General features: G+C 61.0%; 43 protein-coding genes and 2 tRNA genes (1 of these 45 only partly in view). 22 read left to right on the top strand and 23 right to left on the bottom strand.

What is annotated here, in order from left to right; all coding sequences use genetic code 11:
• Together F6X24_RS02870 and chrA are read left to right on the top strand one after the other, a co-directional pair.
• Positions 1-158: the end of an isopenicillin N synthase family dioxygenase gene (locus F6X24_RS02870; protein ID WP_151086432.1), read on the top strand. It extends 820 nt beyond the left edge of the window; the window shows 158 of its 978 coding nt (coding positions 821-978); the start codon falls outside the window, past its left edge; the stop codon is at positions 156-158.
• Between the two features lie 145 nt (positions 159-303).
• Entirely contained in the window at positions 304-1,599 is a 1,296-nt protein-coding gene (gene chrA / locus F6X24_RS02865) for a chromate efflux transporter (protein ID WP_317132507.1), read from the top strand.
• Between the two features lie 15 nt (positions 1,600-1,614).
• Here chrA and F6X24_RS02860 read toward each other — a convergent pair whose 3' ends face one another.
• The gene (locus F6X24_RS02860) at positions 1,615-2,688 is read right to left on the bottom strand and encodes a lipocalin family protein (protein WP_151086430.1); all 1,074 of its coding nucleotides are present in this window, start codon (positions 2,686-2,688) and stop codon (positions 1,615-1,617) included.
• A gap of 50 nt (positions 2,689-2,738) precedes the next feature.
• Positions 2,739-3,548, bottom strand: coding sequence for a carboxypeptidase-like regulatory domain-containing protein (locus F6X24_RS02855; protein ID WP_191906430.1), 810 nt, complete (start codon positions 3,546-3,548; stop codon positions 2,739-2,741).
• A gap of 115 nt (positions 3,549-3,663) precedes the next feature.
• Here F6X24_RS02855 and F6X24_RS02850 point away from each other — a divergent pair, with 115 nt between their 5' ends.
• Positions 3,664-5,433 carry an amino acid permease gene (locus F6X24_RS02850; RefSeq protein ID WP_151086427.1) on the top strand — a complete coding sequence of 590 codons (1,770 nt, stop codon included), beginning with the start codon at positions 3,664-3,666 and terminating at the stop codon, positions 5,431-5,433.
• 159 nt (positions 5,434-5,592) lie between these two features.
• Here F6X24_RS02850 and F6X24_RS02845 read toward each other — a convergent pair whose 3' ends face one another.
• Positions 5,593-6,582 (bottom strand): DMT family transporter, encoded by a 990-nt coding sequence (locus tag F6X24_RS02845; RefSeq protein WP_151086425.1) that lies wholly within the window; start codon positions 6,580-6,582, stop codon positions 5,593-5,595.
• Positions 6,583-6,654: 72 nt separating this feature from the next.
• On the opposite strand from F6X24_RS02845, the gene rpiA reads away from it, so the two are divergent.
• Positions 6,655-7,404: a ribose-5-phosphate isomerase RpiA gene (gene rpiA / locus F6X24_RS02840; RefSeq protein ID WP_151086423.1), complete on the top strand. Its 750-nt coding sequence runs from the start codon at positions 6,655-6,657 to the stop codon at positions 7,402-7,404.
• A gap of 119 nt (positions 7,405-7,523) precedes the next feature.
• Here the strand turns inward: rpiA and pgl are convergent, their stop codons facing one another.
• Genes pgl through gndA form a run of 3 tightly spaced genes read right to left on the bottom strand, consistent with a single transcriptional unit; the run spans position 7,524 to position 11,296 of the window.
• Complete coding sequence (pgl, locus tag F6X24_RS02835) at positions 7,524-8,252, bottom strand: 6-phosphogluconolactonase (protein WP_151086422.1); 729 nt, start codon at positions 8,250-8,252, stop codon at positions 7,524-7,526.
• Positions 8,249-9,766 carry a glucose-6-phosphate dehydrogenase gene (zwf, locus tag F6X24_RS02830; RefSeq protein WP_151086420.1) on the bottom strand — a complete coding sequence of 506 codons (1,518 nt, stop codon included), beginning with the start codon at positions 9,764-9,766 and terminating at the stop codon, positions 8,249-8,251. The genes pgl and zwf overlap by 4 nt, the downstream gene beginning before the upstream one ends.
• Complete coding sequence (gndA, locus tag F6X24_RS02825) at positions 9,767-11,296, bottom strand: NADP-dependent phosphogluconate dehydrogenase (protein WP_151086418.1); 1,530 nt, start codon at positions 11,294-11,296, stop codon at positions 9,767-9,769.
• 145 nt (positions 11,297-11,441) lie between these two features.
• Here gndA and F6X24_RS02820 point away from each other — a divergent pair, with 145 nt between their 5' ends.
• Positions 11,442-11,873 (top strand): DUF4174 domain-containing protein, encoded by a 432-nt coding sequence (locus tag F6X24_RS02820; RefSeq protein ID WP_151086417.1) that lies wholly within the window; start codon positions 11,442-11,444, stop codon positions 11,871-11,873.
• A gap of 58 nt (positions 11,874-11,931) precedes the next feature.
• Here the strand turns inward: F6X24_RS02820 and dusB are convergent, their stop codons facing one another.
• On the bottom strand, positions 11,932-12,921 hold the full coding sequence (dusB, locus tag F6X24_RS02815) for a tRNA dihydrouridine synthase DusB (RefSeq protein WP_151086415.1): 990 nt from the start codon (positions 12,919-12,921) through the stop codon (positions 11,932-11,934).
• Positions 12,922-13,037: 116 nt separating this feature from the next.
• Here dusB and F6X24_RS02810 point away from each other — a divergent pair, with 116 nt between their 5' ends.
• The 4 genes from F6X24_RS02810 (at position 13,038) to F6X24_RS02795 (ending at position 17,356) form a co-directional block, all read left to right on the top strand.
• On the top strand, positions 13,038-13,997 hold the full coding sequence (locus F6X24_RS02810; RefSeq protein WP_191906429.1) for a CPBP family intramembrane glutamic endopeptidase: 960 nt from the start codon (positions 13,038-13,040) through the stop codon (positions 13,995-13,997).
• A gap of 27 nt (positions 13,998-14,024) precedes the next feature.
• The gene (locus tag F6X24_RS02805; RefSeq protein WP_191906428.1) at positions 14,025-15,008 is read left to right on the top strand and encodes a phosphatidate cytidylyltransferase; all 984 of its coding nucleotides are present in this window, start codon (positions 14,025-14,027) and stop codon (positions 15,006-15,008) included.
• Positions 15,009-15,189: 181 nt separating this feature from the next.
• A complete protein-coding gene (locus F6X24_RS02800; RefSeq protein WP_151086409.1) occupies positions 15,190-16,476 on the top strand; it encodes a Glu/Leu/Phe/Val family dehydrogenase in 1,287 nt (428 codons plus the stop codon).
• A gap of 217 nt (positions 16,477-16,693) precedes the next feature.
• A complete protein-coding gene (locus F6X24_RS02795) occupies positions 16,694-17,356 on the top strand; it encodes a phosphatidylserine decarboxylase family protein (RefSeq protein WP_151089488.1) in 663 nt (220 codons plus the stop codon).
• Between the two features lie 86 nt (positions 17,357-17,442).
• On the opposite strand, the gene F6X24_RS02790 is transcribed toward F6X24_RS02795, so the two are convergent.
• The 3 genes from F6X24_RS02790 to F6X24_RS02780 all read right to left on the bottom strand — a co-directional run bounded on the left by F6X24_RS02790 (position 17,443) and on the right by F6X24_RS02780 (position 20,739).
• Positions 17,443-18,108 (bottom strand): hypothetical protein, encoded by a 666-nt coding sequence (locus F6X24_RS02790; protein ID WP_151086407.1) that lies wholly within the window; start codon positions 18,106-18,108, stop codon positions 17,443-17,445.
• A gap of 70 nt (positions 18,109-18,178) precedes the next feature.
• On the bottom strand, positions 18,179-19,456 hold the full coding sequence (gene kynU / locus F6X24_RS02785; protein WP_151086406.1) for a kynureninase: 1,278 nt from the start codon (positions 19,454-19,456) through the stop codon (positions 18,179-18,181).
• 80 nt (positions 19,457-19,536) lie between these two features.
• Positions 19,537-20,739, bottom strand: a complete 1,203-nt coding sequence (locus tag F6X24_RS02780; RefSeq protein WP_151086404.1) for a thiolase family protein — start codon at positions 20,737-20,739, stop codon at positions 19,537-19,539.
• 96 nt (positions 20,740-20,835) lie between these two features.
• On the opposite strand from F6X24_RS02780, the gene F6X24_RS02775 reads away from it, so the two are divergent.
• Positions 20,836-21,312 carry a DUF4293 family protein gene (locus F6X24_RS02775; RefSeq protein ID WP_151086403.1) on the top strand — a complete coding sequence of 159 codons (477 nt, stop codon included), beginning with the start codon at positions 20,836-20,838 and terminating at the stop codon, positions 21,310-21,312.
• 82 nt (positions 21,313-21,394) lie between these two features.
• Here F6X24_RS02775 and F6X24_RS02770 read toward each other — a convergent pair whose 3' ends face one another.
• The 6 genes from F6X24_RS02770 to F6X24_RS02745 all read right to left on the bottom strand — a co-directional run bounded on the left by F6X24_RS02770 (position 21,395) and on the right by F6X24_RS02745 (position 27,991).
• Entirely contained in the window at positions 21,395-22,435 is a 1,041-nt protein-coding gene (locus F6X24_RS02770) for a DUF4476 domain-containing protein (RefSeq protein WP_151086401.1), read from the bottom strand.
• A gap of 171 nt (positions 22,436-22,606) precedes the next feature.
• A complete protein-coding gene (locus tag F6X24_RS02765) occupies positions 22,607-24,550 on the bottom strand; it encodes an OmpA family protein (RefSeq protein ID WP_151086399.1) in 1,944 nt (647 codons plus the stop codon).
• 70 nt (positions 24,551-24,620) lie between these two features.
• Positions 24,621-25,109, bottom strand: coding sequence for a hypothetical protein (locus F6X24_RS02760; RefSeq protein WP_151086397.1), 489 nt, complete (start codon positions 25,107-25,109; stop codon positions 24,621-24,623).
• A 219-nt stretch (positions 25,110-25,328) separates the two neighbouring features.
• A complete protein-coding gene (locus F6X24_RS02755; protein WP_151086395.1) occupies positions 25,329-26,237 on the bottom strand; it encodes a (Fe-S)-binding protein in 909 nt (302 codons plus the stop codon).
• A gap of 44 nt (positions 26,238-26,281) precedes the next feature.
• A complete protein-coding gene (locus F6X24_RS02750) occupies positions 26,282-26,578 on the bottom strand; it encodes a hypothetical protein (RefSeq protein ID WP_151086393.1) in 297 nt (98 codons plus the stop codon).
• A gap of 30 nt (positions 26,579-26,608) precedes the next feature.
• On the bottom strand, positions 26,609-27,991 hold the full coding sequence (locus F6X24_RS02745) for a (Fe-S)-binding protein (RefSeq protein ID WP_151086391.1): 1,383 nt from the start codon (positions 27,989-27,991) through the stop codon (positions 26,609-26,611).
• A 173-nt stretch (positions 27,992-28,164) separates the two neighbouring features.
• Here F6X24_RS02745 and F6X24_RS02740 point away from each other — a divergent pair.
• Positions 28,165-28,237 (top strand) — tRNA-Phe (locus F6X24_RS02740).
• A gap of 106 nt (positions 28,238-28,343) precedes the next feature.
• On the opposite strand, the gene F6X24_RS02735 is transcribed toward F6X24_RS02740, so the two are convergent.
• Both F6X24_RS02735 and F6X24_RS02730 read right to left on the bottom strand, forming a co-directional pair.
• Positions 28,344-29,549, bottom strand: coding sequence for an OmpA family protein (locus F6X24_RS02735; protein ID WP_151086390.1), 1,206 nt, complete (start codon positions 29,547-29,549; stop codon positions 28,344-28,346).
• Between the two features lie 557 nt (positions 29,550-30,106).
• The gene (locus F6X24_RS02730) at positions 30,107-33,055 is read right to left on the bottom strand and encodes a 7TM diverse intracellular signaling domain-containing protein (protein ID WP_151086388.1); all 2,949 of its coding nucleotides are present in this window, start codon (positions 33,053-33,055) and stop codon (positions 30,107-30,109) included.
• Positions 33,056-33,223: 168 nt separating this feature from the next.
• On the opposite strand from F6X24_RS02730, the gene F6X24_RS02725 reads away from it, so the two are divergent.
• The 3 genes from F6X24_RS02725 (at position 33,224) to F6X24_RS02715 (ending at position 38,541) form a co-directional block, all read left to right on the top strand.
• Positions 33,224-36,250, top strand: coding sequence for a PAS domain-containing protein (locus F6X24_RS02725; RefSeq protein ID WP_191906427.1), 3,027 nt, complete (start codon positions 33,224-33,226; stop codon positions 36,248-36,250).
• A gap of 249 nt (positions 36,251-36,499) precedes the next feature.
• The gene (locus F6X24_RS02720) at positions 36,500-37,675 is read left to right on the top strand and encodes a methionine aminotransferase (protein ID WP_151086385.1); all 1,176 of its coding nucleotides are present in this window, start codon (positions 36,500-36,502) and stop codon (positions 37,673-37,675) included.
• A 62-nt stretch (positions 37,676-37,737) separates the two neighbouring features.
• Positions 37,738-38,541 (top strand): amidohydrolase, encoded by an 804-nt coding sequence (locus F6X24_RS02715; RefSeq protein WP_317132506.1) that lies wholly within the window; start codon positions 37,738-37,740, stop codon positions 38,539-38,541.
• 54 nt (positions 38,542-38,595) lie between these two features.
• Here F6X24_RS02715 and F6X24_RS02710 read toward each other — a convergent pair whose 3' ends face one another.
• On the bottom strand, positions 38,596-40,947 hold the full coding sequence (locus tag F6X24_RS02710; RefSeq protein ID WP_191906426.1) for a T9SS type A sorting domain-containing protein: 2,352 nt from the start codon (positions 40,945-40,947) through the stop codon (positions 38,596-38,598).
• Positions 40,948-41,098: 151 nt separating this feature from the next.
• Between F6X24_RS02710 and F6X24_RS02705 the strand changes: the two genes are divergently transcribed.
• On the top strand, positions 41,099-42,397 hold the full coding sequence (locus tag F6X24_RS02705; RefSeq protein WP_151086382.1) for a UDP-N-acetylmuramoyl-tripeptide--D-alanyl-D-alanine ligase: 1,299 nt from the start codon (positions 41,099-41,101) through the stop codon (positions 42,395-42,397).
• Between the two features lie 42 nt (positions 42,398-42,439).
• Here the strand turns inward: F6X24_RS02705 and rfbC are convergent, their stop codons facing one another.
• Positions 42,440-42,985: a dTDP-4-dehydrorhamnose 3,5-epimerase gene (gene rfbC, locus F6X24_RS02700; protein WP_151086380.1), complete on the bottom strand. Its 546-nt coding sequence runs from the start codon at positions 42,983-42,985 to the stop codon at positions 42,440-42,442.
• Positions 42,986-43,025: 40 nt separating this feature from the next.
• Positions 43,026-44,165, bottom strand: a complete 1,140-nt coding sequence (locus F6X24_RS02695) for a glycosyltransferase family 4 protein (RefSeq protein ID WP_151086378.1) — start codon at positions 44,163-44,165, stop codon at positions 43,026-43,028.
• A gap of 198 nt (positions 44,166-44,363) precedes the next feature.
• Here F6X24_RS02695 and F6X24_RS02690 point away from each other — a divergent pair, with 198 nt between their 5' ends.
• From F6X24_RS02690 to F6X24_RS02670, 5 genes are all read left to right on the top strand, one after another.
• Positions 44,364-44,660 (top strand): c-type cytochrome, encoded by a 297-nt coding sequence (locus F6X24_RS02690; protein WP_151086376.1) that lies wholly within the window; start codon positions 44,364-44,366, stop codon positions 44,658-44,660.
• Between the two features lie 91 nt (positions 44,661-44,751).
• Positions 44,752-46,095, top strand: a complete 1,344-nt coding sequence (gene hflX, locus F6X24_RS02685; protein ID WP_151086374.1) for a GTPase HflX — start codon at positions 44,752-44,754, stop codon at positions 46,093-46,095.
• Positions 46,096-46,214: 119 nt separating this feature from the next.
• Positions 46,215-46,712: a SixA phosphatase family protein gene (locus tag F6X24_RS02680; protein WP_151086372.1), complete on the top strand. Its 498-nt coding sequence runs from the start codon at positions 46,215-46,217 to the stop codon at positions 46,710-46,712.
• Positions 46,713-46,790: 78 nt separating this feature from the next.
• Complete coding sequence (ppk1, locus tag F6X24_RS02675; RefSeq protein WP_151086370.1) at positions 46,791-48,866, top strand: polyphosphate kinase 1; 2,076 nt, start codon at positions 46,791-46,793, stop codon at positions 48,864-48,866.
• A gap of 62 nt (positions 48,867-48,928) precedes the next feature.
• A complete protein-coding gene (locus F6X24_RS02670) occupies positions 48,929-51,043 on the top strand; it encodes a molybdopterin-dependent oxidoreductase (protein ID WP_151086368.1) in 2,115 nt (704 codons plus the stop codon).
• 311 nt (positions 51,044-51,354) lie between these two features.
• On the opposite strand, the gene F6X24_RS02665 is transcribed toward F6X24_RS02670, so the two are convergent.
• Both F6X24_RS02665 and F6X24_RS19060 read right to left on the bottom strand, forming a co-directional pair.
• Entirely contained in the window at positions 51,355-51,723 is a 369-nt protein-coding gene (locus F6X24_RS02665) for a hypothetical protein (RefSeq protein WP_151086367.1), read from the bottom strand.
• 175 nt (positions 51,724-51,898) lie between these two features.
• Complete coding sequence (locus F6X24_RS19060; protein ID WP_229725301.1) at positions 51,899-55,993, bottom strand: metallophosphoesterase; 4,095 nt, start codon at positions 55,991-55,993, stop codon at positions 51,899-51,901.
• Between the two features lie 275 nt (positions 55,994-56,268).
• Here F6X24_RS19060 and F6X24_RS02655 point away from each other — a divergent pair, with 275 nt between their 5' ends.
• Together F6X24_RS02655 and F6X24_RS02650 are read left to right on the top strand one after the other, a co-directional pair.
• Positions 56,269-57,558 (top strand): Pycsar system effector family protein, encoded by a 1,290-nt coding sequence (locus F6X24_RS02655; protein WP_151086365.1) that lies wholly within the window; start codon positions 56,269-56,271, stop codon positions 57,556-57,558.
• Between the two features lie 34 nt (positions 57,559-57,592).
• Positions 57,593-57,664: transfer RNA gene (locus tag F6X24_RS02650), tRNA-Arg, on the top strand.
• Positions 57,665-57,671: the final 7 nt, after the last annotated feature.

Below are 57,671 nucleotides of genomic sequence, written 5' to 3'. Positions count from 1 at the left end.
GCTACAGCATTCCCTTCTTCATGCACCCGCGCTCCGAAATGAGCCTGGCCGCCCTGGCGCACTGCGTAACGCCCGATAACCCCAAGAAGGAAGCCGACATCACGGCCGGCGAATTTTTGAATGAGCGTCTGATTGAGCTGGGATTGAAGAAAAAATAGTTTATATAATATATTCAAAAAGGACAGCAGTTGACTTCCTGGTCAATCGCTGTCCTTTTTGCGTAAAAACGCCAGAGGAGCGGGTGAAGTACGCCTGGATTTTTGGCGGCCCGTTCTATCTTCGGTACCGCTACTCATCCGCGCTGTGTCCGACCAATTGCCCGCCCACTCCGATTTGCCTGTGCCCCTGGCTCCGTTGCGCCGGGCAGGCAGGCGGCTGCGTCACACCCGCAACTTTATTTTTCTGAAAGACGTGGCGGCCCTGGCCTGCACCGCTTTTGGTGGTCCGCAGGCGCACCTGGCCATGATGTTTCGGCTGCTGGTGCATAAGCGCCGCTACCTTACGGCCGCCGAGCTGCTGGAGCTACAGGCGCTGTGTGCCCTTTTGCCGGGCCCGACTTCTACCCAAACCATGACGGCCATCGGCTTCCGGCTGGGCGGCCCCAACCTGGCATACCTCACGCTGCTCATCTGGTGCCTGCCGGCGGTTACGATTATGACCCTGGCCGGGCTGCTGCTTACGCACTTCGACGCCGCTTTTACCACGCGGCTGGTGCAGTTTGTGCAGCCCGTTGCGGTGGGTTTCGTTGCTTTTTCAGCCTACCGCATTGCCGAGAAGGTAATTCAAACCAAAACCTCGGTAGCGCTGATGGTGGCGGCCGCCATGGTGGCGTATTTTTTTCAATTGCCGGGCGTGCTGCCGTTGCTGCTGCTGGCGGGCGGGGCCGTGACTACGCTGCGCTACCGCAAGCACGCCATTGTGCAGAACAAGACGCCTATTCGGGTGGAGTGGGCCAATGGGGCGCTGTGGCTGGGCACGTTTGTGGCGGCCGCGCTGCTGGGCCATTACACCCGCCTGCTGCCCGTGCGTCTGTTCGAGAACTTTTACCGCAACGGCTCGCTGGTATTTGGGGGCGGACAAGTGCTGGCCCCATTGCTTTTTGCCGAGTTTGTTGAGTACAAGCGCTACCTCACGGGGCCGGAGTTTTTGTCGGGCCTCGGCCTGGTGCAGGCGCTGCCGGGGCCTAATTTCTCCTTTGCCGCCTACATCGGGGCGCTGGCCATGCGCCCGCTGGGCGGCATTGCGCCGCAGGTGCTGGGGGCCGTGGTAGGCACGGTGGGTATCTTTTTGCCGGGTACTTTCCTGATATTCTTCGTTATCCGCTTCTGGGACGGCCTGCGGCAATACCGGGTGGTGAAGGCCTCGCTCGAAGGCGTGAATGCCGTGAGTGCCGGCTTGGTGTGCGCGGCGGCGCTGCTGCTCTACCATCCGCTGCCCGACCGCCTGCTGGCCCTGCCCGGCCTCTGGGCCAGCGCTCATCGCCTGGCCCTGCCCCTCAACCCGCTGCTGGTAGGCCTCACGTTTCTGCTGCTGCTCTGGGAGCGGGTGCCGAGCGTAGCGATAGTACTAGCCGCGCTGCTGGCCGGAGCGCTTGTCTGAACCGCGGTTCAGACGTTACCGATTGGTAATTTCCACATAGGCCTTGCCCGTCACGGGCTGGCCGTTGTGGGTGCCGCTTACTTTGCACATGCCTTCCCAGTAGTACATAGTGAAGGCGTGGAAAAAGCGCAGCGCCAGCTCCTGGTTGGGCACCAGCGGCTCCACTACCAGGTCGTAGCCCTGGGCGGGCACCTGCACGCGCCATTTGGCGGGGTATTTCCTGCCGGATGCGGGGCTGGTCCAGTAGGTGAGGGGCGTAAGCTGAAAGTCGGTGCCCGAGAGGTGCACGTTCTGGTTGTCAGCGCTGTAAAACGAGCCGTTGTTGAGGCCCTGGCCGGTGGCGTTATTGCGCAACGTGTTGAGCATCAGCTCCTCGCGGGGTTGGTCGAGCTGAATGCTGAGCCAGTCCCAACCCACGTCCTTGCTCACGATGCTGGTGCAGTTCCACTGGCGGTCGTACCACAGCTCGCCGCTTACCTGGTGGGTTTTGCCGCCCACCGTAAGCGTGCCCGTGGTAGTCAGGCGCGGGTACGAGTAGTAGCCGGCCGTGATGCCCTGGCCGTAGTTTTCGTAGCCGGTGCCCCCGTGCAGTAGCACTGGCTTGGCCGGCATGGTACTCAGGCTGAGCGCATAGCCCGCGTTGCCCTTACCCGTGAGCGCGGCCTGCAGCTGGTAAGTGCCCTCCTGGCCGTCAAATTTCCAGACCTGCCCGGCCTTGTGGTCGCGCAGGCGCACGGGCAGCGAGTCGGTGAGCAGGCGCGGCAGCTTGCCGAGCTTATAGTCGTACTTAAACTGCTGGCCCTGTGGGTCGGTCAGGGCCACGTTCACCATCTGGTAGTCCTGCTTGCCATCCTTCAGGTTGAAGTGAAAAAAGACATATTCCACGCCGAATTCTTCGCCGGTAGTCTGGTCGCGCAGGTGGCCGGTGAGGTACCACCACTCCAGCGAGTTTTTGGGGTGCGCGGCCTCGTCGTGGGGCAGCTCGGCGCGGGTGGCGGTAGGGTTGAAGCGGGTAGTGGGTACCGGCTTAAAGGAAGCGCAGGCAGAAAGCAGCAGCGAAAGCAGCAGGGCCAGGGGTAGTCGCATCATACCCTGGCAAAAGGACTTTTGGGGGCGAAAGGTTTAGCAAAAACGCTACTTTACCCAGCTCGAAAAGACTTGGTCAGCCAATATTTGCTCCAGTTGAAGAAGCGGCGCGGGTGCCAGGGCCACGGTCGCTGGTAATAAATGCCACCCGCTACTACTACCTCGCCCAGTAGGCCATGCACATCGGGTTTCAGCGCAACAGTCAACAGCTGATTATTCTCAGCTATAACCAACTGTTCCTGTGAGCTATATCCAACATAACTGAAAGTCAGCCGTGCCGAAGCAGTGCCCGCTGCCAACGGCAGCGCAAAGTGGCCACTAGCATCGGTCGAGGTGCCGGTGGTCGTGCCTTTCAGCAGAACCGTCACGCCCGGCAGGCCTTCGTGCGTGGTAAAATCGGTTATGATGCCGCGTAGCAGTACTGGCCCGCCTGGGGCTATTGTAGGCACAGCCGGAACAGGAGCTGCTGTGCTGCCGGCGGCCGGTGAAACTGAACTGCCTGTTGGGGCAAGGGCCGGGGTCGGGCCACCGCTGTAATAAGAAGTTGCCGCCTGCGCCGTGGCCCGGCTTGCACTCAGTAGGCTGCCGGCGGCCAGTACCGCGCCCAGCCACGTGCGCCAACGTGAGGCGGGCACGGTAGGCAGCAGCGGCCGGTTTAGCTGGTCGGCACGCAGGCGGCCGCAGGTTGTTCCTGCTGCTATCTGCCGGAGCACGGCCAGTATTTCAGCATCGGTTTTCTGAGTAAAGTCAATTACCACTTTCCGGCAGGCAGCACAGTGACGGCCGCCGCTGGCCGGGGTCATGGCATCCCAGCTTTCGGAGCAGGGCTGCGGAATGCGGATAGGGGTAGCGTGCTGGGCCATAGACAAAAAATGGAGAGGTGGTTTTTGTCTTGATGCCGGGCCGCGCCCGATTGCACACGAGCCGGCCGTATCTTGGGCGTTTACTAGTTTGCGTGCCCAATCCTCCCCTGGCCGAATGCCCCCCACCAATTCCTCGCTCTTTCGCCGCAAATCCATCGCGGCCATTCTTGCCAATCCGCCCGCCGATGCCGAAGGCCATGGGGGTGCTCCCGGCGGCCTTGCCCGCCACCTCACCGTGCGCGACCTCACGGGCCTGGGCATCGCGGCCATTATCGGGGCCGGCATCTTCTCTACCATTGGCCAGGCCAGCTTAAATGGCGGACCGGCCGTGTCGCTGCTGTTTGTGTTTACGGCGGTGGCCTGCGCTTTTTCGGCCTTGTGCTACGCGCAGTTTGCGGCCACTATTCCGGTCAGCGGCTCGGCCTATACCTACGCCTACACCTCGTTTGGCGAGCTGGCCGCCTGGATTATCGGCTGGGCGCTCATCATGGAGTACGCGGTGGGTAATATAGTAGTTGCTATATCCTGGTCGGACTACTTTACCGGCCTGATGGACGGGATTGGCCTGCACATTCCGCTGTGGCTGACTATGGGCACCCAGAGTGCCCACCACGGCTACGAGGCCGTGATGGCCATTATGCAGGCCCACAAGCCCCTGGCCGAAGCCACGCCCGCTCAGCTCGATGCCTACAAGGCCTGGGCGCAGGCGCCCGAGCTGCCCGGCGGCTGGCGGCTGGTCGTCGATTTGCCGGCCTTCCTCATCACGGTAGCCATCACGGCGCTGGTGTACGTGGGCATCAAGGAAAGTAAAAATGCCTCTAACCTGCTGGTGGTACTGAAGCTCATAATCGTGGCCGTGGTCATTGTGGTGGGCGCGTTCTACGTGAAGCCGGCCAACTGGTCGCCTTTCGCCCCCAATGGCATCGGCGGCGTACTCAAAGGCGTATCGGCCGTATTCTTTGCCTACATCGGCTTCGATGCCATCTCGACCACCGCCGAAGAGTGCAAAAACCCGCAGCGCGACCTGCCCAAGGCCATGATGTATGCGCTCATTATATGCACTGTTCTCTATGTTATCATTACGCTGGTACTCACCGGCATGGTGAGCTACAAAGAGCTGGGCGTGGGCGACCCGCTCTCGTTCGTGTTTGCCAAAGTAGGCCTGCCCCGGCTTTCGGCGCTGGTGGCGGTGAGCGCCGTGTTTGCGATGGCCTCGGTGCTGCTGGTGTTTCAGCTGGGGCAGCCGCGCATCTGGCTCACCATGAGCCGCGACGGCCTGCTGCCGCCGGTGTTTGCCAAGGTGCATCCCCGGTTTCACACGCCCTCGTTCAGCACCATCATAACGGGTATTTTCGTGGGGGTGCCGGCGCTGTTTCTCAACATGGATTTGGTGGTTGACTTAACGAGCATCGGCACGCTGTTCGCCTTCGCGCTGGTGTGCGGCGGCATCCTCATCATCGACCCCTACGGCAAGTCCGAGGCCCGCTTTCGGGTACCCTACATTAGTGGGCGCTGGCTGGTGCCGCTGGTGCTGATAGCCTGCTCCTGGCTGCTCTGGCGCTACGACCACGCCACTATCGTCAAGTTTATTGAGGATAGCGACGGTACCACGGCCGCCCGCACCGGCGAGGGCTGGTACGCCGTGTTTCGCCACCAGATTCCGTACCTGGTATTTATGCTGGCCTCGCTGGCCATCATGGTCGTTACCTTCCGGAAAAAGCTCTCGCTGCTGCCGGTGCTGGGCCTGCTCACCAACCTGTACCTGATGACGCAGCTCGGCATCAACAACTGGACAATGTTTCTGATTTGGCTGCTGATTGGGCTGCTTATCTACTTTGGGTACGGGTATCAGCACTCCAGGCTGAATAAAGTGGCGGCCGGGTAAGCCGAAAATAGTTACTGGCGGGCAGCGTATGCGCCCGGCGGCTGGTGTTGCTGAGTTGTTTGCTCTGGTGAGCGGCCGGCCTGGCGTCGGGCCGGGCGGCCACGCCGGCCGGCGCTGGCTTTCGGAAATGGCAAACTGCAACCGCAGCCAACCCTGTGCCTACCGGGCCCGGTGAATGATAAATACGCCCGCCAGAATAATGACCATGCCGGCCGCGTGCCACAGGTTGAACGCCTCGCCATCGAGCGCGCCCCAGGCCAGCGCCACAATGGGAATGAGGTAGGTGCTCGATGAGGCAAACAGCGTGGTAGAGCGCTGAATGAGCATATTGAAGAGCATGGTGGCCACGGCCGTGCTCATAGTGGCCAGCAGAGCGATGTAGCCAAACGCCGGCCACGCGCCCGGCACCGTAGCCAGCTTGTGCACGAAGCCCGTGCCCAGCAACAAATACGCCAGCGCAGGTCCGCCGATAAGCAGTAGGAGCAGCGAGGTGACGGCTACCGGCCTCATGGCGTGCAGACGATGCTTTATCACGTTCACGCTGAGGCCATAGCCCACGGTAGCCACCACAATGTAGAGCCCGTACCAGGCATTGCCCGCGCCGCCGGCCGGGGTGGTGGCGTCGCCGCTGCCGCCGAGCAGCATTAGCACCACCGTGCCCACCAGGCCCAGCCCGATACCCAGCACGCGCAGCCCGGTGAGGCGCTGCCCGAACAGCAGCGCCCCCACCAGCAGCGCAAATACTGCCGTGAGAGCATTGAGCACACCCGCCAGCCCTGAGGCCAGTCGCGTTTCGGCATAGGCAAAGAGGAAAGCCGGAATAAGCGTGCCCACCGTGCCGCTGAGCGCCAGCCACTTGAGGCGGCTGCGCTCAACGCGGCCGATTTCGCGCAGCCCAAACGGCAGGAGCAGCAGCGCCGCTACGCTCACCCGCGTTGCGCCCAGCTCCATCGCCGAAAACACCACGAGCCCTTTCTTCATCAAAATAAAAGAGGTGCCCCAGATGAGCGAGAGTACCAGCAGCAGGCCCCAGGCCGAAGCGGGCGGGCCGGCCTCGTGCGCTACTACTTCGGGGGCGGCCGACACGGCGGGGGCAAGGGCAGCTTCTGGTAGGCTGGCGGTAGGGCGGGGCAGGGCAGGGGCAGGCATTGCTCAAAATTACGCCCGGCCGGAGGCGTAGCTGTGCCGTAACATTGTCGTGGCTTTCACTTTCTCATCTTTATGGCTTCTCTCATCCCCGCTCTTTCGCCCCAAGAATATGAAAAACAACTCGCTGCCGCCGCTGCCGTGGGCTGGGTGCGCGAGGGCATGCTGCTAGGACTGGGCACCGGCACCACGGCCGCGCATTTTATTACCCAGCTTGGCGAAAAAGTGCGCAATGGCCTGAAAGTGCAGGGTACTGCCACCTCGCTGGCCAGCGAAGCGCTGGCGCGGCAGGTGGGTATTCCGCTGGTGGAGCCGCGCCGGGGCCTCACCTTCGACCTGGCCGTGGACGGCGCCGATGAGCTCGATGGGCAGCTGCGCCTCATCAAAGGCGGGGGCGGCGCGCTATTGCGCGAAAAAGTGCTCGAAACGGCCTCGCGCTATCTGCTCGTTATTGCCGATTCTTCCAAGGTGGTGCCCGTGCTGGGCCGTTTTCCGCTGCCGCTCGAAGTGGTGCCCTTCGCCCTGCCCTGGGTGCTCGATGCGCTTGAGCAGCTGGGCGGCGCCCCAGTGCTGCGAATGCGCAAAGACGACCCGGCCGCACCCGCTTATTCCGACCAGAAAAACCTGCTGGTCGACTGTCATTTTCAGCAGATTGCGGAGCCGGAATGGCTGGCTACGCAGCTCAAAACCATTCCGGGTATTGTGGAGCACGGCCTCTTTATTGGCCTGGCCAAGGCGGCAGTGGTTATTCAGGGCGGCGTAGCCCAGGTGCTAAAGCCCGGCGAAGCCGCCCGTCCGGCTGCGGAGTTTGCCGAGCTGCCATAAGAAAAAACAGGGCTATTTAGGAAGCGATAAAAACTAAAGAAGAACGTCCTAAACAGCTTCAGTAGTTGTTTTATAAAAAGGGAAGGCCACGCTAAGCATGACCTTCCCTTTTCTAGCGGTTACCTGTGCTTGATAAGCGCCGCCGCCGCCTCGTCCAGAAACCACTCAACTTCTCCGTGCTCCGGTTGAATCAGCTGGGCCGGATACTGCTCCATATTGCGCGGAAGCTCCAGCACCTGCCGCACGGCCTCGGCCTTGCCCGCGCCGTAAACCAGGAAGGCCACGGCCCGCGCCTGGTTTATCAGCGGAGCGGTAAAAGTGATGCGAAACACTTCCTGTTCGGGCAGCCATACTTCCTTCACGCCCACGGTGGTATCGTGCAGCACGGGCGTGTGCGGAAAGAGCGATGCCGTATGCGCGTTGTCGCCCAGGCCCAGCAGCACCAGGTCGAATACTGCTTTTTCTTCCCCAAAAAACTCCTCCACGGCCACGCCATACTGGGCGGCCGCTTCGGCCGGGGCCAGCCTGGTATCAACGGCAACAACCTGAGTGGGGCGAATATTCAGCGAATTGAATAAAGTCGTTTTGGCCAGCAGGTAGTTGCTCTCGGGCGAGGTTTGGGGTACGTTGCGCTCGTCGCCAAAAAAGAAGTACACCTGCTCCCAGGCCAGCTGCGAGCGATATTCGGGCGAGGCCAGCAGCTCGTAGAGCTTCTTGGGTGAGCTGCCCCCCGACAGCGCCACCACAAAGCGGCCGCGGGCCGCCAGGGCCTGGCTGGCAACCGCCACGAAGTAATCGGCAAGCGCGCGCAGCGTGTCATCGGCGCTCTTCAACACGTGTAGGTTCATGGTTTCTTGTTGTTGAGCGGCAGCGTAAACCAGTGGAAGCCATCCTTGGCCACGAGGGCTTCGGCCACTTCCGGCCCCCACGAGTCGGCCGAGTAGTTGGGAAAATTCTGGCTGATGCGGTTTTGCCACGACGTCAGAATGGGCATCACCAGGTCCCAGGCTTCCTCTACCTGGTCGCCGCGCATAAAGAGCGTCTGGTCGCCCAGCATCACGTCGAGCAGCAGCGTTTCGTAGGCTTCGGGCGCTTCGCTCACGTAAGTGCCTTTGTAGTCAAACACCATATCCACGGTGTTGAGCATCATCTCCACGCCGGGGCGCTTGGCCTGCACTTGCAGGCGAATACTCATTTCGGGCTGAATGCTGATAACCAGACGGTTCTGCTTCATGGTGTCCACCGTTTCGGGCGGAAAAATGAAGTGCGGCACCTCCTTAAACTGAATGGTTATGACCGAGGCCGACCGGTGCAGCCGCTTGCCGGTGCGCAGGTAAAACGGTACCCCGTGCCAGCGCCAGTTGTCCACAAAAAACTTTACCGCCGCGAAGGTTTCCGTATTCGATTGGGGGTTAGCGCCGGGCTCCTCGCGGTAGCCGGGCACCTGTTTTCCCTCAATCCAGCCCGGCCCGTACTGTCCGCGCACGGCCTGCTCGCGCACGCTTTCGGGCGTGAAGCGGCGCATGGCCCGCAGCACGTCCACCTTGCGGTCGCGCACTTCTTCGGCGCTGAAGCTCACCGGCGGCTCCATGGCCACTATGCACAGCAATTGCAGCAGGTGGTTCTGAATCATGTCGCGCAGCGCCCCCGAGCCATCGTAGTAGCCCGTGCGCTCGCCCACGCCCAGGCTCTCGGTTACTGAAATCTGGACGTGCTCGATGTAGTTGCGGTTCCAGAGCGGCTCCATTATAGCATTGGCAAAGCGGAAAGCCATGATGTTCTGCACCGTCTCCTTGCCCAGATAATGGTCGATTCTGTATATTTGCTTTTCCTGGAATATGCGACCCAGCAGCGTATTTAGCTCCTTGGCCGAATCGAGGTCGTGGCCAAAAGGCTTCTCAATAACGATGCGCGTGCGTTCGGCATCTTCCGTCAGGCCGGCTTTGGCCAGGTTTTCGGCAATAATGGGGAAGAAGTTGGGCGCTACCGCCAGGTAGTAGATGACGTTGGCGGGCGCTTTCCAGTCTTTTTCCAGCTCCTTGATGCGCGTGCCAAACTCCTTGTAGGTCTTGGCATTCTGCACGTCGGCGGCCTGGTAATAAATGTGCGGCCCGAAAGCCTCCCACTGCTCCTGCTTCACCTTGCCGCTACGCGAAAACTCGTTTACGTCGCTCAGCATCCGGCCCCGGAAGTCGTCGTCGGTGAGAGGGGTGCGGCCCGTGCCGATGAGGGCAAACTGCTCGGGCAGCCAGCCTTCGAGGTAAAGGTTATACAGGGCCGGGGCCAGCTTGCGGGCGTTCAGGTCGCCGGTGCCGCCAAAAATGACGAAAACGGTCGGCTGTGATTTTAAAAGCGCGTTCATCTACAAGTGCTTGTTAAGAGGCTCTTCGTTTGACTGCTTAGTGCCGGGCACGGGCGGCGTGGCCGGCGCCTGGTTTGCCTGCGGGCCGGCCGGCGACTCTACCTTGTCGCGCAAGCCCGTCCATTGCGTATGAAAAACACCTTCTTTCCCAATCAGCTCGTAGGTGTGCGCCCCGAAATAGTCGCGCTGCGCCTGAATAAGATTCGAAGGCAGGCGGGCCGTGCGGAAGGCATCAAAATAGCCCAGCGCCGAGGTGTAGGCCGGTACGGCCAGCCCGCTCGTTACGGCTGCCGCGATAAGGCTGCGTGCGCCGCCCACGCTGCCCTGCACCAGCGGCTGCACCTTGCCATCGAGCAGCAAGTGAGCCAGCTGGTTATTGCCTTCGAAGGCATTGAAAATGTCGTTCAAAAATGCCGAGCGGATAATGCAGCCGCCGCGCCAGATTTTAGCAATGGTGGCCAGGTGCAGGTCGTATTTGTACTCTTCCGACGCCTTGGCCAGCAGGTGCATGCCCTGGGCATAGCTCATTATCATGCTGAAGTAGAAGGCCTGCTCCAACTGCCTGAGCACTTCTTCCTTATTGCCAGGCAGCTGGCCGGCTTCGGGGCCGTACTGCGCAGCCAGCTGCACCCGCAGCTCTTTGTACTTCGATAAGTCGCGCATCGACACGGCCGTGTCGATAGTCGGGATGGGGGCCTGCAGGTCCATCGCCACCTGCGAAGTCCACTTGCCGGTACCCTTGGCGCGGGCCTCATCCTTGATGTCGTCGAGCAGCAGGTGGTCGGTGCCGGGGGCGTTGAAGGCAAATATATCCTTGGTTATATCTAACAGGAACGACTGCAGGCGCCCCTCGTTCCACTGCGTAAATACCTGGCCGATAGCTGCGTTATCAAGACCCAGGCCGGTTTTAAGCACACCGTAGGTTTCGGCTATCAGCTCCATCAGGCCGTATTCGATGCCGTTGTGCACCATTTTTACGAAGTGGCCCGCCGCCCCTGGGCCCATGTAGGCCACGCAGGGCGCGCCATCAACTTTGGCCGCGATGGCCTCAAACACCGGCTGCATTACTTTGTAGGCCTCGGCGTCGCCGCCGGGCATCATGCTAGGGCCAAAGCGGGCACCTTCCTCGCCGCCGCTCACGCCCATGCCGAAGAAGTGCAGGTTTTTGGCCGCCAGCTCCTTGGCCCGGCGCTCGGTATCGGTGAAGTGCGAGTTGCCGCCGTCGATGAGAATATCGCCGGGGCTAAGCAGCGGTGTCATCTCCGCAATCACGCTGTCGACAATAGCGCCCGCGGGCACCAGCATCATGATAGCGCGGGGCATTTTAATGCTCTGCACAAATTCTTTGGAGTCCATAAAGCCCTTTACGGGCTTGCCCTGGCCTTCCTGGCCGAGCAGGTCTACCTGCTTTTGGTTTTTGTCGTAGCCAGCCACCGCAAAGCCGTGGTCGGCCATGTTCAGCAGCAGGTTGCGGCCCATCGTGCCGAGGCCAATCATGCCGAATGCGTAGTCCATGGGGGTGTCGCTCATTGTGCGAAGAAATAGGAGTGAAAGCGCAAAGGAAAGCTATACGCACAAACGGGCGCCGGGCTGCCGGTGAACGCCTGGTGAAGCAGCCACCTGGCCGCGCCGGGCTCGATTAGCGTAAGCAGCAGGTAATCTCCTTGGCTTGAACATGACGGCTTCCACCTGGATATTTTGCGGGCTGGCTATGCTCGGGCTGCTGGCTGCCCACCCCACCCCCACACCCAGCCTGGCGCACACGCTGCAAGCCAGTCGCTGGCAGCACCGGCTGCTGCTCATTGGCGCGCCCACGGCTAGCCAAGCCGATTTCCAGCAGCAGAAAAAGCTGCTGGCTGCCAGCAAAAAGGGATTAGCCGAGCGCGATTTTCAGGTAATTGAGGTTGTCTACGACCAGCTTTCGCCCGCCGACCGCCAGTGCTGGACCCAGCGGCTCGCCCAGCCGCTGGCCGGCTTTCGAGCCGTGCTCATCGGCAAAGACGGCGGCGTGAAGCGCACTGAAAACCAGCCGCTAGCCCCTGCCGACCTCTTCGGCACCGTCGATAAAATGCCCATGCGCCGCACGGAGATGCAGAATGGGAGATAGTGACAGGCGATTTTTGTGATAGTTATTATTTTTAAACTATCAATCCGTAAGCCGCCGGCTAGCCCACCAGCACGGCGTCGCTGGCCGCAATTTCTTCTAATATAGCGTATACCTGCTCCCCGTTTTCAGCATCGACCAGGCGGGTGCGCCACTGCTTGGCCCCTTCGAGCCCGCGGAAATAATGCGCGTAGTGCCGTCGCATCTCAAAAATACCGGCCTTCGGGCCTTTCCACTCCAGGCTTTTGTCGAAGTGCATCCGGCACATGGCAATGCGCTCTTCCAGCGTGGGCGGGGCCAGGTGCTGGCCCGTAGCCACGAAGTGCTTTACTTCCCGAAAAATCCACGGATAGCCGATAGCGGCCCGGCCTATCATCACGCCATCCACGCCGTAGCGGTTCTTGTAAGCGAGCGCTTTTTCGGGTGAATCAATATCGCCATTGCCGAATATGGGAATTTTAATGCGCGGGTTGTTCTTGATTTTGGCGATAAGCCGCCAGTCGGCTTCGCCTTTGTAGAGCTGCACGCGGGTGCGGCCGTGCACGGTAAGCGCCTCAATGCCCACATCCTGCAGGCGCTCAGCTACTTCCTCTACGTTCAGCGTGTCGTTGTCCCAGCCCAGGCGGGTTTTTACGGTCACCGGCAGGTGGGTATTTTTGACTACGGCGGCGGTCATGGCTACCATCTTGGGAACGTCGCGCAGCAGCGCCGCGCCCGCGCCGCGCAGGGCCACCTGCTTCACCGGGCAGCCGTAGTTGATGTCAATCAAATCGGGCCCGGCCTCGGTGCTGATGGCCGCGCATTCGCCCATCGTGTCTACGTCGGAGCCAAAGAGCTGAATGCCAATGGGCCGCTCGTAGTCGAACACGTCGAGCTTCTGCCGGCTTTTGGCCGCCGCCCGAATCAGTCCTTCGCTCGAAATAAACTCGGTGTACATGAGGTCGGCCCCATTGGCCTTGCACACGGCCCGGAAGGGCGGGTCCGATACGTCTTCCATTGGCGCGAGCAGCAGCGGGAAGTCGGGCAGCTGAATAGTACGAATCGTAACCACGGAAATAGGCGGGCTTTAAGTAAAAGAACGTCGCGCTGCAGTAAGCACAGTACGTCGGACGAATATTTATTGCGCAAATTTACACCCCCTTGAACACCTCTGGCTTTATGAAAGGTTTGACGCCCCGCTCCGTACACCCCGCTGTGCAACTTCTGATGCTGCTGGGGCTGGCCGTGGCGGGGCTGTGCCTGGCCAGCCTGCTGGCCCTGCTGCTGGCCAATGCCCTCTACGGCGTGTCGATGCTGCAGTTTGGGGCGCTGGCCGCCGCGCCCGAGCGTGCCCCGCACGGCTGGGAGGTGCTGATGCTTTACCAGGGCCTGTCGCTGGCGGGGGTGGGGGCCGGGGCAGTGGTGCTGCCACTGCTAGTGGGGCAGTCTGTCGGTAGCTACTACGCGCCGCGCCGGCTGGGGGCGGCCTGGTGGCCGGCCGCCGCGGGGCTGGTTATTATCTGTTCGGTGCCTTTTCTGTCGGCCCTGGTAGCCTGGAATGCCGGGGCGCACTTCCCGGCGGCGCTGCATGGCTTTGAGCTATGGGCGCGCGATAAAGAAGACCAGGCCGCCGGCCTCACCAAGTTTCTTACCGACTTTCACACGCCCGCCCGGCTGCTGGTTGGGCTTATCGTTATTGCCATTGTGCCGGCCGTGGCCGAAGAGCTGGTGTTTCGGGGCGGCGTGCAGCGCTGTCTGGTGCGGTGGTTCGGCTCAAGGCATATGGGCGTGTGGCTGGCGGCCGCCATTTTCTCGGCCATTCATGTGCAGTTTTTCGGCTTTATTCCGCGCTTTGTCCTGGGCCTGCTCTTAGGGTATCTCTACGAATGGAGCGGCAATATCGTCGTATCGATGGCCGCGCACTTCACGCAGAATGCCTTGCAGCTGGTAGTGCTCTATCTGTTTCAAAACAAGCTGCTGCCCGCTGCTTTCGACCCCGACGCCAATGCCGCGGTGCCTTGGCCGGCCGTTATACTCTCGGCCGCGCTCACGGCAGGGCTGCTCTACTGGCTGCATCAGCGCTGGTCGGCCAGCCAGCCAGCCCCTTCGTTAGACTCCGTACTGCCCAGCGAGCGCGTGTCCCGCTAGCTTCTTTACGCCTTAATCTTTGCCGATTTGAATCCAGCTACTACCTCGCCCGCCCCCGAACCAGCCGAGCCCAAAGGCCCCAGCAACCTGCGCCTGCGCGTTATCTGGGGTGCGCTGGCGGCGGCGCTGCTCATCGGCTGCACCTTTGGCGGACCTATCTCCTTTGCGCTGTTTTTTGCGGCCGTCCAGGCCGTGATTTTGAAAGAGTTTTACCGGATAATGCGGGCCAGCGGGCATCGGCCGGCCAGCTGGGCTGGAGGGATTGTAGGAGTATTGATTTTCGCAGTCATCAATTTTCTTGTCGGCTGGACTGTATATGGGGGGCTATTTCACTTATCCGTTAATAGTACCCTTTATCCTCCTTTGTCAGCCTTTCCGCAGGCTACGCCTGGGTCATTCAGGTTATTCGACCTTGTAATGCTGCTATCAAGCATTCCCCTCTGGATTGCGGCGGCTATTCTACTATTGGTCGTGTTAATAATAAGAGAAACCGTATTGTGGCCGAATCATGGTCAGCCTTTCTCAAATATTGGGGCTACGCTCACTGGCTTACTTTATGTCAGCCTGCCGATGGCTTTGCTGAGCGTTATAGCCTACGGCTCGGGCCACTTCGAGCCCGGCCGTATCTTCTGCCTCATTTTCTTCGTGTGGGCGGCCGATACCGGCGCCTACTTCGCGGGCAAAAACTTTGGCAAGCACAAGCTGGCGCCCAGCATCTCGCCCGGCAAAACCTGGGAAGGCTGGGCCGGAGGAGCAGCGCTTACGCTCGTTACGGGCTGGGCAGCCGGCTATTTCCTGCCCGATATTCCGCTGAGCCACCGTCTGGTGGCGGCGGGTGTGGTGGCCGTGTTCGGCCCGCTCGGCGACCTCGCCGAGTCGATGCTCAAGCGCAGCGCGGGCGTCAAAGACTCGGGCACCTTCCTGCCCGGCCACGGCGGCCTGCTCGACCGCTTCGACGCTTTTTTGCTGGTGCTGCCGGTGCTGGCCCTGCTGCAAGCGCTGCTGGGATGATGGGTAATGGGTAATGGGTAATGCGGGCCTGCTCAATTGAGCAGTATTGCTCATTGCTCTACCGCTCATCAATTACTCATTACCCATTACTCATTCCCAACCGGCGTACCTTTGCGGCGCGTTTTCGTAAGCGCATCTGTCCTCCATCATCCCACCCACCCCTCACTTTTTATCCTCTCACATGGCAGCCACCACTGTGTACAAAGAGCCGGCCCCGCGGGTCGACACCGAAAATCCGCTTGAGTCCATGATGTCGCGCTTCAATATCGCGGCCGAAATATTAGGACTTGACGATACTACTTATGAAGTACTGAAGGCGCCCGATAAGCAGGTTATCGTGCACATGCCCGTATCGATGGATGATGGCAAGGTGCGCGTATTTGAAGGCTACCGCGTGGTGCACAACACCATACTGGGCCCCAGCAAGGGCGGCATTCGCTATGATATGCACGTGCACCTCGACGAGGTGAAAGCCCTCGCCGCCTGGATGACCTGGAAGTGCGCCGTGGTCGATATTCCCTACGGTGGGGCGAAGGGTGGCATCATCTGCGACCCTACTACCATGAGCGTGGGCGAGATTGAGCGCCTGACCCGTGCCTACACCGTGGCCATGAAGGATGTATTCGGCCCCGACCGCGACATTCCGGCCCCCGACATGGGCACCGGCCCCCGCGAGATGGCCTGGATTATGGACGAGTTTTCCAAGACCGTGGGCTCGACTGCCTCGGCTGTCGTGACGGGTAAGCCCCTGGTAATGGGCGGTTCGCTGGGTCGCACCGAGGCCACCGGCCGCGGCGTAATGGTATCGACGCTGGCCGCGCTCAACAAGCTGGGCATGAAGCCCGAAGAAACTTCGGTAGCCGTGCAGGGCTTCGGCAACGTAGGCTCGTGGGCCGCCAAGCTGTTGTTTGATAAGGGCTTGAAAGTGAAGGGCGTATCTGATATTTCGGGTGCTTACTGGAACGATAACGGCATCAACATCGACGAGGCTATTGCCTACAAAAATGCCCACAGCGGTCGCCTGGAAGGCTTTGAAGGCGCTGACCCCATGGACCCCACCAAGCTGCTGACCTCAGCGGTAGACGTAATTGTGCCGGCCGCTGTCGAGGATGTGATTACCGAGCACAATGCTCCCTTTATCCAGGCTAAGCTCATTGTGGAAGGTGCCAACGGCCCCACCTCGGCCTCGGCCGACCCCATTATTAATGAGAAGGGCATCATGGTAGTGCCCGACATTCTGGCCAACTCGGGTGGCGTAACCGTAAGCTACTTTGAGTGGGTGCAGAACAAGCAGGGCTTCAAGTGGAGCCTCGATATGGTAACTGACCGCGCCGACCGCATCATGACCGAAGCCTTTGAGAAAGTGTACGTTACCAGCCAGAAATACAGCGTCCCGATGCGTATTGCGGCCTACGTAGTAGCCATCGATAAGGTAGCCCAAACCTACAAGTACCGCGGCGGCTACTAAGACCACTGATTAGCACGAATTTTAGCGGATTTCACGGATTTTGTGGACGGCTATCGGCTGGCTCCTTCTGCCATGAGGAGCTAGCCGATAATTGCTTGGTTAAAAGAGCGCGTTAACAACTGTTGCCGTTAATTTACGTGTTAATTAAGTGAAGTGCCGAGGGCGGTTAACCGTCCACAAAATCCGTGAAATCCGCTAAAATTCGTGCTAATCAGTGATTAAGATACACAAAGAAGGTCGCCGCATCTTGTTCGTGACGCTACTCGTGCTGCTGGCCCTCAACCTGCTGCTAAGTCGCTACAACGGCCCCAACGTGGTGTTTAATCGCATTTTTGCAGGTGCATCAGTAGTAGCTTTTCTGCTGCTGCTGCAGTTCTTCCGCTCGCCCTTTCGCCGCTTGCTCACGCACGAGGACCTGCTGCTGGCCCCGGCCGATGGCAAAGTGGTGGTGATTGAGGAAGTGATTGAAACCGAGTATTTTGAGGATGCCCGCCGGCAAATCAGCGTATTTATGTCGCCCATCAATGTGCACATTACCCGCAATCCGGTGTCGGGCATCGTCAGGTATTTTAAGTATCACCCCGGCCAGTACCTGGTGGCCTGGCACCCCAAAAGCAGCACCCAAAATGAGCGCACCACGGTAGTAGTTGAGAGCGACGCCGGTCCGCTGGTACTCTTCCGGCAGATTGCCGGGGCCATGGCCCGCCGCATTGTGTGGTATGTGAATGAGGGCGATGAAGTAAGCCAGGGCGAAGAGTTTGGTTTTATCAAGTTCGGCTCGCGGGTCGATATTTTTGTGCCCCTCAACGCCGAGATTAAAGTAGAGCTGGGTCAGAAAGTGAAGGGCGGTGAAACCGTGCTTTGTCAGCTCATAAGCTAATCGCTGCAAGCGCTTCAACAGTAAAAAGCCCGGCCGCAATCGTATGCGGCCGGGCTTTTTACTGTTGACGGAGACGGAGCTGAGGCCTATTGCTGCTGCATTTGTTGCTTCATAAGCTGGGCAGCTCCGGGAATGTGTTGGAGCAGCAGCCCCAGCGCCAGCATAACGCTGAAGCAGATGAGCAGCGGCAGCAGCCACCCGCGCGGCTTAAACTGATGCGTACCCACGTAGCGCGGCCAAAACCAGAGAATGTAAGCCAGGATAGCCGGCAGATTCAATAGCGGCACTAGTAAAGGGTTGATAGTATATTTTTGCATAAAAATATTTACTATCACCGCTTCTCCAATCAGGTACGCCAGCACGAATGCAACCAGTCCCCAGATGGCCTTGGTGCGCTTGAGGCGGCTCAGGTTCATCGCCAGCAGCACGGCACCCGCAATAATAGTATTGAAGAGCACCGAAAAAAGGACAATTACACCCGGCGTGTACAGCACGGGCTGCTCTTCGGCGGGTAGCCCAATGTTTTCGGCACGGTTGAGCCGGGCTGCTTCGGCCGCTGCGGCGGCCTGGGCCTGGGCCGCGGCCTCCAGCTGGGGCCGTAGCGTCGTTTCCTCGGGGGCGGGCTGGCCGCGTCGTCGCAGTTCGTCGAAGGCGGCCAGCACGGCGTCTTCGCGGTACTGGGCGTAGCCAGTCACGTACTCGCGGAGCGCCGCATCGGACTTAAGGGCCATCTTGGCCGCGTAATCTTCCATAATAGGGGAGTGAGCAATGAGCAGCGCGCAATGAACAGTGGCCGGTTGGGCAGCAACTGTTCACCGCTCGCTACTGATTGTAAAACTCAGAAATAGCTGCGCCTGCCCGGCGCACATCTTCAAACGAATTATAGAGCGGTACGGGTGCAAGGCGAATGACGTTGGGCTCGCGCCAGTCGGCAATAATGCCCCGCGCAGCCAAAAAGTTGAATAAGTCGCGCCCGCGCTCGTGCACCAGCAGCGAGAGCTGGCAGCCGCGCTGCGCCGGGTCGGCGGGGGTAATGATTTCGAGCCTGGTCTTCGGTAAGCCCAGTTGGTTGATAAGAAACTCGAGGTAGCCAGTCAGCTTTTTGCTCTTGGCGCGCAGCACAGCCACGCCGCCGGCGCGGTCAAAAATCTCCAGGTTGGCCCGGTGCACGGCCATCGGCAGCACCTGCCCGCACGAGAGCTGCCAGCCCGATGCCCCCGGCGACGGCCGGAAGCCCGGCTTCATCTGGAAGCGCTCTTTGGGGTCCTGGCCCCACCAGCCGGCCAGTCGCAGCAGGTCGGGCTGATGCGCAAAGCGCTCATTAATAAATACTCCCGACGTGCCGCCCGGTCCCGAGTTCAGGTATTTATAGGTGCACCAGCAGGCAAAATCCACGTCCCAGTCGTGCAGCTTCAGCTCTACGTTGCCGGCCGCGTGCGCCAGGTCGAAGCCCACGGTGGCCCCCACCGCGTGGCCCGCCCGCGTAATGGCCGCCATATCAAAGACCTGCCCCGTGTAGTAATTGATGCCGCCAAAAATGACCGTCGCCAGTGAGTCGCCCAGCTCGGCGATTTTGGCCTCGATGTCTTCGGTCCGCAATAAGTGCTCGCCGGGGCGCGGTAGCATCTCCACAATGGCCTCGGCCGGGTCGAGGCCGTGCAGGCGTGCCTGGCTTTCGAGCGCGTACTGGTCGGAGGGAAAGGCGCCGCCTTCCATCAGCACCTTGTAGCGGGTGGCAGTGGGCCGGTAAAACGACACGAGTATTAGGTGTAGGTTTACTGTGAGCGTGTTCATTATCACCACTTCCAGCGGGTGGCCGCCCACCAGGCGGGCCGCGCCTTCGGTCAGGTTTTCGTGGTAATACATCCACGGCGACTCGCCCTGAAAATGGCCTTCAACGGCCCGCGTCTCCCACGAGTTAAACTCGGCCTCCACGGCGGCGCGGGCGGCGCGGGGCAGCAGGCCCAGCGAGTTGCCGCAGAAGTAGGCAGTGGGCCGGCCATCCGGACCGGGCGGAATGTGAAATTCCTGCCGGAAGGCAGCCAGGGAATCGGCCGCATCCTGGGCGGCGGCAAAGGTGGGCGAAAGGTCGTAGGTCATGCGGGGTGGGAAGTAGCGCGGACTCTGCGAGTCCGCGCGCAAGTAGTTCAACGCGTGGGCTCTGTGAGTCCACGCTACGCTTACATTTTCTCGAAAACCATGGCGATGCCCTGGCCTACCCCCACGCACATGGCGGCGAGGCCGTAGCGAACGCCCTCGCGGCGCTGCATCTCGTGCACCAGCGTGGCCACAATGCGGGCCCCGCTCGACCCCAGGGGGTGGCCAATGGCGATGGAGCCGCCATTCACGTTCACCTTGCTCACGTCGGCCCCGAGCTCCCGGATAACGGCCAGGCTCTGGGAGGCAAAGGCCTCGTTCAGCTCCAGCAAATCCATGTCGGCCAGGGTGAGGCCCGCGCGGTCCAGCGCCTTGCGGATAGCCGGCACCGGCCCCATGCCCATAATGGCCGGGTCGACGCCCGCCACCGCCGAGGATATTATCCGGGCCAGTGGCTTGAGGTTGTAGCGAGCCAGCGCCTCGTCGCTCACCAGCAGCGCGGCGGCGGCCCCGTCGTTGATGCCCGCCGAGTTGCCGGCCGTTACGGTGCCACCGTCGAGCTTGAAGGCCGGCTTAAGGGTAGCCAGCTTTTCAAGGCTCGAAATACGAGGCTGCTCGTCGGTGTCAAACAGAGCCGTATCGCCTTTGGGCTGCGGCAGAAACACCGGCACCAGCTCCTTACGGAAGCGGCCTTTTTCGGCGGCGCGGTGGTACTTGCGCTGGCTCTCAAACGCGAACGCATCCTGCTCCTCGCGGCTGATGTTGTACTGGGCGGCCACGTTTTCAGCCGTTTCGCCCATCGTGTAGGGGTAGTGCTCCTTGGCCAGGCGCGGGTTCACGAAGCGCCAGCCCAGCGTGGTATCGTGGGCGGTGAAATCGCGGGCAAAAGCTGTGGCCGACTTCGCCATCACGAAGGGAGCGCGGGTCATGCTCTCCGAGCCCCCAGCCAGATACACGTCGCCTTCACCCACTTTAATGGCGCGGGCTGCATCCATAATGCTTTGTAAGCCGCTGGCACAGAGACGGTTTACAGTGTTGCCCGGCACAGTGACGGGCAGGCCGGCCAGCAGGGCGGCCATGCGGGCCACGTTGCGGTTGTCTTCGCCGGCTTGGTTGGCGGCCCCCATTATTACGTCTTCTACGGCGTTTTTGTCGAGGCTGGGGTTGCGGCGCAGCAGCTCACGCAGTACGAGGGCGGCCAGGTCATCGGGGCGGACGCTGCTGAGCGCGCCGCCAAACTTTCCAATCGGGGTGCGCACGGCATCCACGATATACGCATTGGGCATTCCAGAGTATCGTTGGGGCGAAGCGAGTCCGCCGGTTGAGGGCTAATTTTGGCCTGGCAACGCGCACCGGCGCGGGCCTTTTCCACAACCGCAAAGATGATACAAAGAATTCAAAGCGTTTTTCTGTTGCTGCTGGCTTTAGCCATGCTGAGCCTGCTCGCCCTGCCTCTCTGGCACAAAGTTGATGCCCTCACGCATCAGGAACTAACCCTGACGGCCTTTGGCTTTACGCCGACCAACATGCCGCGCCCCGCCACAAATGCGCCGGTCTGGGTAATTGGCGTGCTGGCCCTGGCCTCGGCGGCGGTGGCCATGTACGAAATTTTCCAGTTCCGCACCCGGTTTACCCAGCTCAAGCTGGGTATGCTCAACCTGCTGCTGATTATGGCCACCTTCGGGGCCGCGTTTTATTTTTCCAATCAGGGCGAAACGTTGCTTAACCCCAAGCTCGAAGGCCAGTTTCAGCCGGCTTTCTACCTGCCCACGCTGGCGCTGCTGCTGAACCTGCTCGCCAATCGCTTTATCCGGCGCGATGAGCAGCTGGTGCGCAACAGCTACGACCGGTTAAGATAGCATATTTTATATATGGCAAAAGCCCCGGTTGCCAGTCTGGCAGCCGGGGCTTTTGCGTGGTGTTTGAAGGTCGGAAAGGTAGTTAGTCTTGCGGCAGGCCCACTGCCTGCTTCAGCGTGCGTATGCTCGATTTGAATTGCAGCGCGCTGTACACGTGGCTGAAATTCTGAGGGTCGCTGAGGTGCGAGTAGCCAAAGCGCGCCAGCTCAATGCGCGACTCATCGTGAACAAAGGTCCTGACCAGCTCGGCCAGCTCATCGGCGCTGAGGCTGCTTTGGTCGAGGGCCTGGGTAGCGGTGCGCAGGCGCTCCTCATCGGTGGCACGCTGGCGCAGGTCCTGGCTGAGGCCTTCTACGTCGGCCGGAGCCAGGGGCTGCAGGCTGGCCGCGCTGTTGGGGACCGTGCTCGGGTCGTAGCCGCCGTTGGCGGTAGTGTCGGGGTAGCTGCCGGCCGGTGCGTTGTTATAATCGCCGGAATTGCTCTGCGGCTGGCCGTTGCCGGGGTAAGCGGGAGCCGGGGCAGGGGCCGGGTAGGACTGAGGCTGCTGGCCGGGGTAAGTCGGGGTAGGCACCGGTGCCGGGTAGGGCTGGGGCTGCCCATTGCCAGGATAGGCCCCGCGCGGGTCATAGCCGCCGTTAGGGTAGCCCCCCTGAGCGGGAGCCGGCGCCTGGCCTGGGCCGTAATAGCCGCCCTGTGGGTCGTTGTAACTGCCCTGGCCATTGCCATACGGAGCAGCGCCCTGGTCATAATAGCCCCCCTGCCCGTAGGCCGGGCTGCCAATCGGCAACACGCCAACCTGCCGCAGCTGTGGCCCATACGGGCGCACTAGCAGCACGTAGTCGGTTTCCAGGCCGGGTTGCAGCCACACCGTAGTGCGAAAGCGCATCGGCGGGCCGTAGCCGGTGGGCACGCTGAACTCGGCCCAGTGCCGGCCGGGTGCCAGCAGCGCTACCCGTACCTGGGGCGCTACCGGCCGCGTCAACAGCCGCCCATCCAGCACCAGGCTAAAGGGCTGGCCCTGCTCGGCCGTAATAGTCAGGTTGGCCGGCGGCGCGGCCAGCGCTGGGGCTACCGCAGTCCAGGTAAGGAGCAGCGTTGCAGCCAACTTAAAGAGGGTTTTCATAAATGACTAAACCAGGAAGCAGTAAAAATCCTTGCAGCTTCGGACAGCTAAATTCAAACCCCGTGCCAACAAAAAAGCCTTCGCTAAGCAAAGGCTTTTTCGGGATGTATTAATTATTCAATATATATTTAATAATTAATATGATTATCGGCAAAACTGGTTGGGCCATTCTTATTTGTCTATTCGCGTCACTTTAAACTCGGTGCGACGATTGCGCTGGTAGTCGGCCTCGGTCTTGGCATCTTTCACGATAGGCCGGGTTTCGCCGTAGCCTTTGGCCGTGATGCGGCTCTTGTCGATGCCCTTGCTGATAATGTACGCCACCGCCGCCTCGGCCCGCTGCTGGCTGAGCTTGAGGTTGTAGGCATCTTTGCCCCGCTGGTCGGTGTGCGAGCTCAACTCGATGTTAATCTTGGGATTGTCCTGCAAGGTTTGCACCAGCGTATCGAGGCGGATAGCCGCGTCGGGGCGGATATTGAACTTGTTGTAGTCGTAAAAAATGTCCTTGATTTCGATGGCCCGGTTCACGACGATTTTATTGAGCGTGAGCGTCACGGGCAGCTTGATATCGTTCTGGGGCTGAGTCAGTGCCTCCGGGTTGGGATAGTGCCCGATGGTGCTCAGGCTGGCCCGCGCCGTAAAGTCGCCGTTGCGGTCAGCAAATAAGCCGTAGGTCTGAGCCGAGTCGAGCTTGGTCGTGAATTTGCCATCGGGGCCGGTGAGCACGTCGCGCTTCTGACCGGTGCCGCTGGTGATGGTTACCGTTTCATTGGCTACGGGGGTGGTTGCGCCAGTTTTGCTATCGCGCTCCACTACTGTGCCATCGGCAAAGAACGTAACGATTTTGCGCGGCTTCTTTTTAAATGAGTATAAGTCGTCCGAGCCTTTGCCGCCCGCCCGGTTGGAGGAAAAAATACCTACGCCGGGGGCCGTGAAATACGGCGCAAAATCGTCGGCCGGGCTGTTGATGCCGGGGCCCAGGTTTACGGGCTTGCCGCCTTTCACCTGGAAAATATCGAGCTTGCCGTAGCCGGGCCAGCCATCAGACGAAAAGTAGAGCGTGCCATCGGGCGCTACGCCGGGGAAGTTGTCGTTGCCCACCGAGTTGATGGCCTCACCCAGGTTTTCGGCGGGCGAGAAGCGGCCATTGGGGCCCAGCGTGGCCTTGTACAGGTCGTTGCCGCCCTGCCCACCCTTGCGCCCCGAGGCAAAGTAGAGCGTGGTACCATCGGGGGCAAAAGCCGGGGCAAAGTCGTCGGCCGTGCGGTCATTGATATTAGCCAGGATGGGCGTCGTCCAGGCCCCGTCGCGGTAATAGGAAATCCACAAATCGACGCTGCGGTAGCCTTTTTTCGAGCCATCATTTGAGCGGGCAAACACCATCGTCTTGCCGTCGGGCGTGTAGGTGGCGCTGGCTTGCAGCTCTTTGTCGTTATTAAAAATGGGCTCCAGCTTGCGCGGCGTACCGCCGGTCAGGGCCGTGGGGTCGTCAAATTTCTGGGCATAGAGCGCCGTGTAGCGCTCGCCATTGCCAGGATAAGGCTTGCCGTCGCGGCCCGAGGCAAACACCAGCTCGCCGCTCGGCATGCGCGAAGCGGAAAAATCGGAGCTGGGCGAGTTTAGGGCCTCTACGGGAGATACTTCGTAACCGGCCGCCGCGCCGGCCAGCGCCTTGCTGGCCAAGGCATTGCGTGCTTCGGCTTCCGCACGCGCGGCCAGCGTGTGGTTGGTGCCGTTTTGGGCGTAGGCGGTAAAGCGGGCTGCGGCCTCGTCAAACTTGCCATTAGCTTTCAGGGCTTCGGCATAGCGGTAGCCGAGGTCGGCGTTGCGCGAGTTGCCATCGAGCGCTGCTTTATAATAGGGCTCGGCCTGGTCGAGCCGATTGGAAAGCCGGTAAGATTCGCCCAGGCGGAAATTGGCCGTAGCCGCACCCTTACCCTTGGCCGCGTCGGCTTTGTAAAGCGGGATAGCCGCCTCGTACTCGCCACGCTGAAAGCGTTTATCGGCTTTGCTTAGCTTGCCCGAGCTGGCACAGCCGCTCAGCGCCACAGCCGGGCCGGCGGCCCCGATAAGCAGTAATTTTCTGAGGGACGAAAAGCGAATTGAGAGAGCCATGCAGCCAGGAAATGCAAGTCGGGGTTTGGTAGGCAATAATACAACTGTTTGGGCCAGCCCCCGCCCGATGCTACCCGGCAAAATAGCTGGCTAGCCAGGTTTGACCGGCCGGGGCGGGCCAGTGGTCGTCTAATTCCTGCTTGGTGCCCAGCGTATTGTTGAAATACAAGGTCTCAGGAGTCAGCTCACCGGCCGCGATGGCCTCGCGCAGCTCGCGGCGGGTGAGCAGCCGGAGCCCGTCGTCGCCCAGGAAAGCCATGCGTGACTTTTCCAACAAGCTTAGCCCCAGCTCTTGTTCCAGGGCCTGCACAAATCGCACCGATGCATCAATAGAGCAGCCGCTGGCCCCCGCCACGGCTTCGTCGAGGCCAATCACCAGAAACTGCCGGTGCAGAAACTGCGCCGAAGCGGCCAGGTCCCGGCCGTGGCTCGTCCATTCTTCGGCAAAGGTGGCCAGGCGGGGTAGCAGCCGCACCAGCTCTTCTTCGGTGAGGGGGCGGCTGGCCTGATATATCCACACGCGGGCATGCGGGGGCAGGTGGTCAAAGGCAACGTACATAGCACCACGGAGTAGCACGGGTTTTGGCGGACTGCACAGATTTTGTAGGTGCCGTGAAGCCGTAAAGCCCGTTGGTTGAAACGAAGGGAAGAGTGCAACAGCAGGCAGGTGAGCCAACGCGCACCGACTGCAAAATTTGGGATATCGGTTCAGCAGGTTGGCCCTGCCCCTGGGCAAACGCAGGAGCACCGGCTACAAAATCCGGGCTAATCCGTGGTCTCAGGCGTTGATGCCTTCGGCGCTGGCCACCAGCTCGGCCAGGTCAAATACCTGCACGATACCTTCCTGTTCCTTGTTTTTCACGCCGTCGCTCATCATGGTCATGCAGAAAGGACAGCCCACGGCAATGATACTACCCTGCAGCTCGTGCTGGCCGGGCGCGGGGCGCTCGGTTTCGACGCCGCGCAGGTTATCCAGCGCCGCCGCGGCGCCGCTCAGCGTGGCCAGCGCCTCCTCGGTGCGCTCGATGTTGATATCCTTTTTGCCGGGCTCGGGCTCTTTCCACATCTGGGCGCCGCCGGCGCCGCAGCACAGGCCGTTGGCGCGGCTACGCTTCATCTCCACCAGGTCGGCGTCGAGGGCCGCCAGTACGTCGCGCGGGGCTTCGTAAATGTTGTTGGCGCGGCCCAGGTAGCACGAGTCGTGAAACGTGATGCGGCGGCCCTTGAAGCTTTCGCCGCCCTTCACCGCTACTTTGCCCTCGTTGATAAGCTCTTGCAGGTAGGTGCTGTGGTGAATTACCTCGTATTCACCACCCAGCGCCGGATATTCGTTTTTGATGGTATTGAAGCAGTGCGGGCAGGCCGTCACGATTTTCTTGATGCCGTAGCCATTCATCGTCGTGATGTTTTGCATGGCCTGCATCTGAAACAAAAACTCGTTGCCGGCCCGCTTGGCCGGGTCACCGGTGCAGCTTTCTTCGAGGCCCAGCACGGCGTAGTTGGTGCCCACGTGCTCCAGAATGCGGGCGAAAGCGCGCGTCACGCGCTTGTAGCGGTCATCAAAAGCGCCGGCGCAGCCCACCCAGAATAGAATTTCAGGCGACTTGCCCTGGGCGGCCAGGTCGGCCACAGTGGGCACGGTAAGCTGGCGCTTGGCCGGTGCAGCAGGGGAGGAGGTAGGCGTCATATTTTTTTGCTAAATACTCACAATTACTAACAACGAGGGCTCAATCAAGCGAAATCACCGGGGTGCTCCAAGCGGTCGAGACGACGGTTCGTATCGCGCTGCAACCGGGCCGCGGGGTCCAAAATACCCATACTATCTTCAAGCTCGCGCTGATGCTTTTGCTGGTTGAGCGCCAGCGTACGCGAAATTTGTTGGTGCGCCACCTGGTCTTCTGCCACCGTGTCAAGTTGATGTTCTACGTTGCCCAGCCGATTATTCATCTCCGCTAAGGTTTCATGAGTCAAGTCTTGTTTACGCAGCAGTTCGGCCAGCAACTCTAAAATTTGGTCTTCGCCTTTCATAGAAAGATAAGCTAGTCGGCGCGTACTAATTTATGTCGTCACCTTCTCCGCCACGTACAGCTCGTCGGCCCAGTTGAGGCGGTCGGAAGGCGAGAAGGCCCAGGGCGCACCGTTGTTTTCGATGTTGGAGAACATGACGTTGAGCGAGTTGGGTGCGGCCGACTCTTCCAATACCAGAAAACGGCGCATCTCGATAATACTTTCCAAAGGGTTGATATTCACCGGGCAGCTTTCCACGCAGGCGTTGCAGGTGGTGCAGGCCCACAACTCCTCGGGCGTTACTTTGCCGCGCAGCAGCGTAGCATTGGCCAGGTCCGTAACGGGCTCGTGCCTGGCTTCGGGGCCGTACACGTTGGGGTGAAATAGTAGCGGCGAATTATATTTCTCTTCCACCCGGTCGCGGGTGTCCATGATGATTTTGCGCGGCGAGAGCAGCTTGCCCGTGAGGTTGGCCGGGCATACCGAGGTGCAGCGCCCGCATTCGGTGCACGAGTACGAGTTCAGCAGAGCCGTCCAGGGCAGGTCTTCCACATCCTTGGCGCCAAAAGGCGTCGGGGCCACGGCCGAGCCGTCGGGGTTGGTAGCCGGCGCCGGCACTATGTAGCTCGGGTCCATCATGGCCTTCACCTCGTGGGTAATGCTGTCCACATTGGAAAATTGCCCCTGCGGCACCAGGCGCGAATACCATACGTTCGGAAAAGCTGCCAGTATGTGGAAGTGCTTGGAGCTGGGCAGGTAATTGAGAAACAGCAGGATGCCCGTAATGTGAATCCACCAGCCGGCGCGCTCCAGCACTTCCAGCGTCCCCACGTCAGAGGTCGTGAGCAGGCCCGATAAGAAGTGGCTGACGGGGAACGCGCCCGGCAGCCCCTTGCCTTCGAGTTGGTGCAGCCGAATATCGGCCGAGTTCATGAAGAATAGCGCCAGCATAAGCGCTACTTCTATATAGAGAATAATATTGGCATCGAGCTTAGGCCACATGCGTAGCTCCACGCCGGTAAACCGCTGCACCGGCGGGCGGTGGTTGCGCCGCCACCAAAACGCCGCTACCGCCACAATAACCAGCGCCGCCAGTGTCTCATTCACGGCCATCAGGGCGCTATACACCGGCCCCAGAAAGCTCAGGAAGCGGTGCGTGCCAAACAAGCCATCGATAATAATCTCGATTACCTCGATATTGATGACGATGAAGCCCACGTACACCACCAGGTGCAGCAGCGCGGGCGTAAGGCGCTTAAACATTTTTTGCTGACCAAAAGCCACCAGCAGGGTTTTGTTGAGGCGCTCGCCGAAGTGGCCGCTCATATCGCGGTCGCGGCCCACAAGGATATTCGCCCGAATTTTGCGGACCTGCCAGGTAAACAGGCCGAAGGCTGCCAGCAACAGCAGCGCGAAAAGAATGGGTTGCAGCATAGACGGTAAAGGTAAGCGGCGGGGTGGGATAGGGCCGCAATTTAGTAGGCATGACGACTACTTTAGGTGCTCCTCGCGCACGTTTCTGAAATTTTTTCGCCCAGATTCTTGCACGGTAACCCGGTTTTCGTACCTTTGCGCTCCCAAGCCGCTAACCCGGCTTCGGAAAACCCGGCAACATAGCTCAGTTGGTAGAGCACAGCACTGAAAATGCTGGTGTCGTTGGTTCGATTCCAACTGTTGCCACAAAAAAAGCCTTCTGCATCAGTGCAGGAGGCTTTTTTTCTTTCCAAGAAATGGGTGGTCGGCTTCTTCGCTTAACTATAGCCAAGCAAGATTTGAGCGGGCCGCGCTAAATTTTTACAAACTCGACGCGGCGATTCTGGGCCTTGGCTGCGGCGGTATTGCTGGGGTCGAGCGGCTTGGTTTCTCCCAGGCCCTTGGCGGTGAGGCGGTCAGCGGAGATGCCTGCTTTGAGCAGGGCAGCCCGCACGGCCTCAGCGCGTGCCTGCGACAGTTTTAGATTGGCCGCGGCATCACCATCCGAGTCGGTATGGCCTTCGATGGTGAAGCGAAGCGCTGGCTGGCTTTGCAGCAGGCTTGTCAGCTGGGTGAGAGCGGGCTGCGAGCTTGGCTTGATAACCGCCTGGCCAGGGTCAAACAAAATATCGTGGCTTACGATGCGGCCATCGGTCATGAGGCGGGCATACAGGTCTTTGCCACCCTCGGCCAGCCGCACATTGCGTACCAGTAGTGGCTTGGTATCGCCGTAGATGGGCCGGGCCCCGATGGTAAGGCCCGTCGGCTTGCCGTGCACATCGGGCACGTTCAGCAAGCGGCTCTGGTCGAGGTAGCCTTTAAGGCTGCGCTGGTTGAAAGCCAGCGCGAGGTGATGCCAGCTGCCGGCCGGCACCGTTTCGGTCAGGGTTTCCTGTCCCAGGTTTTTATCGGGCATTGTAATGCCTTTTTCCGTGATTTGCAGGTATCCCAGCTCGCCATTCACCTCCTGGTGGTGCTTGCGCTCGTCCCACAGCCACACAAACATGCGTTGGGAGGGCAGCAGAAATACGTCCATCTCCAGCGTAAACGCCGCTGGCAGATAGTTGGCCTCCTTGATAAGCGGGCTGATGTCGGCATTACGGGCGATGGCAATTGCTGGCTGCCCGCTCGCGCTCAGTACTTCGGCGCTGCCGTCGAGCAGCTCCCAGCGGGCCGGAAACTCGCCCAGTTGCTCGCCGGCCAGCCGGTCTTCAAAAATAATTTTGGTGCCGGGCACAAAGTCGTAGCGGGAAGTCAGGTGCTCACCGCTGGCCGGCGCTGGGCTACCCGCCGCCTCGGTGGCGGCCGGGCTGCTTCCTGTGCCCTTGGCGGCCGAGGTAGCCGCGCTTTCGGTTTTGTCGAGACCTTTGTTAATGGCCTGGTCAGTGCGCTGGCTAAGGCGATTGTTCACCGCATTCTGCACGCGGGAGCCGATATCAGGTAGCCGGAACTGGGCGTGGGCGCCCGGCGCTGCGCCAAGCAGCAGGAGTGCTAAAGCGGTATGATATAGATTTTTCATAATATTGATGGGCGTAGCCTGAGCTGCCGTTTGAATGGAAATTTTGAGGAAGAGTGCTGGCTGCTTAAAACGAAGGGGCTCTTACTCGATGTCGGGCCGGCGAGCCAGGTCGAAGCTGCCCTTGCCGATGGTAAGTAGCTGACCTTTATCTTCTACCAGTGTGCCGGTAATCGTGCCTCATACCCGCCCGGCCGCTTGCCAGCTCGCAGCTCGCCCGCTAACCAGCATGGGCACAACCACCAAAACCTATGTATTACGTCCGCAAAGCGGACGCGGAGAAGAGCAAAAACCTGCCATGTAAAGTAGGATGAAAAGCCGGGCCGACGTATGCCTTGCTGCTGGTGCTGTGCTCGGCGTAGGGGTGCAAGCCATTGACTTCGGCAAAGGTGGCTGACTCCCGCTGGTGGTAGTTAGCAGGAATTTTGCAAAAGCTAGCACTTTTGTAACAGAGCGTGTAGTATGCTCATAATCAAGCCTGATTAATGAAAAAGCCCGATGCTATCGGGCTTATAGCTGCAATTTAAATCTCCGCCAGTGGGCAATGAAGGCTCATGCTTCTACTCCGTGAGGGCCGCCTGGCGGGCAGCGTGTTCTGACGGCGGGTAGCCATACAGCTCCCGAAAGCACTTGGTAAAATAGGATAAATGCTGGAAGCCTACCTGGTAGCACACTTCGCCGACATTGCCGGCTGTGGCAGCCAGCAGCTGTGCGGCCCGGCGTAGCCGCACGGTGCGAATAAACTCGGTAGCGGGCTGGTCGGCCAGTGCTTTGAGCTTGCGGTGCAGCTGCATCCGGCTCAGGTGCAGCGCATCGGCAAATTGGTCAACGCTAAAATCGGGGTCGGCCAGGTGCGCTTCTACCACCTCCAGCGCCCTGGTCAGAAAGTGCGCATCGACCGAGGTAATGGCGATATCGCGGGGCTGCAACGTCATTTCCTGCCCGAAGCGCCGCCGCAGCAGCTGCCGCTGCTGAATGAGGTTGCGCACCCTGGCCCGCAGCTCAACCGGGCGGAAAGGCTTGGTGAGGTAGTCGTCGGCGCCCAGCTCCAGGCCGGCCAGCCGGCTTTCGTCGGTGGTGCGGGCCGTGAGCAGCACCACCGGAATGTGGCTGGTAGCTTCATCGGCTTTCAGCCGTTCGCACAAACCCAGGCCATCGAGGCCCGGCATCATCAGGTCGCTCACAACCAGGTCGGGGTTGTGGGTATGGGCTGCTGCCAGGCCAGCCGGCCCATCGGGAGCGAGCAGCACGCGGTAGTCGGCCGCCAGGCAGGTGCGCAGGTACTGACGCATGTCGGGGTGGTCTTCCACAATAAGTACCAAGGGCCGGCTCCCGGAAGTGTCGGCTGCTGTCCGGGCCGACCGCTCGGTTGGGCCGGGCCGCTCGGCCAGGGCAGTAGTTGCCGGCACTTCGGCTGCCGTGGGCTGGGCCATTTGCTCGGGCGTTAAGTGAGCGCAGCCCAGCCGAAGCCGTACTTCAAAGGTAGTTCCCTGGCCCAGCGTGCTTTGGACGCGTACCTGGCCTTGGTGCAGCTGCACGAGCTCTTTGACCAACGCCAGGCCCACGCCCGAGCCACCGTACGGGCGCGTAAGGGAGTCATCTGCCTGCTGAAATCGCTCGAAGATGCGGCCCAGGTGCCCGGGGGCAATACCCGGCCCGGTATCCTGTACCTGAAGCACGGCCTCCTGGCCGTCGGCATAAAGCCGCACGCGCACCGTGCCACTGGCTGGCGTAAATTTCAGGGCATTGCTGAGCAGATTACCCAGGATTTTTTCCAGCTGGTCGGGCTCTACCCAGGCTTCCACGGCGGGGCCATCGGCCTCAATAAGCAGGTGCAGGCCGCGGCTGGCGGCCAGCGAGCTAAAAGCCGCCGTGTGGGTGCGCACGAAGCGGTGCAGGTCGGTGGGCACTGCCCGGAGCCGGAGCTGGCCTGCCTCAAGGCGGGCCACGTCGAGCAGCTGATTGACAAGCTGAAGCAGGCGCCGGGCCTGGTGGTGCATCAGCTCGTACTCGGCCGCCGCCGGATGGTCGGCGCGGGTATCAGCCACGAGCTGTTCGAGCGGGGCCAGAATAAGCGTGAGTGGCGTGCGCAGCTCGTGGCTGATATTGGTAAAAAAGCGCGTCTTTAGCTCATCCAGGCTTTGCAGCTTATCGGTGGTTTGCAGGCTGGTTTGCAGCTCCTGGTAAGCGTGCTGCAGCTGCGCCGCATGGCGGGTCAGCTCGCGCGTGGCCTGCTCGCGCACGTCATCCTTTTCGCGCAGCGCCGCAATAGTGGCCTCCTGAGCCAGCTGCCGCTCGCGCCGGGCCACGTTGATGCGGTCGGCCAGCCCCAGCGAGAGCAGAATTACATCGAGCGCCGAGGTAACCCGAATACCATATTCGGTAAAAAACGATACGGGCAGCAGCCGCAGCGTGCGCAGGTAAAACGCGATAACGGCGAGCAGTACCAGCGTCCAGCCGGCCATATAATACCGCGCCGGCCGGTAGCCGGTGAGGGTGACGGCGATGCCGGCGGCCAGCAGCGCCGCGCTCACGGCCAGCGCCACCAGGGGCGCCAGCCAGCCACTCCAGTCATAGGGTACGAACGCAGCCAGCAGGGGCAGGGGCGTAAAGTAAGCAACTACTCGCAGCGCCCGGTCGAGCCGCGGCGCAAGGCGCCCGGTTTCCAGAAAGGAGCGCACCGTGAGAATGCCGGTAAACAGCGTAGCTCCCAGCAGCAGGCCCTCCAGTAGGTCGATGTGCTGGCTGGTCAGAGCCGGCGCGGCCAGTATCGGCGCCAGCCACTGGCGAAGGTAGCCGGTGGCCTGCGCTTGTAAAAGCGCAAAGCTGCTGGCATACAGCACGTAGTAGAGGTAGGTGCGGTCGCGGATAGCCAGAAAAAGCAGCAGATTGTACACCACCAGTACCAGGAAGGTGCCAAAAAAAAGCGTTTCCCACACGTCTCCCTCCCGAAACAGCTGCAGCAGCTGCGTGCGCTCGCAAATCTGGAAGTTATATATACTGCCGGCTGAATGCAAGTAAAAGGTGCGGAGCTGCCCGCTGGGCAGCGTCAGGGCGATGTTGAACCGCCGGCCCGGTAGCGCGTGCAGCGCCGCCCAGGTGTAGTCGGGGTCGAGGTGCTGAGCCCGTACCACCCGGCCTCGCTTGTCTACCGTAAACAGGTCGAAGCTGGTCAGGAAAGCCCGCATGCTCAGTACCCATTGGGTGCGTGTGTCGAGCGCGTTGCCGAGCTGCCACCGTACCCAGTACGTGTGGCTGCCGGCAGTATTGGGAATAAGCTCGGGGCTGCGCCGAAAGCGGCTCGCATAGGGCGCCGACAGCACCTGAGCCAGGCTCAGCGGCGCGCCGGGCGGGTCGGGCAGCAACTCTAACAGCGGCGAAAGCTGATACGTCTGGGTCGTATCGCGCAATAGCAGGGCGGGCGGGGCCGCCGTAGCCGGCACGCGCTGCGCTGCCAGGCACCGGGTGGCCGGCCACAGGCTCAGAAGTAGAAATAGCCAAAACCGCATATTTTGCCAGGTGAGCAGCGCCAGATAAAAATCGGCCGCCAGTGGGCAGCCGGGGTTAGCGGCAAATTACAAATAATCAGGAATCTGGCCGCCGCAATGCAGCCGGGAGGTGGCCAAATTCTGAGGCGTAATGGCCAAGAGCGGCCTGCTTTACGTAGCTTGGGCGTCATGGCCGAATTTGCTGCTCCCTCTTTCGACGATTTACCTGTAGCATACCCGCCCGATGAGCTGCTGTGGGCAATGCTTGAGGTCTCGCTTACCGGCATGGCCCTGTACTCGCCCATTCGGGACGCCGGCGGCGTCATCGTCGATTTTACCATCGACCTGCTAAATCCGGCGGCGCAGCGCATTCTGAAGCAGCCGGCGCGGCCGGGCGGCACCTACCTGCACTACTATCCGCACACGCTGGAAACAGGCGTATTTGCCTTTCACCGTGATACGTTTGAGGCTGGTGGCCCGGCGCGTCTGGATGTCAACTATCAGGGCGACAGCCTGGATAACTATTTCCGGCTGTCGGCGTGCCGGGTAGGGCAGGGGCTGCTCGTGAGCTTCACCGACACTGCCGACGAGTCGCGCTCGGCCGTAGAAGTGGCCCTGCGCCAGAGCCAGGTAAGCGAGCGGGCCGCCCGGGCCGAAGCCGAAAGCCAGCGCCAGCAGCTCTATAGCCTGTTGCAGCAGGCTCCCGTAGCTTTTGCGTACCTGGAAGGCCCTGAGCACATTATTACCCTGGCTAACCCCCTGGTTTGCCGCTTGTGGGACCGCCAGCCCGAGGAGGTAATTGGCTTGCCGCTGCTAGTGGCCCTGCCCGAGATTCAGGGCCAGGGGTTCGACCAGCTGCTGGCCGAGGTGCTGCGCACGGCGCAGCCTTTTCATGGCACAGAAGTGCCGGCCGTGCTGAAGCGCCAGGGGCAGCTCGAAACCGCCTACGTTACGTTTACCTACCAGCCCCAGCGCAGCGACGATGGCACCGTGACGGGTATTGTGGTGGTGGCAATTGAGGTAACCGAGCAGGTGCGGGCCCGCCAGCTGGTAGAAGAGCAGGCGCGCCAGACAAACCAGCTAAATGAGGAGCTGGCGGCTGCCAATGAAGAGCTACAAGCTGCTAATGAAGAAATACGAGCCAGTACCGACGAGCTGCTGGTTGCCCAGCACGAGCTGCGACAACTAAATGAGGTGCTGGAGGCCCGCGTAGCCAAGCGCACGCAAGCCCTGGTTGAGGCGCTAGAAGAAACCCAGCGCCAGCGCGAGCAGGTGGCGGTTCAGGAAAATCGGCTTCAGCAAATACTGAGGCAGGTGCCGGCCGCCGTGGCTACCCTGGCCGGTCCTCACCACCACTACACTTTTTTCAATACCAGCTTCCAGGCCCTTACCGGGCACCGGCCACGCCTGGGAGCTGCCCTGGGCGAAGTATTGCCCGAGTTGCTTGAGCAAAGCATGGGGGAGCTGCTCGACCAGGTATATGCGAGCGGCGAGCCGGTATCGGGTGCAGAGCGCCCCTTGTGGCTACAAAACGCCGCCGAAGCTGAGCCCGAGCAGCGCTACGTTGATTTTAGCTTTCAGCCACTGCTCGATGCCCAGCAGCAGACCACTGGTATTCTGATATTTATTGTCGATACGACCGATAAGGTACACAACCGCCAGCAGGCCCAGGCCGCCCAGGCCGAAGCTACGGCTGCCGCCGAGCGGCTGGCGGCGCAGCGCCAGGCATTTTACCACGTATTTGAGCAGACATCGGCCCTTATTTTTATTGCGCGGGGCGCGCAGCACTTTATTGAGTACGTCAATCCGGCCTACCAAGAATTGTTTCCCGACCGCGTACTCATGGGCCGGGCTACGGCCGAGGCCATTCCGGCCGCCGTTACCGGCGGCTTTATTACCTTGCTCGACCAGGTGTACCAGACCGGAAGCCCCTACTTCGGCAATGAGGTGCCCGTGGTGGTATACGACGCGGAAGGCCGGCCCTCTACACGCTACCTGAACTTTACGTATCAGGCCGACCGTGAAAACGGGGAGATTGTCGGCGTGTCGTCGTTTGCCTTCGACATAAGCGAGCAGGTAGTTGCCCGCCGGCAGCAGCTGGAGCAGCAGGCCCAGCTGGCCGACCTGTTTGCCCAGGCCCCGGTTGCCATTGCCATCATGCGCGGCGCGCACTACGTTATCGAAGTAGCCAACCCGCTGATGGCCCAAATCTGGGGGCGCACGCCGGCCCAGGTAGTTGGCCGCGAATTGCTGGAGGTGCTGCCCGAAGTGCGCGACCAGGGATTTATGGAGCTTCTCGACCAGGTGATGGCGACCGGCGAGGCCTTTGTGGCTCAGGAGGTAAGCGCCCTGCTTGAGCGCGAAGGCAGTCTGAAGCAAGTGTACCTCAACTTTGTATACCAGCCCTTACGTGATGCGCAAGGGCTGATTACGAGTGTGGCGGTAGTAGCTACCGAAGTAAGTGAGCAAGTGGCCGCCCGCCAGCAGGTATCGCTATCTAATCAACGCCTTACTGCTGCCAATGAGCAGCTTATTCGTACCAATGCCGACCTCGACAACTTTATTTACATCGCCTCACACGATTTGCGGGAGCCTATCGGCAACATCGAGGGCCTGGTAACCGCGTTGCGCGAAGAGCTGGACCAGGTAGCCGACCTCACTAATATTACGCCGCTGCTGACCATGATGCAGCGCGCCATAGAGCGCTTTCAGCGTACCATCGGTGACCTGACGGAGGTTACCAAGCTGCAAAAAGCGTACGAGCAGCCTGGCGCTGCTGCTATCGACCTGGCCGCGCTGGTTGAGGCCGTGCGGCTCGATTTGCAGCCCCAGCTGGTTGCCACTGCGGGGAAGCTTTCGGTGGATGTGGCGGCCTGCCCTCGCGTAGCTTTTTCGGAAAAAAACCTGCGCAGTGTTATTTACAACCTACTCAGCAATGCTTTTAAGTACCGCCACCCTCACCGCCGGCCGCTGGTGCGCCTGCGCAGCTACGCAGCTGGTGCCTACAGCGTGATAGAAGTACAGGACAACGGCCTGGGCCTCGACGAAAACCAGCAGCGCCAGCTATTCGGCTTGTTTCAGCGCCTGCACAGCCACGTAGAGGGCACGGGCATCGGGCTCTATATGGTCAAGAAAATACTGGACAACGCCGGCGGCCGCATAGAGGTGGCCAGCCAACTGGGTGTGGGGTCCACTTTTCGGCTGTACTTTCCGTAAGTAATCAGGCAACTTACGCACGGCTTTAATATATTAAATTTAATATATTAAACTTCTGTCGGCTTGCCGGCTACGGAGCCGGACGCTGCCGTAGTCTCCACGCCGACGCAGCGGCCTTTGCCGCGCATTTATACTGCCTATGCTTTATTTTGCTCGGCAGTAGCCGGGCTGCGCACTGCCTGCGGGTTAGAAACTCCTGATTGTCAGGCCAATTTAGTAGCTGTTTTTTTGTTGCTTACAGTAGCGCTTATGCTTTCTTCCAAGCTACCTGATGTTGGGGTCAGTATTTTCAGCCGGATGACCTTGCTGGCCCAGCAGACTGGTGCGCTCAACCTGGCCCAGGGTTTTCCTGATTACGACCCGCCGCTGGTGCTGCGCGAGGCGTTGGCGCGCCATGCGCTGGCCAGCGGTAGCCATCAGTATGCGCCCATGCCGGGGCTGCCCCGCCTGAGAGCGGCCATTGCGGCGCAGGTAGGCCGCTTGCAGCCCGATGCGCCTGCCCCCGACCCCGACACCGAGGTAACCATCACGGCCGGGGCTACGGAGGCGCTCTATGGCGTACTGGCCGCCGTTGTGCGCCCCGGCGATGAGGTGATTATTCTGGAGCCGGCCTATGACCTGTATGGACCGGCTGTGCGCCTGCAGGGTGGGGTGCCGCGCTACGTGCGCCTGCCGGCTCCGCAGTTCCGGCCCGATTGGGACGACGTGCGCAAGGCGCTGTCGCCCCGCACCCGGCTCATTATGGTGAATAGCCCGCACAACCCCAGCGGCGCGGTGTTTGGGGCTGCCGACTGGGACGCGCTGGCGGCTCTCACTGAGGGCACCGATATACTGGTGCTCTCCGATGAAGTGTATGAGCACCTGGTGTTTGACGGCGTACTGCCGGGCAGCGCGCGCCGGCATCCGAGGTTGCGGGCGCGTAGCTTTGTGCTGTCGTCGTTTGGCAAAACCTACCACGCTACCGGCTGGAAGGTGGGCTACTGCCTAGCTCCGCCCGCCCTCAGTGCCGAGCTGCGGCGGGTGCATCAGTTCGTGACCTTCGCCGTAAGCACCCCCACGCAGCACGCCCTGGCCGATGTGCTGGAAGCCGACCCTGCCGATGCGCACGCCCGCGGCCTGGCCGGGTTTTATCAGGCTAAGCGCGACGAGTTTGCGGCCCAGCTGGCCGGCACCGGCTGGGGGCTGCTGCCGGTGCCGGGCGGCTACTTTCAGCTGGCCAGCTATGCAGCGCTTTCTACCCTGCCCGACCTGGCTTTTGCCGAAGAGCTGGCCCGGCAGTGGGGCGTGGCAGTAGTGCCGGTGTCGGCATTTTACCACGATGGCTACTCTACTGGTCTGGTGCGCTTTTGCTTTGCCAAAGGCTCGGCGATGCTGCGCCTGGCCGGTGAGCGCCTGGCCCGGCCACCTTTAGTGCCAGGGCGTTAGCTCCTGAAAAGATAGTGGTGCCTCCTGGGAAGCCGCTTTGGTAACAGAAATTACGAGTTGGTATGATGAAGAAAGATTTAACGGTATCCCTGGTCCAAACTACTTTACACTGGCATCAGCCCGCCGAAAACCGCGCACTGATTACTGATCTGCTGGCCTCAGCACTGCCCGAAAAAGGCCTCACCGACCTGATTGTGCTGCCGGAAATGTTTACCACCGGGTTTAGCATGGAGGCTGAGTCGCAGGCCGAAACGTTTCCCGGCCCCACGCTGGACTGGATGCGCGAACAGGCTGCCCGCTACGATGCCGTGGTTACGGGCAGCGTACTCACCCGCGATGGCAGCTGCTTTTACAACCGCCTGTTCTGGGTGCGGCCCGATGGCAGCTATAGCGCCTACGACAAGCGCCACCTGTTTCGGCTGGCGGGCGAGCACCTGGTGTACTCAGCCGGCACCAGCCGCCTGCTGGAAGAGTGGCGCGGCTGGCGCATCCGGCCGCTTATCTGCTACGACCTGCGCTTCCCGGTCTGGAGCCGCAATGACCGGCACGACCCCTACGACTTACTGCTGTACGTGGCCAACTGGCCGCAGGCGCGGGCCGAAATATGGAAAACCCTGCTGCGGGCGCGGGCCATCGAAAACATGGCCTACACCTTGGGAGTCAATAGGCTGGGGCTTGATGGGGTTGGGCAGGAATATTCGGGCCAGTCGGCGCTGCTCGATATTCATGGCGAATACCTGGCGCAGGCCGGCAACCTTCAAACGGTGCTTACGCACACCCTGCAGGCAGGCCCTTTGGAGGGCTACCGCGAGCAGCTACCATTCCTGCTCGACGCCGACGATTTCATGCTAAAAGACTGTGGCTGACCAGCAGCTCCCGGTAAAAAAGTATAGCGAAGTATCCTGGTTGCTCCCGGCCTCTTACTCTACGGCCAGGCGCTGGCTGGTAGCAGTGCCATCGGTTGCAGTGGCCTGCACTACATACAGGCCGGGGGCGAGGGCACGCAGGTCGAGGTGGTGAGTGCGCGCGGGCGTCAGGTCGCTGAGCACCTGGCGCCCGGCCAGGTCAAACAGGCGCAGGCGCGTAGGCTGCGCGGTTTCGGTGGTGGCGGCCTGCGCGGCCGGATTGGGGTAAATACTGAGGGCCAGGCTGGCGGCAGCAGCCGTGCGCGTGGCCAGCACCGTGCGGTTGCGGGGCATAAAGCTGATAATGCCGCCGGTTTGGGTGCCTACGTATAGCTCGGGAGTGCCATCCTGGTTGAGGTCGGCCGCGGCGGCCGCAAAGCGCAGTACGTAGCCCTGACCCAGCCGGGCCGGTTCATAAAGGCCACTAAAGCTGTTGTAAAACAATTCATTGCGCGCAATGAACTTGGGGCCCTGGCTGCGAAAGTTACTGTAAAAGCTGACCGTGCCTTTGCCGTCGAGCGTCAGCAAATCGGGCTGGCCGTCGCCGTCGAAGTCGGCTACTGCGGGCGCCAGAAAAGCCGGCCGGCTGCCATTGTTGAGCAGCTGCCCATAGTCGCCATCGGCCAGCACAAAAGCATTGGCCAGGTTGCCCAGGCTGCCTGCGCCCTGGTTGCGGAAGTAGCGCAGGCTGCCGCCGCTGGGCTGCAAGGCATTGGTGCCCAGCAATAAATCTACGTACCCGTCATTATCAACATCAAAAAAGCAGGGCGTGTCGCCTTCCAGCGAAGAAACCACGGGGTTGCCGGTAAGGCCCGGCAGCTGAAAGTAGCTGGCCTGCGCCGCCGAAAAACTGGCCGCCTGGCCGGCTGATGCAGTATTTAGTATATAGTTTAAATTTAATGTTGTGCCGTTGTAGGCCGAGTACACCAAATCGAGGGCACCGTCGCGGTTGAGGTCGACCAGCGCCGGGCGTAGCGACTCGAATTTTACGCTCGGGGTGAGGGCCGCGGTGGCCGCCAGGCCCAGGTAATCATCGGTTACGAGCTGAAAAACAGGCCGATGAGCAGTGCCCACGTTGCGGTAGTAGTAGAGGCTGGCCCGGTAGTAGCCATTCACTAAATCGCCCTGGTTGCCCACCAGCATATCGGTGAGCCCGTCGCCGTCGAGGTCGCCAAAGGCCGGCATGCTGCCCTCGCTCGCGTCGAGCATATCATTCTGTAAAAAGCCATCGCTGCTCAGGCTGAAGCTGGGCACGGCACCTGCGCTGGTAGCCGTGTTCAGATACAGGGGTACGCTGTGGCGCATGCTCACGCGGTCGAGCGAGTTGTCGGCCATATTGGGCGACACCACCAGGTCGGGTATCCCGTCGAAGTTGGCATCAAACGAGTAGGGGGCCGGAAAAACCGGCACGTTCACGGGCGCGGCCGCCGACGGAAACGCGCTGCTGGCCCCGGCCGCCGCGATAACGGCGTCGGTGTTCGACGCCCCCGAGTTGAGCAGTCGCGTCAGCTGCGGGCAGTTGTCGCGGCCGTCGAGCAGGTCGAGCTTGCCGTCGCCGTTGAGGTCGAGCAGCAGCACGTTGTGGCCCGTGCTGTGCTGAATGCGCTGCGGCGAGCAGGCCGCCGCCCCTTGCAGCTGGTAGTTGGCGCAGTCGGCGCAGGCTACTACCTGGCCCCAGTAGTTGGTGGCCTGGGTAAAGGAGCTGATGCCGCCGCAGCTGCCGGTACTGGCATTCAGATACAGCTCGATTACCGTGGAGCCTACGAAGTCGTAGGTCAGGATATCGAGCCGGCCATCGCCATTTACATCCTGAATGCAAGGCAGATTGTACGCCCCAATGTTGAGGTTGCTGATGTAGCCGTTGTAGATAGGAAACGTCAGCTGGTTGTTGGCCAGCACAAAGCTCGGATGGCCGGCCGCGTCGGGCACGTTGTGAAAAACCCGAATGTCGCCGCCGCTGGCGAAGGTAAATAAATCGGCCCGCCCGTCGCAGTCGTAGTCGCGCAGCAGCGCCCAGCCCGAAAGGTCGGTGGGGAAAGCCCACTCGTACTCGGGCGCATACTGCCAGCGCCGGCCCTTGCCGCCGGCAGCGGCCACGCTCAGAAAGGTATAGCTGCGCGACGTTTGCCGGTCAAACGCATAGAGGTCGGGCTGGCCATCGCCATTAAAGTCGATGCTGCTGAACTGCGGCGCGTTGAGGCCGCCGGCCCAGGGCATGCCCAGCGTATCAGTGCCCTGCACAATGTTGGCTACGCTGCCGTATTGAAAGCCAAACTGGGAGCCCGACGTCTGACCCTGGGCCGGGCCGGCGAGCAGTCCGCCCCACAGCACCAGCAGTAGCCCAACGCGCGATAGGATATGCAGCATAAAACAAAGGATGATAAAGGCCAGAACAGCGCGGCCGGCCGGCATAGTTTAGCGCGCCGCGTAAAAATTGCATGTTACTTTGCATTTGCCCGGCCCAATCGACTGGCGGACCGGCTTTGTCGCCGGGCGGCCATCGCTCCGGCTTCTGCTCATGACTCTCTACGACCATTATCTCGCCGCGCAGGGCCAGGTGAGTACCGACTCGCGGCAACCCCAGCCCGGCACCTTGTTTTTTGCCCTCAACGGCCCCAGCTTTCGCGGGGCTGACTTCGCAGCCGGTGCCCTGGCTAAGGGCGCCCGCCACGCCGTTGTTGACGACGAGGCGTTGGCGGCCCAGGACCCCACCCGCTACACTTATGCCTCCAACCCGCTGGCCGCCCTGCAGGCCCTGGCCCGCGAGCACCGCCGCCAGTTTCGGGGCCCGGTGCTGGCGATAACCGGCTCCAACGGCAAAACTACCACTAAGGAGCTGCTGACAGTGGTGCTGGCCCAAAAGTTTACGGTGCTGGCTACCTTGGGAAATTTGAATAATCACATTGGAGTGCCCCTTACGCTGCTGCGCCTGCGCCCCCGCGAGCACAATTTTGCCGTGATTGAGATGGGAGCTAACCACCAAGGTGAAATCGCCGACTACTGCCAGTGGGCCGAGCCTACCCACGGCCTCATCACCAACATCGGCAAGGCTCACCTCGAAGGCTTTGGGGGCGAAGAGGGCATTGCAAAAGGCAAGGGTGAGCTATTCGACTATCTGCGTGCTACCGATGGCATCGCTTTCGTCAATACCCTCGATGCGAAGCTGCCCGCGCTGGCGGCTGCCGTGCCGGCGCGCCTCACGTACCCCGGTCCGGCCGACGACTACCCGGCGGCGCTGCTCAGCGCCAACCCCGCGCTGCGCCTGCGCCTCTGGGAAGGCACCCAGGTAATGGCGCAGCTTACCGGAGAATATAATTTTCCGAATATGGCCGCCGCCGCCGCAGTGGGCGCTTTTTTCGGCGTGCCGGCCGGGCACGTAGCCGAGGCCCTGGCCACCTACAATCCGCAAAACAACCGCTCGCAGCTGGCGCACACGGCGCTCGGCAACGACCTGCTGCTGGATGCCTACAATGCCAACCCCAGTAGCATGGTCGCGGCGCTGCGCAGCTTTGCCCAGCGCCCCGTGGCGGCCGGGCAGGGCCGGGTGGCTATTCTGGGCGATATGTTTGAGCTGGGCCAAACCAGTGCCGCCGAACACCAGGCGCTGGGAGAGCTGCTGGCCACTTTGCCCCTGGCTAAAGTAGTGCTCATCGGTGACCTGATGCGGGCTGCCGCGGCGGCCTGCCCGGCCGCTGCTCACTTTGCCGATAAAGCCACTGCCGCCGCGTGGCTAACGCAGCAGCCCTTACGCAACCAGCTCATACTGCTCAAAGGCTCACGCGGCATGGGTTTGGAAACGCTATTGCCCCTGCTCTAGCGTTGCTGATGGGCCGGCCCCATCAGCCGCACTTTTGCCTGGCTAAAACGGATTTTCGAGCTCGGCCAGCGTGGGCAGGATGGCGTCTTTCGGCGATATCAGGGCCTCGGCTACTCCCCAGTCGATGCCCAGCGCCGGGTCGTTCCAGCGTACTCCTCCTTCAGCGGCAGGAGCGTAGTAATCTGAGCACTTATACAGAAACAACGTATCGTCTTCCAGCGCCGCAAAGCCGTGGGCAAAGCCTTCGGGCACATACAGCACGTTGCCCAGCTCGGCGGTTAGCTCTACTTTGGCGTGTTGGCCAAAGGTGACGGAGCGGTGACGCAAGTCAACTACTATATCCAGCGCCCGCCCCTGGGCCACCCGCACCAGCTTGGCCTGCGCGTGCGGCGGGCGCTGGAAGTGCAGCCCACGCAGGGTGCCCGCCTTCGAGATACTCTGATTATCCTGCACCCAGTGGTGGCGGGGCAAGCCCAGCCCTTCCATTGTGCGGGCACTAAAGGTCTCGAAGAATGCGCCACGCGGGTCACCAAAAATGCGGGGGCGAAACTCAAGTAGGCCCGGCAGGGTATGGGTAATAACTTGCATTTACTATATACTGGTGGGTTTGCTCAGGTCAGAAGGAAAGCTACGCGCTGGTAATCTTTTGGCCGGCTTCGGCAACCGCGGCCAGGTACTGGCGCAGCACGAGCTGCTCATCAAATTTTTCTTCGGCCAGCTGGCGGCTGGCGGCCCCCAGCGCCGCGAGGCGGGCCGCGGGCAGCTGCGCCACCGTTAGGAGCTTATCGGCCAGGTCGGAGGCCGAGCGCACTTCGCAGAGGTAGCCGTTGCGACCATTTTGCACGGTTTCGCGGCAGCCCGGCACATCGGTGGTTACCAGGGGCTTGCCGCAGGCGGCGGCTTCGAGCAGGGTTTTGGGTGTGCCCTCGCGGTAGGAGGGCAGCACAATGCAGTCGGCGCGGTGCAGGTGGGCCGCTACGTCGTCGGAAGTGCCCAGGTAGGCTACGTGGCCTTCCGTCAGCCACTGCTCGAAGGTGGCGCGGGGCACCCCCACGCCGCCGGCCTCGTCGAGGCCGCCCAGGAGCTGAAAGCGGACCTTATCGGCCCCCATTGCCGCTTGCACCTGCTTGGCGGCGGCAAAATATTCGACAATGCCCTTTTCGTAAAGCACCCGCGCCACCATCAGAAAAGTGAAGGGCTCGCCCGGCGCTTTTTCAACGGCCGGCTCAGGTTTGAACCGGACCAAATCGACCCCCGAGCCGGGCACCAGGCCCGTAAGCGCGGGCTTTATCAGCCCGTAGCGCACAAAAAGCTCGCGGTCGTCATTGTTCTGAAAAAATACCTTGTGCGGGTACCGAAAAGCCAGCCGGTAGAGCCCCCGCGCTACCTTGCTCACCAGGTTTTCGACGATAAATACCGTGCCCAGCCCGCTCACGTTGTTGATGCTGGGCACGCCCGCCAGCCGCGCCGCCAGGGTGCCGTAAATATTAGGCTTGATGGTGAAATGCAGCACTACATCGGGGCGCTCCTGCTGGTACACGCGCATAAAGCGGCGCGTCAGCTGGGCATCCTTGATGGGGTTGGTGCCCTTGTTTTCCATCACGATGGGGACGTAACGGCAGCCCAGCTCACTTTCCAGACGGTCGGAATAAGCGTCGGGGGGCGCAATGGCCAGCACCTCGTGCCCGGCCGCCCGCAACGCCTTCACCAGGCCCCGGCGGAAGTTCCAGATGTTCCAGGAAGTATTAATGACTAAGGCAACGCGCACTAGAGCAATGAGTGAGGAAGTGACTGAGGCAGGGGCAAGGGGCCGGGCAGCTGACTAGCAGTCGCCTTACTCGGGGGCCGGCTCACGCCATTTCTCATTAGAAGTAGCGACAAAGGTCGGGCCGAAAATCGCCCCGGCCGTTATTTTAAGTAGTGCCGGCGGTTACTTTCGGGCTGATTTTTGCGTTATACTACCTCAATGAAGCTTTTAAAAATCGCGGGCTTGCCGCTGGCTTTGCTCGGCTGGGCAGGGGCGGTGCAGGCCGCCCCACCCGCGCCCGGCCAGCTGCTCTTTCAAAAAAACTGCCAGCGCTGCCACGGCCCGGATGGCCGGCTGGGCCGAAACGGCGCGCGCGACCTTACCAAAAGCAACCTCAATGCCTTTGGGCGCACGTATCTGGTTACCAATGGTATGCGCAAAATGCCAGCCTTTGGCAAAACGCTTACGCCGGCGCAGATAGCGCAGGTGGTAGCGTATTCTCTCACTTTAAAGTAGTGGCCGGGCGCTGGCTGGCCCGTTGCCGGTAGCCGCTGAGGCTGGCAACCGCGTAGTAGCACCCATTAGCCGACAACCATTCGCTTATTGCATGGCCAAACAATCCGAAAACTCGCACAGCAGCACGCGGCACGTGGGCGCTACCGACCACACGCCCGCCCGCCGCGATACCAAGCTCGACCGGCTGCTCAAGACTAAAACCTACGAAACTGCCAGGGAGGTCGAAACCGCCGTGCTCGTGAGTGTGCCCCCGCGCCGCCAAACCGACGCGCAAACGACTGAATACCTCGACGAGCTGGCTTTCCTTATCGAAACAGCCGGGGCACAGGCCACCCGCCGCTTTGTGCAGAAGCTCGACAAGCCCGATATCCGCACCTACGTGGGCGAGGGCAAGCTGGCCGAACTAAAGGCCTGGGTGACGCACGAAAAATCCAGCATGGTGGTGTTTGACGACGACCTCTCGCCCTCGCAGCTGCGCAACCTGGAAGCTGAGCTGAAAGTGAAAATCGTGGACCGGTCGCTGCTTATTCTCGATATTTTTGCCCTGCGGGCCAAGTCGGCTACCTCGCGCACGCAGGTCGAGCTGGCTCAGTATCAGTACTTACTGCCTCGGCTTACCGGTCTCTGGACTCACCTTGATAAGCAGCGCGGCGGAGTAGGCATGAAGGGGCCGGGCGAAACCGAAATCGAAACCGACCGCCGGATTGTGCGCGACCGCATTGCCTTTCTGAAGGATAAGCTCGAAGACCTCGACAAGCAGGCCGCCACGCAGCGCAAAACGCGCAATAATACCATTCGGGTGGCGCTGGTAGGCTACACCAACGTAGGCAAATCGACCATTATGAATCTGCTGGGCAAAGCCGAAGTATTTGCCGAGAACAAGCTCTTTGCCACCGTCGATGCCACTACGCGTAAAGTGGTGCTCGACAACCATATTCCCTTTTTGCTATCGGATACCGTTGGGTTTATCCGCAAGCTGCCGACCAAGCTCATCGAAAGCTTCAAGAGCACGCTCGATGAGATTCGGGAAGCCGACTTACTGATTCACGTTGTGGATATCTCCCACCCGGCTTTTGAGGAGCACATTGCGGTAGTAAATGAAACGCTGCGCGAAATTGGCGCCGCTGACAAGCCGGTGCTGCTTGTTTTCAATAAGATAGACCAGTACACGCACGATGCGGACCCCGCGCCCGTATTTGCCGGCGACGACCCGCAGCAGGATTTCCCCGGCCATTTTGACGAGCCTGCCCCGCGCCCGCCGCTTGAGCAGCTGCAGGAAACGTACATGGCCCGCCTGCACGACCCGGTGGTATTTATTTCGGCTCAGAATAAGGAAAATATAGAGGCCCTGCGCGAGCTGCTGGGGCGGCGCGTGGCCGAGCTGGCCGCTCGGCGCTTCCCGCATCAGGCAGCCAGCTACGATGAGTATAAATAGTATTTATTATATATTATTGCTGTTTCCTGAACACATTCGGTAGTTGAATTCTTCAGTGCCAAAAAAGGCCGGCCGCAACGGCCGGCTTTTTTGTGCCCATCATCGCCTAGCTTCGCGCCATGAAAACGCTGTATCTAATGCGCCATGCCAAGTCGAGCTGGAGCTTCGATGAGCTGAGCGACCAGGAGCGCCCACTCAACGACCGGGGCCGCGACGATGCGCCCCGCATGGGGCAGGCTCTGGCTGCCCGGCACATTGTGCCCGACCTTATCATGAGCTCGCCGGCCGTGCGGGCCATGAGCACGGCAGTACTGGTAGCCAGAGAGTTAAAATATGCTTCTGCTAACATTGTCGTGGAGCCCGGCATTTACCAGGCTGACCTCGACGACCTGCTGGCCATTATCCGCGCCCTGCCCGACACGGCGCAGTCGGTGCTGCTGACCGGGCACAACCCCACCCTTACCGATGTGGCCAACTACCTTTCGCCCTCGCCCCTAAGCAGCGAAATGCCCACCGCCGGCGTTATCTGCCTGCGCTTTCAAACCGAAGCCTGGGCTGAGGTAAAGCAGGCTAACGCCGAGTTTTATTTCTTCGACTGCCCGAAAAACGTGGCGTAGCCAGTAGGTATTCGATTTTCGTTGACTGTTTTTCGTTAAACCTGGCAGGATACCGAAGACAGCTAACTAAAACTGAACATGAAAACCCTGCCCCGCGACCTAAGCTGGCTGCGCTTCAATGCCCGCGTGCTGCAAGAAGCGCAGTGCCCCGAAGTGCCGCTGCTGGAGCGCCTGAAGTTTCTGGCCATCTTCTCGGCCAACCTCGACGAGTTTTTTAAGGTGCGGGTGGCTACGCTGCGGCGGCTCAGCAAGCTCAAGAAGAAAACCAGGGCCCAGCTTCCGCAAGACCAGCCCAAGCAGCTGCTGGCCAAGGTACTGGCCGAAGTGCACCGCCAGCAGGAAGAGTTTGGCAACACTTTTCGCGCGGTGCTGCCCGAACTGCGGGCAGCCGGCATTCAGCTGCTCAGCTCCGATGAGCTGACCGACCGCCAGTGCGAATGGGTGAGAGACTATTTTGAGCAGAAGGTCCGCGATTTGCTGTCGCCTATTATGCTCGACGATACGCTGCACCACCTGCTGCTGAAAGACCAGGCCGTGTACCTGACCTTGTACCTTACCGAGCCGCGCGCGCCGGGCAAAAAGGCCGATGCCGAGCGCGTAGTCATTATGGAGCTGCCGACCCGGCGGCACGGCGGGCGGTTTGTGGCGCTGCCCGGCGGAGCCGGCACCGCCGACGACCCCTTTCAGGTAGTGTTTCTGGATGATATTGTGCGGGTTGGCGTAGCCAGCCTGTTTCCGGCCTATGCCCAGGTGCAGGTTAATGCAATTAAGCTGAGCCGCGATGCGGAGCTGGATATTGCCGAGGAGATTTCGGGCGATTTGCTGGCCAAGATTCGCAGTAGCCTGGCCAAGCGGGCCACCGGCTACCCGGCCCGCCTGCTCTACGACCCCACCATGCCCCCGGCCGTGCGGCGGGCCATCAGGCAAAAAACCGGTATCGAGGATGAGGAGCTGGTGGAAGGCAGCCGCTACCACAATTTCCGCGATTTCTTTGGCTTCCCCGACTTTGGCCGGCAAGACTTGCTGAACCCCGCCTGGCCCGAGCTGCCGCACCCCACGCTGCCGCGCACCGGCCCGCTACTGCCCGCCATCGCCCGGCGCGACTACCTGCTGCACCCGCCCTACCAGAGCTACGATGTCGTGCCGCGCCTTCTGCGCGAAGCGGCAAACGACCCGCGGGTGAATAGTATTAGCATTACGCTATATCGGGTGGCTGCCAAGAGCGCGGTGGTCAAGGCCTTGCTCAAAGCGCTCAAAAATGGCAAGCAGGTAACGGCCGTAGTGGAGCTGAAAGCCCGCTTTGATGAGGAAAGCAACATCTATTGGGCCGAAAAGCTGAAGCGGGCCGGCGCCAACGTCATCTTCACTCCGCCCGAACTGAAATGCCACGCCAAGCTGCTGCTCCTTACGCGGCGCAGCGAGGCCGACGACTCCATGAGCCGCTACGCTTATCTCAGCTCGGGCAATTTTAACGAGGCCACCGCCCGGCTCTACGCCGACCACGGCCTGTTTACGGCCAATGCCGAAATAGTGGCCGAGGTAGACCAGGTGTTTCGCTATTTTATTACGGGCGAAGAGCCGGCGCATTTGCAGCACCTGCTGGTAGCGCCGTTTGGACTGCGCAAGCAGCTGCTTAAGCTGATAGCCGCCGAGGCAGCCCGCGCCAAAAAAGGTGAAGAAGCCTATATCATTCTGAAAGTGAACTCGCTGGAAGACCCCGGCATGATAGCCGCGCTCTACGAGGCCAGTCGGGCGGGGGTGCGCATTGAGCTGCTTATCCGGGGCATCGGCTGCCTGGTGCCGGGCGAGCCGGGCCTGAGCGAGCATATCACGCAGCGCGGGCTGCTGGACCGCTACCTCGAACACGCCCGGATTTACGTATTTGGCAATGGCGGCGTGGAAAAAGTGTACGTCTCGTCGGCCGACTGGATGACCCGCAACCTCGACCGCCGGGTGGAAGTCGCTTTCCCGGTGCTCGATGAAAGCCTGCAAGCCGAGCTGCGCCACCTGCTCGACCTGGAGCGGGCCGACAATGTGAAAGCCCGCGACTTTGATAACCACTACGTGCTGCCCGCACCCGGCCAGCCGCGGGTGCGCGCACAGGAAAGCGAGTATCAGTACCTGAAAAAGCTGGCACCGCGACGTAAAGCCTGAGTGCATGTTTTTTTTCTGGGGCTACGGCGTACTTTTCAGGCAGGCTCTCCTTCCCACCCGGCATGTCTCCCGAAAAACACTACCGCGCCTGCAACCTCTGCGAAGCCATTTGTGGCCTCGAAATCACGCATCAGGACGGCAAAGTCCTGCGTATCGTCGGCGACAAGGCCGACCCGCTTAGCCGGGGCCACATTTGCCCCAAGGCTGTGGGCTTGCAGGAGGTGTACGAAGACCCCGACCGCCTGCGCCATCCGTTGCGCCGCACGGCCACCGGCTGGGAAGAAGTAAGCTGGGACATCGCCCTCGATGAAGTAGCCGACCGCCTGCGGCAGGTGCGCGCCCGGCACGGTGCCCACGCCACGGCCTGGTACGCCGGCAACCCCACGGTGCATAACTCCGGCACCCAGCTTTCGGCGCCCGGCTTTTTGAAGGCGCTGGGCTCGCGGCACCTGTTTTCGGCCTCGTCGGTCGACCAGCTGCCGCACCACTTTGCGGCGTGGCAGCTGTTTGGGCACCCGCTGCTGCTGCCCGTGCCCGACCTCGACCGCACCGACTACTGGCTGATACTGGGCGCTAACCCCTTGGTTTCGAATGGCAGCCTGATGACCGCGCCCGACGTGGGCAAGCGCCTGCAGGCCATCCGGGACCGGGGCGGCAAGGTGGTCGTCATTGACCCACGCCGCACCGAAACGGCCGCTCATGCCGACGAGCACCACTTTATCCGGCCCGGCACCGACGTGTTTTTGCTGCTGGCCATGACCCAGGTGCTCTTTGCCGAAAGCCTGGTGCGCCTGGGTCGGCTGGCCGGGTTTGCCGATGGCCTGGCCGAGCTGCAAGCCGCCGTGGCCGCGTTTACGCCCGAGCGGGCAGCGGGTATGACTGGTATGGAGGCCGATACAATTCGCCGGCTGGCCCGCGAGCTGGCCGCGGCCGGGCGCGGCGTGTGCTACGGCCGGGTGGGCGTGTCGGTGCAGGAGTTTGGCGGGCTGTGTTTGTGGCTGGTGAGCGTGCTCAATGCCCTTACTGGGCACCTCGACGAGCTGGGTGGCTCCATGTTTGCCACGCCGGCCCTCGACCTGCTGGGCAAGCCGCAGCCCTATGAGCGCTACAACCGCTACCAGAGCCGCGTGCGGGGCGCCCCCGAGTTTATGGGCGAGCTGCCAGTGGCCTGCCTGGCCGAAGAAATCCTGACGCCAGGCCCCGGCCGGCTGCGGGCGCTGGTGACGAGCTGCGGCAACCCCGTGCTGAGTACGCCCAATGGCCGCCAGCTCGACCAGGCGCTCGAAAGCCTCGATTTTATGGTGAGCATCGACATCTACCTCAACGAGACCACGCGCCACGCCCACTACATTCTGCCGCCCGCCACGGGCCTCGAAACGGCGCACTACGACGTGTCGTTTCACGCGCTGGCTATTCGCAACACGGCCCGCTACTCGGAGCCGCTGTTTGCCAAAAGCCCCGCGCAGCGCTACGACTGGGAGATATTTGAAGGCCTGCGCCAGCGCCTTGAAACGGATGCGTACGACCCGGCCACTGCCGCCCCGCCTGATAATCCCGAAGCTAAGCTCGACCTCGGCCTCCGATATGGCGCCTATGGTAAAGCGGGCCTTTCCGTGGCGGCCCTGCGCCAAGCGCCGCACGGCCTCGACCTGGGCCCGCTGCTGCCACGCCTGCCGCAAGCGCTGCGTACGGCTGGTCAGCGTCTTCAGCTGGCCCCGCCCTTGCTGCTGGCCGACCTGGTTCGCGCCCGCCAGGCACTGGCCGCGCCGCCGGCACTGGCTGACGGCCAGCTAGCCCTGGTGAGCCGCCGCGAGCTGCGCAGCAACAATTCGTGGATGCACAACCTGCCGCGCCTCATAAAGGGCCGCCCGCGCTGTACGCTGCACCTGCACCCCGCCGATGCCGCCGCCCGCCACCTCACCGAGGGCCAGCTGGTGCGCGTGCGCTCCCGCGTGGGCAGCATCGAGCTGCTCGTGGAGCTGAGCGACAGGATGATGCCCGGCGTGGCCAGCATGCCCCACGGCTACGGCCACCAGCGCGCCGGCGTGCGCCTGGCTGTAGCCAGCCAGCAGGCCGGCACCAGCATTAACGACTTAACCGATGACGCTCGACTCGATGTGCTGACCGGCAACGCCGCCCTGAGTGGCGTGCCGGTGTGGGTAGAGCCCGTAACGTAAGCGTACAGGCATTAAAGCTCGCAGCAAAATATTTTATAATATATATTATATTATTTTGTGAGTCGGCATACGGGGCGGGCTGCCGGCTCTTTGTTGGCGCCGGACGTTCTGGCGACGAGCGGACAGCCGGCGAAAAGCCGGCAGCCCGCTGCGCTCAACCTGCACCCTGACTTGGCGCTGGCGCGGGGTAAGTCGAATGTCGAATGATTCCGTCAGCCAGCCGCAGCTTCAGCGGTGACTGGTACTGTGGGTAGTCGCTTTAGCAGCTTGTGCAGCAGTTGAGGGGTGTATTACAGCAAGAGTAAGCGGTGCTAGGCCTGCGCTGGCATCTCCTCGGGTCGGGTAAGCAGCCCCACCAGTAGATTGATGGTGCCGATAACCAGAAAGGCATTGCGGGCCTTGCGGTTTTTGGCAAAGCCAAACAACCAGGGGGCCGTTAGAGTCGTGATGGCCCCCACCGCGTCAAAGGCCAGGTGAGCTTTGAAAGGAATAACCCGGACCAGGCCCCACTCGGCGCGTGTGAAGAGGCTGGATGCCAGCACCGAGCTACTGAGAGCATAGCACAACGTAGCAGCAGTTTTTTCGGCGGCAAAACCTGCCAGCGCGGGTGCGGCGGCCACAAGCGGGACGTACGTATAGTCGGCAAAGCCGTGCTGGCGGCGAGAGATGGGCTGGTCCATATCGGAGAAAAAGTAATGGAGATGTGATAGCCGGATACGGCAAAATATAACGCCGGCACCGGGAAAAGGATATAGCGGAGGTTATGAGTTGGGCGCAGAAAAAGCCCCGCAGCACGCGCCACGGGGCTTTTGAGTACTAGCCGGCAAGGGTGCAGTCCGTAGAGCCAGGCGTTGCCTAAAACAAAAAGTCGAACCCTACATACAGCAGCCGCTCCTCGCCCACCGAGTACGTCACGTTGACCACTGCCTGGTCGAGGATGTTGACGAACGCGCCCCCGCCGAAGCCCGTGTGGAAGGCTTGCAGGCCCTGGCGCGTATCCTGGGCCGAGTACACGCGGCCGGCATCGGCCAGGCCCATGATGCCGAAGGTGCCGGGGAAGAGGTAGGCGTTGAACTTGAACAGGTGCAGGCGCGCCTCGAAGTTGCCGTAGAGGCTGCTGCGGCCGGCGTAGCGGGTGCGGCGATAGCCGCGCAGGTTAGTGGTGCCGCCCAGCGTATTAGCCTGGTAAAAGCGGTAGTCGCCAAGGTTGTGCTGCACGCCTACGCGGCCGGCGTAGGTAATGCGAAACGGGAAGTTGGGCGTGATATATGCCTTCAGCTCAGAGGAAAGCCGCCCGTAAGTCAGCTGCTCGCCGTTGAGCTGCCAGTTGTACTGCGCCTCGTTGTGCCACTGAATACCAATGCGCGGGTCTTTGGGCGACGACTGTGCCCCGAAGTCGATGTACACCAGGCCGCCCAGGTAAGAGTTTGCCTGAAAGTCGGAGTTGCGGATGCCGAAGTGTCGGTTTTCGAGGCCCGTCCCGATGCTGTCTCTGATAACTGTTCCAATCTGGTCGCTTTCCACCCGGAAACGCTCGTACTGCGGCCCAAAACCAATTTTGCCGAAGGTAAACAGCTTACGCTCAAGGGTGGGGGCAATGTAGAAGCGGTCGAAGCGCACCCGGTAAGCACTATTGACCGTGCGGTTAGTAGCCTGGTCTTTGCCTTCCACCGCATAATTCTGGGTGTTGTTGCCGATGCCGAAGAAATTATAAAGCAGCTGCGGTCCGTAAAACTGCGAAGCAATGTGCAAGTCGGTTTTACCGCCGAATACGCTTGTAAACTGCCCGCTGTAGCGCAGGTTATAAGCCTGGCGGGCCGGGGCGAAGTTGGCCGTCAGGGTTTGCTCCGAGCTGAAGGGCTCGCGCCGGAAGCCGTAGCGCCGGTGCGTAACCCCGCCGCCCAGCAGCACGCCATCGTCGATATTATACCCAAAAAACAGGGCCGGGCCGGTGTAGTTGAGGCGGTAGTCTTTCAGGTCGAAGCGGTGCGGGTGGTCGTAGCGGCTCACTTCTACGCCTGGCTCCAGGCGCAGGCGAGCCTCGCCGCGCTTGTTCACAATCACGTTGCCGGTGTCGGCGTCGTAAATCTGGGTGCGATGCCGCATACCGGCTACCCGCGAGTTGTCGATGATAGTGTCACGGCCCGTGCCAGCAATGATGCGAATCTTATGGCCCTGGCGCTGGTCGCCGCTCAGGTCATACACGTCCTGGCCGCTGATACCGTACAGGCGAATCTCGTCGGTAGTACGGTCGAAGGTGCGGTCGTAGAGAACCTTAGTCAGCTGGCCCTTCTTACTGATTTTCTGCATTACTACGTGCGTCTTATGGTCGGGCAGGCGCGTCACCGTAAATTTCTCCCGCTTCTGTGAGCCGCGTACCTCCACGCGCTGGGCCATCACGTCGGCGTACTTGGCGGCCACGTCGGGCAGCAGGTCGCGGCGGCTCTTGAGCTTGGCCACAATCTCGGCGCCGTGCTCGGCATAAATCTGGGCCGGCCACTTATCGCGGAAGGCTTTTTCGATGATTTCGTCGGTGAGCTGGGCTTTCATAATGTTGGCCTGCTTCACCCATTCTTCGCGGCTCACGCCGCTCAGGTATAGCCGGTCGTTGCTGAGGCCGGTTTGGTTCAGGCCCTTGTAGTCGCCGTAATCGTAGCCGAAATTCTGAAAGTTGCGCACCGCAAATTTTTTCGAAATAAGCGAAGGCAGCACTCCATCACCTTTAAAAAAGGCAATGTCGCGGTCTTCGGGCACGGCCGTATAAATCTTGTCGCCGTCCTTGGTTTTGCGCTGGGCCCAGCGCCACTGGTCTTCGTGGCGGTCCCAGTCGCCAATCCACATATCGAAGAGGCGCGAGCGCGCAAAGGCCGGCTCGTCGACCTGGTTGTCGTTGTCGGCCAGCAGGTTTTCGAGCATCTTATCGGTGCTCACGAGCTTCTTGGCGTAGTCGAGCGAGGCGTCGGTATCCTGGCTGCCTTTGGCGTCTTCTTCCAGTGCGGCGGGTGTGTTGGCAAACTTCTGCCGGTACTGGCCCAGCGCCGGGTCATTCGGAATATAGACGTAGCGCGGGTTCGTATGCAGAATGCCGGCTGCGGTAGCCAGGGGCGGCAGCACAAACGAGGCGTAGGGATGCTGGGCCGATATCTGGTCCTGCAACACCGCTTTGGCCAGGCCGGTGCGGAAATTCTCGGGCAGCACGGCGGCGGGGTCTTTATCGATGCCCCGCACTGTGTAGTAGTAGCCGGCCTCGTTGCGCACTTTCAGTGAGGCCGTCTGCTTGCCGCCCCCCGTTTTGTACGGAATAAGCCCGCCTTCCGCGGTTTGGATATCTAGCACCGGAAAGGCAACCGGCGTAGCCCACTCCTTGCGGTAGTGCTCGCCCAGCAGCCAGTTGTGCAGGCGGCCGTGCTGGTTGTAGCTCGGGTTCACGGCTACCGTTACTACGCTGTCTTTGAAGTTGGGCCGCTTCATGGCCGAGGTTACGACGGGTGCCCCTGTAGGCTTGTCGGCCGCCTTGGCGGCGGCCGACTCAAAGTCGTCGTTGCTCTGGTTGCCGGCGCGGGTGGCGGTGGCACCGCCCGGCGCCTGCGTGCCGGGAGCCGCCCCCGAGTCGGGCTTATTCTTCTTGCTCACTTTGCCGCCGGGGCCTGCCGCGGCCGTAGCGGCCCGGCCCCGGCCCAACTCGGCATATACCTGCTGGCGGTACGCAAGCCGGGCCGTCTGGCCTTTGTCTTTATCGCTGGGAATGAGGTATTCGACCCACACCTGGCCGTCGTCGTAGTAATTGAGCCGGGCAAAGCCCTTTTCCTTGTCCGAAAACAGCGCCTCACCACCCTTGCCAGGCTTTACGTGCTGCGTTTTGCAGCCTGAGCCGCTGGTGATGAAGTGCGACTTGGTTTTCTCCTCGTCGTAATACTGGAGGTTGTGCTCGTGGCCGTTGGCATAGATAATATTCGGATATTTGCCAAACAGGTCGAGCAGGTTCTTCTTGTAGTCCTGGTAGGCCGGATACGCCAAATCCTGGGCAATGCCGCCATACTTGCGGGCCAGCGGGTACACCGACCCGATAACCGGCAGCGGTAGAAACGCATATTTCTGCACAATGCTGAGCGGAAACAGGTGGTCGGCCAGCGTAAAGTAGCCGCCGTGAATGCCATCCGAAAACAGCGGGTGGTGCGTCACAATCAGGATATGCTTGTCCTGGTTGCGCTTAATCACCTCTTCGAGCTGCGCATATACATCGTCTTCCGTGTTGGCCCCGCAGGCACTGCCGAAGGGCCGGTTGGCCTGGTCGGTAATAAACCATTGCGAGTTGATGGCAATCATCACCAGGTCGTCGCGCAGCCTGATTTCGTAAGGGCCGGGGCAGCCATCGCGCGGCACCAGAAAATCGCCGGTATAGGAAAAAGCCACTGAATCTTTGGCCAGGTAGTGCTCGGCGTAGGCCTGCTCGCGGTTTACCTGGGCCAGCCCGCCCTTGTAGCCCTGAATCCAGTCGTGGTTGCCGGGCACCATGTATTTTTCTCCCTTGTAGCCTTTCAGAATATCGAGCTGGGCATTGAGCCGGTTTTCGGCCGTTTTGCGGTCGTAGGCGCCCTCGGGCGGCATACCCTGGTTGTACACGTTATCGCCCAGAAACACGACCGCGCTCTTAGTGCCGGCCTGCAGCATCTGCTTGCGCATGAAGTTCAGCGATGGCTCGCCGCCCTTGTCGGCCAGAATGGGATTGCCTACGTCGCCAATCAAAAATACTGAATAGCGAATGCGGCTCGAATCGGGAGGCAGGTGCTTTTCCCAGCCTACGGCCGTGCGGCGGTAATTGGGCTTGGGGTTTACCGGGTTGAACTCGGACTCGCCGGCTTCGCCCAGCTCTTCGAGCTGCGCATGCACGGTGAGCGGAAGAGTAGCTAGTAGGCACAGGCAGCAGAAAAGGCGGAGAAGTAGTGTCATGTAGGTGAAAGTACACGTAGCGCGGGGCGCTACCAAAAAGGTAAATACGAGTTGCAGAATAAAGGCGTAAGGCTGGCTGTACGTAAGATTTTTTGGGCGGGCTGCCAGGCACTGCAAGACAAGCCGCCCTTTTTTATTTCCCGCGTGAGGGCTGCTACGCAAAGCTGGCCCGTGCGGTTGAGGTTAGGAATTAACCCAGGCCGACTGTAGCGCGTTGAAAGCCCACTGCCAGGCTGAACGCAACGCCGGCCGGCTGTTGTTTCTTGCGCTGAATTATGGCTACTACTACTCTCCCCGCCGAAGCCGAAACTCCGGCCGCCCCAGCTTCTCCGCCTGCTAAGCCGCCCAAGCCGGAGGTGTCGGCGCTGGTGCAGCAGGCGCAAGCCTACCTCGAGCCCAAGCTGACGGCCGAGCTGGACCCCCGCCTCACCTACCACACGCTGGCGCATACGGCCTACGTAGTGAAGCAGGCCCGCAACCTGGCCGACGATGCCCAGCTCAGCCCCGAGCAAACCGAGGAACTGCTGCTGGCCGCCTGGTTTCACGACACGGGCTACCTCGATACCTACGATGGCCACGAGTATAAGAGCATGGCCCGGGCCGAGGCCTGGCTTCTGGAAAAAAAGGTGGAGCCCGCCCGCGTAGAGGTTATTAAAAACCTTATCCGCGCTACGCATCGCAACGAGACGCCAACTACGGAGCTCGAAAAAATAATGGTCGATGCCGATATGAGCAATCTGGCCGCCGACGATTTTCGGGCCCGCGCCGAGCTGCTGCGCACCGAGTGGGAGCTGGCCCTCGATAAGTCGTACAGCAACCCCGAGTGGGCCGAGCTGCAGCTCAACTTTATGCTGGCGCATAAGTACCTCTCCGGCGCTGGCAAAGACCGCTATAAGAAGTCGCTGAAAGCCAATGTTGAAAACCAGCGCGACCGGCTCAAAAAGGCCGAGAAAAAAGCCAAGAAAAAGGAAAAGGAAAAAACCGACACCTTCGCCGAGCCCAAGCGGGGCATCGAAACAATGTTCCGCACCATGTACTCCAACCACATGAAGCTCTCCGACATGGCCGATAAAAAGGCCAGCATGATGATTTCGCTCAACGCGGTTATCATGTCGGTGATAATTACCTACCTGGGGGCCAAATCGTCGGGGATGACGCCCACCGGCAATGCCAGCTTTACCCGCAATCCGATTCTGGCCGTGCCCATGGGCATTCTGCTGCTTACCGCCCTGGGCTCGGTAACCTCGGCTATTCTTTCGGCTCAGCCCGATGTCACGAGCTTCAAATGGCTGAAGCGCAACCCCGAGATTGCCACCAACCGGCGCGTCAACCTCTTGTTTTTCGGACAGTTCACCAAGCTCAGCCTGCAGCACTTTCAGGAAGGTATGCACGAGCTGATGCGCCAGAAAAATACCCTTTATACAAATATGGTAACAGATGTATATTATCTTGGCGAAGTGCTCGACCGTAAATACAGGCTGTTGCGCGTGAGCTATTCCATTTTTATGGTTGGCCTGATACTCACGGCGCTCTCCTTTGGGATTGTACTCGCCTACAAGATGTAGCGGGGGCTCGGCCGGTGGCTTACCTTTGTGGCCTGGCTGCGTAGTTCAAGGGATAGAATAGGCGTTTCCTAAACGCTTGATAGCAGTTCGAATCTGCTCGTGGCTACTATAGC

This window comes from Hymenobacter baengnokdamensis (assembly GCF_008728635.1).
Classification (GTDB): domain Bacteria; phylum Bacteroidota; class Bacteroidia; order Cytophagales; family Hymenobacteraceae; genus Hymenobacter; species Hymenobacter baengnokdamensis.
The sequence above is the reverse complement of the archived record's forward strand: the minus strand, read 5'-3'. Positions and strand labels throughout refer to the sequence as shown.

Coding starts and splice junctions, on each gene's coding strand:
- F6X24_RS02850 (WP_151086427.1), top strand. CDS start 3,664: ATGCCCCCCACCAATTCCTCGCTCTTTCGCCGCAAATCCATCGCGGCC.
- F6X24_RS02710 (WP_191906426.1), bottom strand. CDS start 40,947: ATGCTGCATATCCTATCGCGCGTTGGGCTACTGCTGGTGCTGTGGGGC.
- F6X24_RS02725 (WP_191906427.1), top strand. CDS start 33,224: ATGGCCGAATTTGCTGCTCCCTCTTTCGACGATTTACCTGTAGCATAC.
- F6X24_RS02745 (WP_151086391.1), bottom strand. CDS start 27,991: ATGCTGCAACCCATTCTTTTCGCGCTGCTGTTGCTGGCAGCCTTCGGC.
- F6X24_RS02715 (WP_317132506.1), top strand. CDS start 37,738: ATGATGAAGAAAGATTTAACGGTATCCCTGGTCCAAACTACTTTACAC.
- F6X24_RS02720 (WP_151086385.1), top strand. CDS start 36,500: ATGCTTTCTTCCAAGCTACCTGATGTTGGGGTCAGTATTTTCAGCCGG.
- kynU (WP_151086406.1), bottom strand. CDS start 19,456: ATGACCTACGACCTTTCGCCCACCTTTGCCGCCGCCCAGGATGCGGCC.
- F6X24_RS02855 (WP_191906430.1), bottom strand. CDS start 3,548: ATGGCCCAGCACGCTACCCCTATCCGCATTCCGCAGCCCTGCTCCGAA.
- F6X24_RS02670 (WP_151086368.1), top strand. CDS start 48,929: ATGTCTCCCGAAAAACACTACCGCGCCTGCAACCTCTGCGAAGCCATT.
- F6X24_RS02750 (WP_151086393.1), bottom strand. CDS start 26,578: ATGAAAGGCGAAGACCAAATTTTAGAGTTGCTGGCCGAACTGCTGCGT.
- F6X24_RS02690 (WP_151086376.1), top strand. CDS start 44,364: ATGAAGCTTTTAAAAATCGCGGGCTTGCCGCTGGCTTTGCTCGGCTGG.
- F6X24_RS02860 (WP_151086430.1), bottom strand. CDS start 2,688: ATGATGCGACTACCCCTGGCCCTGCTGCTTTCGCTGCTGCTTTCTGCC.
- F6X24_RS02655 (WP_151086365.1), top strand. CDS start 56,269: ATGGCTACTACTACTCTCCCCGCCGAAGCCGAAACTCCGGCCGCCCCA.
- gndA (WP_151086418.1), bottom strand. CDS start 11,296: ATGAGCGACACCCCCATGGACTACGCATTCGGCATGATTGGCCTCGGC.
- F6X24_RS02705 (WP_151086382.1), top strand. CDS start 41,099: ATGACTCTCTACGACCATTATCTCGCCGCGCAGGGCCAGGTGAGTACC.
- rpiA (WP_151086423.1), top strand. CDS start 6,655: ATGGCTTCTCTCATCCCCGCTCTTTCGCCCCAAGAATATGAAAAACAA.
- F6X24_RS02820 (WP_151086417.1), top strand. CDS start 11,442: ATGACGGCTTCCACCTGGATATTTTGCGGGCTGGCTATGCTCGGGCTG.
- zwf (WP_151086420.1), bottom strand. CDS start 9,766: ATGAACGCGCTTTTAAAATCACAGCCGACCGTTTTCGTCATTTTTGGC.
- F6X24_RS02780 (WP_151086404.1), bottom strand. CDS start 20,739: ATGCCCAATGCGTATATCGTGGATGCCGTGCGCACCCCGATTGGAAAG.
- F6X24_RS02755 (WP_151086395.1), bottom strand. CDS start 26,237: ATGACGCCTACCTCCTCCCCTGCTGCACCGGCCAAGCGCCAGCTTACC.
- F6X24_RS02765 (WP_151086399.1), bottom strand. CDS start 24,550: ATGGCTCTCTCAATTCGCTTTTCGTCCCTCAGAAAATTACTGCTTATC.
- F6X24_RS02800 (WP_151086409.1), top strand. CDS start 15,190: ATGGCAGCCACCACTGTGTACAAAGAGCCGGCCCCGCGGGTCGACACC.
- hflX (WP_151086374.1), top strand. CDS start 44,752: ATGGCCAAACAATCCGAAAACTCGCACAGCAGCACGCGGCACGTGGGC.
- F6X24_RS02845 (WP_151086425.1), bottom strand. CDS start 6,582: ATGCCTGCCCCTGCCCTGCCCCGCCCTACCGCCAGCCTACCAGAAGCT.
- rfbC (WP_151086380.1), bottom strand. CDS start 42,985: ATGCAAGTTATTACCCATACCCTGCCGGGCCTACTTGAGTTTCGCCCC.
- F6X24_RS02730 (WP_151086388.1), bottom strand. CDS start 33,055: ATGCGGTTTTGGCTATTTCTACTTCTGAGCCTGTGGCCGGCCACCCGG.
- F6X24_RS02770 (WP_151086401.1), bottom strand. CDS start 22,435: ATGAAAACCCTCTTTAAGTTGGCTGCAACGCTGCTCCTTACCTGGACT.
- F6X24_RS02665 (WP_151086367.1), bottom strand. CDS start 51,723: ATGGACCAGCCCATCTCTCGCCGCCAGCACGGCTTTGCCGACTATACG.
- F6X24_RS02735 (WP_151086390.1), bottom strand. CDS start 29,549: ATGAAAAATCTATATCATACCGCTTTAGCACTCCTGCTGCTTGGCGCA.
- F6X24_RS19060 (WP_229725301.1), bottom strand. CDS start 55,993: ATGACACTACTTCTCCGCCTTTTCTGCTGCCTGTGCCTACTAGCTACT.
- F6X24_RS02775 (WP_151086403.1), top strand. CDS start 20,836: ATGATACAAAGAATTCAAAGCGTTTTTCTGTTGCTGCTGGCTTTAGCC.
- F6X24_RS02790 (WP_151086407.1), bottom strand. CDS start 18,108: ATGGAAGATTACGCGGCCAAGATGGCCCTTAAGTCCGATGCGGCGCTC.
- ppk1 (WP_151086370.1), top strand. CDS start 46,791: ATGAAAACCCTGCCCCGCGACCTAAGCTGGCTGCGCTTCAATGCCCGC.
- F6X24_RS02760 (WP_151086397.1), bottom strand. CDS start 25,109: ATGTACGTTGCCTTTGACCACCTGCCCCCGCATGCCCGCGTGTGGATA.
- F6X24_RS02680 (WP_151086372.1), top strand. CDS start 46,215: ATGAAAACGCTGTATCTAATGCGCCATGCCAAGTCGAGCTGGAGCTTC.
- pgl (WP_151086422.1), bottom strand. CDS start 8,252: ATGAACCTACACGTGTTGAAGAGCGCCGATGACACGCTGCGCGCGCTT.